The 57,671-nt window shown below is 72.8% G+C and carries 49 protein-coding genes (1 of these 49 only partly in view); 34 read left to right on the top strand and 15 right to left on the bottom strand.

Annotation, left to right across the window (positions count from 1 at the left end):
• A protein-coding gene (locus tag LGI35_RS11245; RefSeq protein ID WP_227293735.1) for a TDT family transporter crosses the window boundary here: on the bottom strand, nt 1–220 show its 5' end (the start). 938 nt of this gene lie to the left of the window's left edge; 220 of the gene's 1,158 nt are visible here — the first part of the coding sequence; the start codon lies at nt 218–220; its stop codon lies beyond the left edge, outside the window.
• 70 nt (nt 221–290) lie between these two features.
• On the opposite strand from LGI35_RS11245, the gene LGI35_RS11240 reads away from it, so the two are divergent.
• Nucleotides 291–1,232 (top strand): LysR family transcriptional regulator, encoded by a 942-nt coding sequence (locus LGI35_RS11240; RefSeq protein WP_116503178.1) that lies wholly within the window; start codon nt 291–293, stop codon nt 1,230–1,232.
• Nucleotides 1,233–1,247: 15 nt separating this feature from the next.
• Here LGI35_RS11240 and LGI35_RS11235 read toward each other — a convergent pair whose 3' ends face one another.
• The 3 genes from LGI35_RS11235 to LGI35_RS11225 form a co-directional block, all read right to left on the bottom strand.
• Nucleotides 1,248–1,940, bottom strand: a complete 693-nt coding sequence (locus tag LGI35_RS11235) for a gamma-glutamyl-gamma-aminobutyrate hydrolase family protein (protein WP_227300267.1) — start codon at nt 1,938–1,940, stop codon at nt 1,248–1,250.
• A gap of 26 nt (nt 1,941–1,966) precedes the next feature.
• Complete coding sequence (gene eat, locus LGI35_RS11230; RefSeq protein ID WP_227293734.1) at nt 1,967–3,415, bottom strand: ethanolamine permease; 1,449 nt, start codon at nt 3,413–3,415, stop codon at nt 1,967–1,969.
• A gap of 121 nt (nt 3,416–3,536) precedes the next feature.
• Nucleotides 3,537–4,262, bottom strand: a complete 726-nt coding sequence (locus LGI35_RS11225) for a FadR/GntR family transcriptional regulator (protein WP_227293733.1) — start codon at nt 4,260–4,262, stop codon at nt 3,537–3,539.
• Between the two features lie 86 nt (nt 4,263–4,348).
• Between LGI35_RS11225 and LGI35_RS11220 the strand changes: the two genes are divergently transcribed.
• Genes LGI35_RS11220 through LGI35_RS11200 form a run of 5 tightly spaced genes read left to right on the top strand, consistent with a single transcriptional unit; the run spans nt 4,349 to nt 10,188 of the window.
• Nucleotides 4,349–5,725: a glutamine synthetase family protein gene (locus tag LGI35_RS11220; RefSeq protein ID WP_227293732.1), complete on the top strand. Its 1,377-nt coding sequence runs from the start codon at nt 4,349–4,351 to the stop codon at nt 5,723–5,725.
• 1 nt (nt 5,726) lies between these two features.
• A complete protein-coding gene (locus LGI35_RS11215; RefSeq protein ID WP_227293731.1) occupies nt 5,727–7,091 on the top strand; it encodes an aldehyde dehydrogenase family protein in 1,365 nt (454 codons plus the stop codon).
• 6 nt (nt 7,092–7,097) lie between these two features.
• Entirely contained in the window at nt 7,098–7,877 is a 780-nt protein-coding gene (locus tag LGI35_RS11210; RefSeq protein WP_227293730.1) for a 3-oxoacyl-ACP reductase, read from the top strand.
• A 33-nt stretch (nt 7,878–7,910) separates the two neighbouring features.
• On the top strand, nt 7,911–9,200 hold the full coding sequence (locus tag LGI35_RS11205) for an HAD family hydrolase (protein WP_227293729.1): 1,290 nt from the start codon (nt 7,911–7,913) through the stop codon (nt 9,198–9,200).
• Nucleotides 9,201–9,228: 28 nt separating this feature from the next.
• On the top strand, nt 9,229–10,188 hold the full coding sequence (locus LGI35_RS11200; protein WP_423835701.1) for a DUF2510 domain-containing protein: 960 nt from the start codon (nt 9,229–9,231) through the stop codon (nt 10,186–10,188).
• A gap of 14 nt (nt 10,189–10,202) precedes the next feature.
• Here LGI35_RS11200 and LGI35_RS11195 read toward each other — a convergent pair whose 3' ends face one another.
• The gene (locus LGI35_RS11195) at nt 10,203–11,405 is read right to left on the bottom strand and encodes an amino acid deaminase/aldolase (RefSeq protein WP_227293728.1); all 1,203 of its coding nucleotides are present in this window, start codon (nt 11,403–11,405) and stop codon (nt 10,203–10,205) included.
• Between the two features lie 148 nt (nt 11,406–11,553).
• Between LGI35_RS11195 and LGI35_RS11190 the strand changes: the two genes are divergently transcribed.
• Both LGI35_RS11190 and mycP read left to right on the top strand, forming a co-directional pair.
• Nucleotides 11,554–12,909, top strand: coding sequence for a hypothetical protein (locus tag LGI35_RS11190; RefSeq protein WP_227293727.1), 1,356 nt, complete (start codon nt 11,554–11,556; stop codon nt 12,907–12,909).
• Nucleotides 12,906–14,075: a type VII secretion-associated serine protease mycosin gene (gene mycP / locus LGI35_RS11185; protein ID WP_227293726.1), complete on the top strand. Its 1,170-nt coding sequence runs from the start codon at nt 12,906–12,908 to the stop codon at nt 14,073–14,075. The genes LGI35_RS11190 and mycP overlap by 4 nt, the downstream gene beginning before the upstream one ends.
• An 11-nt stretch (nt 14,076–14,086) precedes the next feature.
• Here mycP and LGI35_RS11180 read toward each other — a convergent pair whose 3' ends face one another.
• Nucleotides 14,087–15,037: a serine hydrolase gene (locus tag LGI35_RS11180; protein WP_227293725.1), complete on the bottom strand. Its 951-nt coding sequence runs from the start codon at nt 15,035–15,037 to the stop codon at nt 14,087–14,089.
• 95 nt (nt 15,038–15,132) lie between these two features.
• Here LGI35_RS11180 and LGI35_RS11175 point away from each other — a divergent pair, with 95 nt between their 5' ends.
• Complete coding sequence (locus LGI35_RS11175) at nt 15,133–15,864, top strand: SseB family protein (protein WP_227293724.1); 732 nt, start codon at nt 15,133–15,135, stop codon at nt 15,862–15,864.
• A 13-nt stretch (nt 15,865–15,877) separates the two neighbouring features.
• On the opposite strand, the gene LGI35_RS11170 is transcribed toward LGI35_RS11175, so the two are convergent.
• Nucleotides 15,878–16,249 (bottom strand): DUF1844 domain-containing protein, encoded by a 372-nt coding sequence (locus tag LGI35_RS11170; RefSeq protein WP_227293723.1) that lies wholly within the window; start codon nt 16,247–16,249, stop codon nt 15,878–15,880.
• Nucleotides 16,250–16,598: 349 nt separating this feature from the next.
• On the opposite strand from LGI35_RS11170, the gene infC reads away from it, so the two are divergent.
• The 10 genes from infC (at nt 16,599) to LGI35_RS11120 (ending at nt 27,668) form a co-directional block, all read left to right on the top strand.
• A complete protein-coding gene (infC, locus tag LGI35_RS11165) occupies nt 16,599–17,321 on the top strand; it encodes a translation initiation factor IF-3 (protein WP_227293722.1) in 723 nt (240 codons plus the stop codon).
• Between the two features lie 116 nt (nt 17,322–17,437).
• Complete coding sequence (gene rpmI / locus LGI35_RS11160) at nt 17,438–17,632, top strand: 50S ribosomal protein L35 (protein WP_100597076.1); 195 nt, start codon at nt 17,438–17,440, stop codon at nt 17,630–17,632.
• 97 nt (nt 17,633–17,729) lie between these two features.
• Nucleotides 17,730–18,113 (top strand): 50S ribosomal protein L20, encoded by a 384-nt coding sequence (gene rplT, locus LGI35_RS11155; protein WP_037628363.1) that lies wholly within the window; start codon nt 17,730–17,732, stop codon nt 18,111–18,113.
• 172 nt (nt 18,114–18,285) lie between these two features.
• Nucleotides 18,286–19,128, top strand: a complete 843-nt coding sequence (locus LGI35_RS11150) for a TrmH family RNA methyltransferase (RefSeq protein ID WP_227293721.1) — start codon at nt 18,286–18,288, stop codon at nt 19,126–19,128.
• A 55-nt stretch (nt 19,129–19,183) separates the two neighbouring features.
• The gene (locus LGI35_RS11145) at nt 19,184–20,338 is read left to right on the top strand and encodes a sensor histidine kinase (RefSeq protein WP_227293720.1); all 1,155 of its coding nucleotides are present in this window, start codon (nt 19,184–19,186) and stop codon (nt 20,336–20,338) included.
• Between the two features lie 140 nt (nt 20,339–20,478).
• A complete protein-coding gene (pheS, locus tag LGI35_RS11140) occupies nt 20,479–21,603 on the top strand; it encodes a phenylalanine--tRNA ligase subunit alpha (RefSeq protein WP_116503210.1) in 1,125 nt (374 codons plus the stop codon).
• Nucleotides 21,603–24,113 (top strand): phenylalanine--tRNA ligase subunit beta, encoded by a 2,511-nt coding sequence (gene pheT, locus LGI35_RS11135; protein WP_227293719.1) that lies wholly within the window; start codon nt 21,603–21,605, stop codon nt 24,111–24,113. Before pheS ends, pheT begins: the two co-directional genes overlap by 1 nt.
• A gap of 170 nt (nt 24,114–24,283) precedes the next feature.
• Complete coding sequence (locus LGI35_RS11130) at nt 24,284–25,423, top strand: PP2C family protein-serine/threonine phosphatase (protein WP_227293718.1); 1,140 nt, start codon at nt 24,284–24,286, stop codon at nt 25,421–25,423.
• 284 nt (nt 25,424–25,707) lie between these two features.
• Nucleotides 25,708–27,048 (top strand): NsdA family TPR-like regulatory protein, encoded by a 1,341-nt coding sequence (locus LGI35_RS11125; protein WP_227293717.1) that lies wholly within the window; start codon nt 25,708–25,710, stop codon nt 27,046–27,048.
• A gap of 74 nt (nt 27,049–27,122) precedes the next feature.
• Nucleotides 27,123–27,668 (top strand): NUDIX domain-containing protein, encoded by a 546-nt coding sequence (locus tag LGI35_RS11120; RefSeq protein ID WP_116503218.1) that lies wholly within the window; start codon nt 27,123–27,125, stop codon nt 27,666–27,668.
• Between the two features lie 15 nt (nt 27,669–27,683).
• On the opposite strand, the gene LGI35_RS11115 is transcribed toward LGI35_RS11120, so the two are convergent.
• Together LGI35_RS11115 and LGI35_RS11110 are read right to left on the bottom strand one after the other, a co-directional pair.
• Complete coding sequence (locus tag LGI35_RS11115) at nt 27,684–27,941, bottom strand: hypothetical protein (RefSeq protein ID WP_227293716.1); 258 nt, start codon at nt 27,939–27,941, stop codon at nt 27,684–27,686.
• 208 nt (nt 27,942–28,149) lie between these two features.
• Nucleotides 28,150–29,010: a 3-hydroxybutyryl-CoA dehydrogenase gene (locus LGI35_RS11110; RefSeq protein WP_227293715.1), complete on the bottom strand. Its 861-nt coding sequence runs from the start codon at nt 29,008–29,010 to the stop codon at nt 28,150–28,152.
• 175 nt (nt 29,011–29,185) lie between these two features.
• Here LGI35_RS11110 and LGI35_RS11105 point away from each other — a divergent pair, with 175 nt between their 5' ends.
• A complete protein-coding gene (locus tag LGI35_RS11105) occupies nt 29,186–30,394 on the top strand; it encodes a glycoside hydrolase family 10-like protein (protein ID WP_227293714.1) in 1,209 nt (402 codons plus the stop codon).
• A 15-nt stretch (nt 30,395–30,409) separates the two neighbouring features.
• On the opposite strand, the gene LGI35_RS11100 is transcribed toward LGI35_RS11105, so the two are convergent.
• Both LGI35_RS11100 and LGI35_RS11095 read right to left on the bottom strand, forming a co-directional pair.
• On the bottom strand, nt 30,410–30,604 hold the full coding sequence (locus LGI35_RS11100) for a DUF1918 domain-containing protein (RefSeq protein ID WP_100597064.1): 195 nt from the start codon (nt 30,602–30,604) through the stop codon (nt 30,410–30,412).
• Between the two features lie 71 nt (nt 30,605–30,675).
• Nucleotides 30,676–31,644, bottom strand: coding sequence for a DMT family transporter (locus LGI35_RS11095; RefSeq protein WP_227293713.1), 969 nt, complete (start codon nt 31,642–31,644; stop codon nt 30,676–30,678).
• On the opposite strand from LGI35_RS11095, the gene LGI35_RS11090 reads away from it, so the two are divergent.
• From LGI35_RS11090 to LGI35_RS11080, 3 genes are all read left to right on the top strand, one after another.
• Nucleotides 31,643–33,079, top strand: a complete 1,437-nt coding sequence (locus LGI35_RS11090; RefSeq protein ID WP_227293712.1) for an aminotransferase-like domain-containing protein — start codon at nt 31,643–31,645, stop codon at nt 33,077–33,079. The genes LGI35_RS11095 and LGI35_RS11090 overlap by 2 nt on opposite strands.
• Before the next feature lie 68 nt (nt 33,080–33,147).
• The gene (locus LGI35_RS11085) at nt 33,148–33,597 is read left to right on the top strand and encodes a GNAT family N-acetyltransferase (RefSeq protein ID WP_227293711.1); all 450 of its coding nucleotides are present in this window, start codon (nt 33,148–33,150) and stop codon (nt 33,595–33,597) included.
• A 79-nt stretch (nt 33,598–33,676) separates the two neighbouring features.
• Entirely contained in the window at nt 33,677–34,252 is a 576-nt protein-coding gene (locus LGI35_RS11080; RefSeq protein WP_227293710.1) for a histidine phosphatase family protein, read from the top strand.
• 1 nt (nt 34,253) lies between these two features.
• On the opposite strand, the gene LGI35_RS11075 is transcribed toward LGI35_RS11080, so the two are convergent.
• Nucleotides 34,254–34,700 carry a DUF6314 family protein gene (locus LGI35_RS11075; protein ID WP_227293709.1) on the bottom strand — a complete coding sequence of 149 codons (447 nt, stop codon included), beginning with the start codon at nt 34,698–34,700 and terminating at the stop codon, nt 34,254–34,256.
• Between the two features lie 162 nt (nt 34,701–34,862).
• On the opposite strand from LGI35_RS11075, the gene argC reads away from it, so the two are divergent.
• From argC to LGI35_RS11050, 5 genes are all read left to right on the top strand, one after another.
• A complete protein-coding gene (gene argC, locus LGI35_RS11070; RefSeq protein WP_227293708.1) occupies nt 34,863–35,891 on the top strand; it encodes an N-acetyl-gamma-glutamyl-phosphate reductase in 1,029 nt (342 codons plus the stop codon).
• An 88-nt stretch (nt 35,892–35,979) separates the two neighbouring features.
• On the top strand, nt 35,980–37,131 hold the full coding sequence (gene argJ / locus LGI35_RS11065) for a bifunctional glutamate N-acetyltransferase/amino-acid acetyltransferase ArgJ (RefSeq protein ID WP_227293707.1): 1,152 nt from the start codon (nt 35,980–35,982) through the stop codon (nt 37,129–37,131).
• Nucleotides 37,128–38,063, top strand: a complete 936-nt coding sequence (argB, locus tag LGI35_RS11060) for an acetylglutamate kinase (RefSeq protein ID WP_227293706.1) — start codon at nt 37,128–37,130, stop codon at nt 38,061–38,063. The genes argJ and argB overlap by 4 nt, the downstream gene beginning before the upstream one ends.
• Entirely contained in the window at nt 38,060–39,262 is a 1,203-nt protein-coding gene (locus LGI35_RS11055) for an acetylornithine transaminase (RefSeq protein ID WP_227293705.1), read from the top strand. The genes argB and LGI35_RS11055 overlap by 4 nt, the downstream gene beginning before the upstream one ends.
• 14 nt (nt 39,263–39,276) lie before the next feature.
• Entirely contained in the window at nt 39,277–39,816 is a 540-nt protein-coding gene (locus LGI35_RS11050) for an arginine repressor (protein WP_100597053.1), read from the top strand.
• Nucleotides 39,817–39,890: 74 nt separating this feature from the next.
• Here the strand turns inward: LGI35_RS11050 and LGI35_RS11045 are convergent, their stop codons facing one another.
• The 3 genes from LGI35_RS11045 to LGI35_RS11035 form a co-directional block, all read right to left on the bottom strand.
• Nucleotides 39,891–40,871, bottom strand: a complete 981-nt coding sequence (locus tag LGI35_RS11045; RefSeq protein ID WP_227293704.1) for a bile acid:sodium symporter family protein — start codon at nt 40,869–40,871, stop codon at nt 39,891–39,893.
• Nucleotides 40,872–40,949: 78 nt separating this feature from the next.
• On the bottom strand, nt 40,950–41,660 hold the full coding sequence (locus tag LGI35_RS11040; RefSeq protein WP_227293703.1) for a L,D-transpeptidase family protein: 711 nt from the start codon (nt 41,658–41,660) through the stop codon (nt 40,950–40,952).
• A gap of 3 nt (nt 41,661–41,663) precedes the next feature.
• Nucleotides 41,664–42,251 carry a pyridoxamine 5'-phosphate oxidase family protein gene (locus tag LGI35_RS11035; protein ID WP_227293702.1) on the bottom strand — a complete coding sequence of 196 codons (588 nt, stop codon included), beginning with the start codon at nt 42,249–42,251 and terminating at the stop codon, nt 41,664–41,666.
• A 243-nt stretch (nt 42,252–42,494) separates the two neighbouring features.
• On the opposite strand from LGI35_RS11035, the gene argH reads away from it, so the two are divergent.
• The 6 genes from argH to LGI35_RS11005 all read left to right on the top strand — a co-directional run bounded on the left by argH (nt 42,495) and on the right by LGI35_RS11005 (nt 57,634).
• Nucleotides 42,495–43,922, top strand: coding sequence for an argininosuccinate lyase (argH, locus tag LGI35_RS11030; protein ID WP_116503257.1), 1,428 nt, complete (start codon nt 42,495–42,497; stop codon nt 43,920–43,922).
• A gap of 189 nt (nt 43,923–44,111) precedes the next feature.
• Entirely contained in the window at nt 44,112–44,969 is an 858-nt protein-coding gene (locus tag LGI35_RS11025; RefSeq protein ID WP_227293701.1) for a DUF4132 domain-containing protein, read from the top strand.
• Nucleotides 44,966–50,110 (top strand): hypothetical protein, encoded by a 5,145-nt coding sequence (locus LGI35_RS11020; protein WP_227293700.1) that lies wholly within the window; start codon nt 44,966–44,968, stop codon nt 50,108–50,110. Before LGI35_RS11025 ends, LGI35_RS11020 begins: the two co-directional genes overlap by 4 nt.
• Nucleotides 50,111–50,504: 394 nt before the next feature.
• The gene (locus LGI35_RS11015; protein ID WP_227293699.1) at nt 50,505–51,689 is read left to right on the top strand and encodes an ATP-binding protein; all 1,185 of its coding nucleotides are present in this window, start codon (nt 50,505–50,507) and stop codon (nt 51,687–51,689) included.
• A gap of 6 nt (nt 51,690–51,695) precedes the next feature.
• A complete protein-coding gene (locus tag LGI35_RS11010; RefSeq protein ID WP_227293698.1) occupies nt 51,696–55,601 on the top strand; it encodes a vWA domain-containing protein in 3,906 nt (1,301 codons plus the stop codon).
• Nucleotides 55,602–55,678: 77 nt separating this feature from the next.
• On the top strand, nt 55,679–57,634 hold the full coding sequence (locus LGI35_RS11005; RefSeq protein ID WP_227293697.1) for a hypothetical protein: 1,956 nt from the start codon (nt 55,679–55,681) through the stop codon (nt 57,632–57,634).
• The last annotated feature ends 37 nt before the right edge of the window (nt 57,635–57,671 follow it).

Raw genomic sequence — 57,671 nt, 5'->3', positions numbered from 1 at the left:
GGGCCGTGAGGAGGACGAGGAGCGCCACGAGGGACAGTGCCCACATCGCGGTGCACAGGGCCCGCAGGCCCGGAACGTGTACGGGGAGTGCGGCGCCCGCGTTCGCGATGATCGCGGTACCCATCACGGACGCGTACCAGTTGGGACCGAGCTGGCGCACGGCGGGACATCGAAGGGACGGGATACGGGCCGTTGTGAGCGGCTGGGCGGCGGTGACCATGGACCCACGGTCGCGCCGGGCCGGTCCCCCCACCAGGGACCATGCCTCTATGAGGGCATAAGCTGGATTTATGAGTGGCGATACGGCGGGTGCGGCGGACGGTTCCACGACGGGTGCTGGGCTCGCCCACCGGGTCCCGGACCTCGGCGCCCTGGAGCTCCTGCTCGCCGTGGCGCGGCTCGGCAGCCTGGGCCGCGCGGCCCGCGAGACGGGCATCACGCAGCCCGCCGCCAGCAGCCGCATCCGCTCCATGGAACGCCAGCTCGGGGTGGCCCTGGTCGACCGGTCACCGCGCGGCTCACGGCTCACCGACGCGGGCGCGCTCGTCACGGACTGGGCGCGGCGGATCGTCGAGGCGGCGGCGGCCTTCGACGCCGGGGCGCAGGCGCTGCGCGACCGCCGTGACTCGCGGCTGCGGGTCGCCGCGAGCATGACGATCGCCGAGTACCTGCTGCCGAACTGGCTGCTCGCGCTGCGCGCGGAGCGCCCCGACACGGCGGTGTCGCTCCACGCGGGCAACTCGGCGGCGGTCGCGGAGCGCCTCCTGTCCGGCGACGCGGACCTCGGCTTCGTCGAGGGCCTCGCGGTGCCCGCGGGTCTGGACGCCACGGTCATCGCCCACGACCGGCTCATCGTGGTCACCGCCCCCGGACACCCGTGGGCCCGACGCAGAAAGCCGCTGTCGGCCGATGAGCTGGCGGCGACCCCGCTCATCCTGCGCGAGCGTGGCTCGGGCACCCGGCAGGTCCTCGACGCCGCGCTCGGCGGCCTGGCGCGCCCCCTCATCGAGCTGTCGTCGACGACCGCGGTGAAGGCGGCGGCGGTGAGCGGCGCGGGCCCCTCCGTCCTGAGCGAGCTCGCGGTCGGCGAGGAACTCGCCGCCCGCAGGCTCGTCGAGATCCCGCTCGAAGGCGTACGGCTGCGCAGGGACCTGCGCGCGGTCTGGCCGACCGGGCACCGGCCGGTGGGGCCGGCCAGGGAACTGCTCGCGCTCACGCGAGGGCCGGCCTGAGCGTCGCCCCTGACGTCAGGAGCCGCCCCGCGCCGCCGCGCGGATCAGGCCGCCCATGACCCGTGCGTCCTCGCCCATCTCGGGGTGCCACTGCACGCCCAGTACCCAGGTGAGGCCCTGCAGTTCGACCGCCTCGACCGTGCCGTCCGCCGCGTGGGCCGACGCGACCAGACCCCGGCCGAGCCGGTCGACCGCCTGATGGTGGTACGTCGGCACGTCCGACTCCTCGGGCACCAGCTCGCCGTACCGCGTCCCGGGCACGGGCGTCACCGCGTGCGTCCCGAAGACGCCGATGTCCTTGACGTGCCCCTCGATGTGCTGGGTGAGCGTGCCGCCGAGGGCCACGTTCAGGAGCTGCATGCCCCGGCAGATGCCGAGCAGCGGCTTGCCGGACGCCAACGCGGCGCGGATCAGGGCGAGTTCCCACGCGTCCCGCTCGACCGCGGGCGGCCCCGTGCGGTCCTCGCGCACGGCGCCGTACCGGCCCGGTTCCACGTCGGGTCCGCCCGCGACGACGAGCCCGTCGAGCCGGGCGACCACCGAGGGCGCGTACGCGGGGTCGTCCGGCGGCACCATCGCGGCGAGGCCGCCGGCGGCCTGCACGAGCCGCGGGTACCCGGCGGGCAGCAGCGCTGCGGGCAACTCCCACACGCCCCAGCTCGCCTTCGCCTCCAAGTAGGTGCTGACCCCGATCAGCGGCCTGCCCATCATGTGCCCGTGCTCCCTCGCCATGGTCAGTCCCGTTCCAGTTCGGCCTCTGCCGCCGCGAGCGCCGCGAACTCCTCCTCGGGGGCCCGCGCCACCAGATGCCTGCGGCTGTAGGCCCCGAAGTACCCGATCGCCACCGCGTACACCCCGAGCGCGATCAGCGCCGCCGTCACGTCCACCAGGAAGGTGGCGACCAGCGCCGCGCACGCGAGGACCAGCGCCACGGAGGACGTGAGCACACCGCCCGGAGTGCGGTACGGCCGCTCGAGGCCCGGTTCGCGGCGCCGCAGCACGATGTGCGACAGGGACATCAGAGCGTACGAGATCGTCGCGCCGAACACCGCGACGTTCAGCATGCGGGCACCGTCCCCCGTCGCGGCCGCCAGCGCGAAGCCGATCGCGCCCGGCACGAGCAGGCCGAGGTAGGGCGCCTTGCGCCGGCTGGTGAGCGACAGGAAGCGGGGGAGGTAGCCCGCGCGGGAGAGCGCGAAGAGCTGGCGCGAGCCCGCGTAGATGAGCGAGAAGAACGACGCGACCAGGCCCGCGAGCCCCGCGTAGTTCACGATGCGGCTCAGCGCGGTCGCCCTGCCGCCGGGCTGGAGCGCCTCGACGAGCGGGTTGCCGGCGTCCTGGATCGCGGCCGAGCCGCGCGCCCCCGACGAGGCGAGGAACGTCAGGACGGCGAGCACCACGAGGATCGCCATGGACCAGCGGATGGCGCGGGGCAGGGTGCGTGCCGGGTCCTTGGTCTCCTCGGCGGCGAGCGGCACGCCCTCCACGCCCAGGAAGAACCACATGCCGAACGGGAACGCCGCCCAGATCCCCAACAGACCCATGGGGAGACAGGAGTTGGCCCCGAACGCGCCCGTGTCCACGGGGATGTCGTTGAGCTTCGACGCGTCGAAGTCGGTGAACGCGGCGACCGCGAAGACGAGCAGCGCCGCGACGGCGATGCCGGTGACGACGAAGCTGAAGCGCAGCGCCTCGCCCACGCCCCACAGGTGGATGCCGATGAAGACGAGGAAGCAGGCCAGGTGGACCGGCCAGCCGGAGGTCAGGCCGAACAGGCCGAGCGACTCGACGTAGTCGCCGATGAAGATGGAGATGGCGGCCGGCGCGAGGACGTACTCGATGAGGATCGCCGTGCCGGTGAGGAAGCCGCCCCAGGGGCCGAGGGCGCGGCGAGCGAAGCCGTAGCCGCCGCCCGCGGTGGGCAGCACCGAGGACAGCTCGGCCAGGGAGAACACCATGCACGCGTACATGACGCCCATCAGGGCCATCGCGATCCCGAGGCCGCCGAAGCCGCCCTGCGCCAGGCCGAAGTTCCAGCCCGAGTAGTCGCCGGAGACGACGTACGCGACGCCCAACCCGGTCAGGAGCAGCCAGCCCGCGCTGCCGCGGCGCAGCGTTCTGCGTTCCAGATAGTCGTCCCCCGTATCACCGGTGGGGCGGGTGTTCTGGGTGTCCAAGGTCATGGCGCGGGCTCCCCGTCGTACGGTGGATGCTCAATGGAATGGATCCATACCTTTGCGGGGAGCGCGCGAAGAAATCAAGACCCCTGCGTTACGCGCCGGTTAATCACGCCTCGGATCGGCATCAGGTCAGGAAGCCCCGCAGGAGAGCGGCCGTGCCGGCGCAGTGCTCGCGCATCATCTCCCGCGCGCCGTCCGCGTCCCCGTCGAGCACCGCCTCCACCAGGGCCGTGTGCTGGCGCTGTGAATGCTCCAGGTTCCGTACCAAGAGCGGGATGCAGTCGAGGAGGTCGTTCACCGTCGCGCGCACCGCCGCGTACTGCGCCCTGAGCGAGGGTGACCCGCACAGCTCGGCGAGCGTGAGATGCAGCAGCGTGTCGAGCCGGCGGTAGTCGGCGAGGGGCGCGTCATGGGTGCGCGCGAGGGCGTCGCGCAGCCGCTCTGCCTGTCCGTCCGTGAGGCCGTGAGCGGCGCACAGGCCGGCCGCGCCGACCTCCAGGACCTCCCGGAAGCGCAGCGCGTCCTCGACGTCCACGTCCTTGAGGCGGCGGCGCAGCTCGTCCTCGCCCGGCGCGCCCGTGCGCGCCACCACGAACGTCCCGCCGTAGCGCCCGCGCCGCGACTCCACCAGGCCCTGGTCCTGGAGCACCTTCAGGACCTCGCGCAGCGTCACCCTGCTGATGCCGAGCCGGTCCGCCAACTCCCGCTCGGAGGGCAGGCGTTCACCCCCCGGCACCAGGCCGAGCCGGACGACCTGGAGGATCTGCTCCAGGGCCTCCTCGAATCCGTTGCCCGCCCGCACGGGCCGCAGCACCGGCGTGAGCCGGTCGTCGCCATCCGTGTGCGACATATGGCCGTACCCCCTTCCCAAGCAATGGTTCTCCGCAATACCTTATGGCTTCCGGCTGACCGAAGAAGCCCGAAGGAGGCCTTCCCGTGGCAGACCGCACAGCCCCGCTCGGCGTCGAGGAGCTCACGTCCCTCGTCGAGAGCGGAGAGATCGACACTGTCGTCCTGGCCTTCCCCGATATGCAAGGGCGGCTCCAGGGCAAGCGGTTCGCCGCCCGCTTCTTCCTCGACGAGGTCCTCGCCCACGGCACGGAGGGCTGCAACTACCTCCTCGCCGTCGACACCGAGATGAACACGGTCGACGGATACGAGATGTCCTCCTGGGACCGCGGCTACGGCGACTTCGCCATGCACGCCGACCTCTCCACCCTGCGCCGCGTCCCCTGGAACGACGGCACCGCGATGCTCATCGCGGACCTGGCGTGGAACGACGCCTCACCCGTCGTGGCCGCGCCCCGCCAGATCCTGCGCCGCCAGCTCGACCGGCTCGCCGAACTCGGCTACACCGCCCACGTCGGCACGGAGCTCGAGTTCATCGTCTTCAAGGACACCTACGAGCAGGCCTGGGACGCGGGCTACAAGAACCTGACCCCCGCCAACCAGTACAACATCGACTACTCGGTCCTCGGCACCGGACGCATCGAGCCGCTCCTGCGCCGCATCCGCAACGACATGGCCGCGGCCGGCCTCGTCGTCGAGTCCGCCAAGGGCGAGTGCAACCCGGGCCAGCACGAGATCGTGTTCCGCTACGACGAGGCCCTCGTCACCTGCGACCAGCACGCCATCTACAAGACCGGCGCCAAGGAGATCGCGGCTCAGGAAGGTGTCTCGCTCACCTTCATGGCCAAGTTCAACGAGCGCGAGGGCAACTCCTGTCACATCCACCTCTCGCTCCAGTCCATCGACGAGCCCGGCACCAACGTCATGGCGGGCACCGCGGACGACCCCGGCGGAATGTCGCCGGTGATGCGGCACTTCCTCGCGGGCCAGCTCGCCGCGCTGCGCGACTTCTCGCTGCTCTACGCGCCCAACGTCAACTCGTACAAGCGGTTCCAGCCGGGCTCCTTCGCGCCGACCGCCGCCGCGTGGGGTTACGACAACCGCACCTGCGCGCTCCGCGTCGTCGGCCACGGCCGCTCGATGCGCTTCGAGAACCGCCTGCCCGGCGGCGACGTGAACCCGCACCTCGCGGTGGCCGGACTCGTGGCCGCCGGCCTGTACGGCATCGAGCAGAAGCTCGAACTGCCCGAGGAGTGCACCGGAAACGCCTACACCGGCGAGTACGAGCACGTTCCCACGACGCTGCGCGAGGCCGCCGAGCTGTGGGAGAACAGCCCCATCGCCAAGGCCGCGTTCGGCGACGAGGTCGTCGCGCACTACCGCAACATGGCGCGGGTCGAACTGGACGCGTTCGACGCCGCCGTCACCGACTGGGAACTCCGCAGGTCGTTCGAAAGGCTCTAGCGTGCACGACATCCTCAACCCGGCGACCGAAGAAGTCATCGCCACGATCCACGCGACCTCCCGCGACCAGGTCGACGCCGCGGTCCTGCGGGCCCACCGGGCGCAGCGCGGCTGGGCGGCCGCGGCCCCCGCCGACCGGGCCCGCCTCCTGCGCCGCTTCGCCGCCGTCGTCGACGAGCACGTCGAGGAACTCGCCCGCCTGGAGGTGCGCGAGGCCGGACACACCATCGGCAACGCCCGCTGGGAGGCCGGCAACGTCCGCGACCTGCTCGACTACGCGGCCGGGGGAGTGGAGCGCCTCACCGGCCGCCAGATCCCCGTCGCCGGCGGCCTCGACATCACGATCCTCGAACCCCTCGGCGTCGTCGGTGTCATCGCGCCCTGGAACTTCCCCATGCCGATCGCCGCGTGGGGCACGGCCCCGGCGCTCGCCGCCGGGAACGCGGTGATCCTCAAGCCCGCCGAGACGACCCCGCTCACCGCGCTCCGCCTCGCCGAACTCGCCCTGGAGGCAGGGCTTCCCGAGTACCTCTTCCAGGTCCTTCCCGGCGCGGGAGACATGGCGGGAGCCGCCCTCGTCGAGCACCCGGGCGTGGCCAAGATCGTGTTCACCGGCTCCACCCGCGTCGGCAAGCAGATCATGGCCAAGTGCGCCGACCAGGTGAAGCGCGTGACCCTCGAACTCGGCGGCAAGAGCCCGAACATCGTCTTCGCCGACGCCGACATCGAGGCGGCCGCCGCCGCGACCCCCATGTCGTTCCTCGACAACGCCGGCCAGGACTGCTGCGCGCGCACCCGCATCCTCGTACAGCGGTCCGTCCACGACCGGTTCCTCGCTCTGCTCGCGCCCGCGATCGAGTCCGTCGTCGTCGGCGACCCCGCCGACGAGAAGACCCAGATGGGCCCGCTCATCTCCAAGTCCCAGCTGGACCGCGTCCGTTCGTACGTCGACGGGGGAGCGGCCGCCGTGCGGGGCAGCGCCCCCGAGGGCCCCGGATTCTGGTTCCCGCCGACCGTCCTCACCGAGACGGCAGCCGACGCGCCCGCCGCCGCAGAGGAGGTCTTCGGGCCCGTCGCCGTCGTCCTCCCCTTCGACGACGAGGCCGACGCGATCCGGCTCGCCAACGCCACCGAGTACGGGCTCTCCGGGTCCCTGTGGACCCGCGACGTGGGGCGCGCCCTGCGGGTCGCCGGGGCGGTCCGCGCCGGGAACCTGTCGGTCAACTCCCACTCCAGCGTCCGCTACTCGACCCCGTTCGGCGGCTACAAGCAGTCCGGCGTCGGCCGCGAACTGGGCCCCGACGCCCTCACCGCCTTCACCGAGACCAAGAACGTCTTCATCAGCACGGAAAGCACGGAGGCCTGAAGCACCATGACCGAGAACATTTGCCGCCGCCTCGTGGGCCGCACCGCCGTCGTCACCGGAGCCGGCAGCGGCATCGGCCTCGCCACCGCCCGCCGCCTCGCCTCCGAGGGCGCGAACGTGGTCTGCGCCGACATCGACGAGAGCGCCGGCAAGAAGGCCGCCGAAGAGGTCGGCGGCACCTTCGTCCAGGTCGACGTCACCGACGCCGAACAGGTCGAGGCCCTCTTCAAGACCGCGTACGACACCTACGGCTCGGTCGACATCGCCTTCAACAACGCCGGGATCTCGCCCCCCGACGACGACTCCATCCTGGACACGGGCCTGGAGGCCTGGAAGCGCGTCCAAGAGGTCAACCTCACGTCCGTCTTCCTGTGCTGCAAGGCCGCCATCCCCTACATGCGGCAGCAGGGCAAGGGCTCCATCATCAACACCGCCTCGTTCGTGGCACGGATGGGCGCGGCGACCTCCCAGATCTCGTACACGGCCTCCAAGGGCGGCGTCCTCGCCATGTCGCGTGAGCTCGGCGTGCAGTTCGCCCGCGAGGGCATCAGGGTCAACGCCCTGTGCCCAGGCCCGGTCAACACCCCGCTCCTCCAGGAGCTGTTCGCCAAGGACCCCGAGCGCGCCGCGCGCCGCCTCGTGCACATCCCGGTCGGCCGCTTCGCGGACGCCGAGGAGATCGCCGCCGCGGTGGCCTTCCTCGCCAGCGACGACTCCTCGTTCGTGAACGCCACCGACTTCCTCGTCGACGGCGGGATCTCGGGGGCGTACGTCACGCCTCTGTAGGGGACGCGTCATATAGGTGTACGGTCCCCAGGCATGCGTAACAGAGATGTTGCCGCGTGGACTTCAGCCGTGGTCACCGTCCTGGTGGCCACGGCTCTCGTCTCTCCTGCGGCCGCCGCCACGTCCGCTCCCACCACCGACCGGGCCTGCCCGCAGCTCTCGAAGAAGCTGTCGTGGTACGGCCAGAACCGGGCCCGGCTCCAGCGCGTGATCGACGAGCGCGGGACCTGCAACGGCCACCACGGGGCCCGCCCCGTCGCCGCGTTCGACTGGGACAACACCGTCTCGAAGAACGACGTCACCGACGCGACGATCGCCTGGTCGCTCAAGCACGACAAGATCCTGCGGCCCGCGAGCTGGAAGAAGACCAGCAAGTGGCTGACCGACGACGCCGACAAGGCCCTCACCGCCGCCTGCGGCACCGCCGTACCCGTCGGTGCGCCCCTGCCGACCTCCACCGACACCGACTGCACCGACGAGATCTTCAACATCCGCGAGTCCGGCAAGACCATGAGCGGCGCCGCCGCCTTCGCCGGTGAGTGGAACCACCGGCGCACCGTGCCCCAATACGCCTGGGTGCCGCAGCTGTTCGCCGGACACACCGTCCCCGAACTGGAGTCGTACGCCGCCCAGGCCCGCCGCGAGGCGCTCGCCGCACCCGTCGGCTCGACCCAGACGCTCGGCACGCACACCATCCCCGGCTACGTCCGCTACTACGAGCAGCAGCGCGACCTCATCCGCACGCTGCAGAAGGCCGGGTTCGACGTCTACATCGTGTCGGCCGGGTCCGAGCCCGTGACCGAGGTGTGGTCGGGCGGCCGGGACGGCGTCGGCATCGACCGCGCCCACACCATCGCCATCCGCTCCGTCCTCGACGACAAGGGCCGCATCACCACGTACAACGAAGGCTGCGGCGGGGTCGGACGCACCCAGGGCGAGGCCATCCCGTACATCGACGGCAAGCGGTGCTGGATCGACCAGGACATCTTCCTCGTCAAGGGCAAGTCTGCCTGGGAGAAGCAGCGTTGGAGCAAGCGCATCGCCCTCGGCGGCGGTGACGCCGACACCGACGTCACCTTCGTCGGCGACGCCACCGGCGCGCACCTCGTGCTCAACCGCAACAAGAACGAGGTGATGTGCCGCGCCTACGACAACGCCGACGGGCGCTGGGTCGTGAACCCCATGTTCATCGAACCGCTCCCGCGCAAGTCCGCCGGCTACCCCTGCTCCACGGCCGCGTACAACAAGCCCGAGGGCGGCTTCGGCCCGGTCCTGCGCCAGGACGGCTCCGTCGTGCCCGACCAGGCGGACTCGGTGTACTGACCTTCCCCGCGCAATTTAGAGTGCCGGGATGAGCATGACGCCCCCGCCCGGCTGGTACCCGGACCCCACGGCCCCGCCCACCGAGCGCTGGTGGGACGGGGCCGCGTGGACCGAGCACCGGCGGCAGCCGCAGAACACCCCGGCCGCGCCGCAGGCCTTCGGGCCGCCCGTCGAGCCCCCGCTCCCGGCCATGGACCCGCAGCGCCCGCCCGCCGCACCGGGCCGACGGGCCAGGACCGTCGCCCTGGCCGCCGCCGGCATCGTGCTCGTCGCCTCCATCGCCACCGGCGCCGTACTGCTCGGCCGCGGCGGCGACGACCCCCACACCCGCACGGCACCCACCACGAGCGCCCCGACGCCCACGGACCCGACCGCCACCGCGAGCAGCGCCGAGCCCACCCCCACCGAGGACGCGTCCACCGCCGTCGACCAGCTCAACGGCATCACGCTCCCCGTCCTCGACGGCTGGCAGAAGGCCGAGAACGTCGTCGACGACGACATGCTGATCACCACCCCGCGCACCTACGACTGCCCCGGCGACTCGGGCCTGTGCCGGCACGGCACCGTCGTCTCCCGCACCGTCACCGGGACCGACGAGACCTCACCCGAAGTCATCGCCAAACGGGACATCAAGGACGCCGCGGACGCCTCGTACGACAAGAACGGCATCAACCAGCAGCCCTTCGGCGGCATCGAGTCGCACCAGCAGATCGCCGCCCGCCAGACCGCCGTCGCCGGGCGCGCCGGCTACCTCGTCCGCTGGAAGGTGAAGACCGCGAAGGGGCCCGGCGGTTACGTCCAGTCCGTCGTCTTCCCCTCCAGCGTCGGCTCCGAGTCCCTGGTGACCGTCCGCATCACCGTCGACGCAGGCGCGGACGCGCCGCCGCTCTCCGACATGGACCGCATCGTCAAGGGCATCGAGCCGGCCGGTGACAGCGGGTCGGACGGCGGCGTGGGCAGCAGCATCGGCCCCACCGTCACGCCGTAGCGTCTTCAGGGCCCTCAGAGGAACGTGTAGCCCTCACCGCGGTACGTCGGCACGCTCGCCGTCACCGCGTCGCCCTCCACCAGGCGCAGCACGTCGAACCGCTCACACAGCTCGCCGGCCTTCGCGTGCCGGAACCACACCTTGTCGCCGATCAGCAGATCGTCGGCGGGCGCCCCGAGCAGCGGTGTCTGCACCTCGCCCGGGCCCTCCTGCGGGTCGTAGCGCAGGCCCTCCGGGAGATACGGCACCGGCAGCCGGTCGGCTCCCGGCGCGCCCGACGCCGGATATCCGCCGCCGAGGACGGTCACGACCCCGACGCCCGGCCTGCGCACCACGGGCTGCGCGAACAGGGCGGAGGGCCGGCCCGTGAACGACGTGTAGTTGTCGAACAGGCGCGGCACGTAGAGACCCGACCCCGCCGCGATCTCGGTCACCGCGCGCTCGGCCGCGGTGTGCTGCACACTGCCCGTGCCGCCGCCGTTCACGAACTCCAGGTCCGGCGCCACCGTCCGTACCGCGCGCACCACTTCGGCCCGCCTGACCGCCAGCTCCTTGCGCGCCGCCGTCTGCATCAGCCGGATCGCCCGCGACCGCACCGGCCGCCCCGCGACCGCGTCCCCGACACCCGCGACATGACCCTCGTACGCCATGAGACCCACGAGCCGGAACCCCGGCCGCCGGGCCACGGAGCGTGCCATGTCGGCGACTTGGGCGGGGGAGCGGAGCGGGGAGCGGCGGGCACCGACCCGCACGCGGCCGCCGAGCACCTGCCACGAGGTGTCCAGTTCCAGACAGACCCTGACCTCCTCGCGCCCGCCGTCCCGCGCGTCGTCGATCAGCCGCAGCTGGGCCGGGTCGTCGACCATCACCGTGACCGCCGCCGCCAGCTTCGGGTCGTGCGCGAGCTCCGCGAAAGCGGTCCGGTCCGCCGACGGATACGCGAGCAGCACGTCCTCGAAACCGGACCGCGCCAGCCACAGGGACTCCGCGAGCGTGAACGACATGATCCCGGCGAAACCGTCCCTCGCCAGGACCCGTTCGAGAAGAGCCCGGCAGCGCACCGACTTGCTCGCGACGCGGATCGGCTTTCCGCCCGCCCGCCTCACCAGGTCGTCCGCGTTGGCGTCGAACGCGTCCAGATCGACGATCGCGACCGGGGCGTCGAGATGAGCGGTGGCCCGGTCGTAGCGGGCCCTGTCGGCTGCGCGGGGTGTCATGACCGAAGCCTGCCAGACACGATTACCGCGGGGTAGGGGGAGGATCCGGGCAGATCGTCCTGACCTGCGGTACGGGTTCCCTGCGAAGCCGTGTCAGCCCGTAGAGTGACGCGCACGCAGGACGAGAACGGGACGGAAACGGGGAGGCATGAGCACGCAAGCGCGCCGCGCGCCGATCCCGCCGCGCCCCTCCCAGCCGCCCACGCAGCGCGACGAGTTGGCCGACGCCTCCGCCGGCCCGGACGCGTCGATACCCCCGCGCCCCGCACACACCCCGGCGCCGGACCACACGCCTCCGCCGCCCCCGGCCTCGGCCCGCTTCCCGGACACCCCGCCCGCGCCCGGCGCCCCCGCGGTCCCCGCGTCCGACCGGCCGGCGCCCGCCACGCGCCCCGGAGCCGGCCCCCTGCCGCCCGAGCGCCCGACGGAGACCACGACCCGGCTGCGCCCGATCAGGGACACCGCCGCGCAGAGCGCCGACGGCCCGCCCTCGCCCCGCCCCGCCACACCCCCCGCAGCCGCCGCCCCGCGCCGCCCCGCCACGCCGCCGCGCGCCCCCGCCGAACCGCACGCCACCGTCCCCCGCCCCGCCGAGCCCCCGCGCGTCCCGGGCGAGCCCCCCGTCGGACGGCGCCCGGTCGGAGCCGTCGACCTCACCCCGGGCCCCGGCGCCGGCCGCCCCTTCGTGTTCTTCGCCCGCCCCGCCTCGTATGACGACAGCACCACCCGCCTGCGCCCCATCGGCTCCCGGATACGGCCCCGCGTCGCGGCCGCCGCGGCGTGCGCCGTGCTCGGGCTCGGCCTCATCGGCGGCGCGGCGACCGGGAGTTGGCTGGCCGGGGACAGCGACGGCAGCATCGGCTCACCGAGCTCGTACGCCGCCGCCGGAACCCTCTGGCACAGCGTCCCCGTCGACCGGCTGTTCCCGCCCGTCATCAAGGGCGACGGAGCGGGCCCCGGCGGCGCCGACCGCACCTGGACACGCATCGCCGTCGCCCCGGACAGCACCTGCGAGAACGCCTTCGACCCGCTGCTGGAAAGGGCGCTCAGGCCCGCCGGGTGCCTGCGCCTCCTGCGCGCCACCTACACCGACGCCACCCGCAGCCATGTCACCACCGTCGGCCTGCTGTTCACCAAGGCGGACACCGAGGCCATGAAGGCGCTGCGCACCCGGTTCACCGAGGACGGCCTCGACCGCAGGAACGACCTCATGCCCCACCCGTACGCGGCCGAGGGCACCCTCGCCGCCGGGTTCGGCGACGCCCAGCGCGCCTCGTGGACCATCTCCGTCCTCACCGACGCCCCTGTCGTCGCCTACGCCGTCTCCGGCTTCGCCGACGCCCGTACCGTCACCGACCCGCAGCCCGCCGCCGAGGCCATGAAGTCCGGCAGCGTCACCACCCCCGCGCAGGCCGGTCTCGGCTACGAGGCACAGGGCATCGCCGACCGCGTCGAACGAAGCCTGCGCGCCGCCGTCGCCAAGGCCACCGAGGAGCCGTCATGACCCGCACGGCCGCCGCCTGGCGGAACGCCGCCACCGCGCTCACGGCCGCCGCGGCCCTCGCGCTGCTCCCGTCGACCACCGCCCACGCCGACTCCGTCCGCGCCCAGCAGTGGGGCCTGGACGCCATGCACACCGACGAGGCCTGGCGCACGACCAAGGGCAAGGGCATCACGGTCGCCGTCCTCGACACCGGCGTGGACGACACCCACCCCGACCTCAAGGGCAACGTCCTGCCCGCCAAGGACTTCGTCGGCTTCGGAGCCGAGCGGGGCGACCGCTCCTGGGCCCGGCACGGCACCGCCATGGCCGGGATCATCGCCGGTCACGGCCACGGCCCCGGCGGCGACGACGGCGTGCTCGGCATCGCCCCCGAGGCGAAGATCCTGCCCGTCCGCGTGATCCTCGAGGACGGCGACCCGGCCCGCAAGGAAGCCCGCTCCAGCCGGGGCAGCGCGCTCGCCGACGGCATCCGCTGGGCCGCCGACCACGGCGCCGACGTCATCAACCTCTCCCTCGGCGACGACTCCGCCACCGCCCACCCGGAAGCCACCGAGGACACCGCCGTCCAGTACGCCCTGAAGAAGGGCTCCGTCGTCGTCGCCTCCGCGGGCAACGGCGGCAAGAAGGGCGACCACATCTCCTACCCGGCCGCGTACCCCGGAGTGATCACGGCCACCGCCGTCGACCGCTACCTCCACCGCGCCCCCTTCTCCACCCGCCGCTGGTACGCCACCGTCAGCGCCCCCGGCAACGCCATCGCGATCGCCGACCCCGACCGCACGTACTACTCGGGCTGGGGGACCAGCGCCGCCTCCGCGTTCGTCTCCGGCGCCGTCGCGCTGGTCCGCGCCGCCCACCCGGGGCTCACGCCCGCGCAGATCAAGCAGCTCCTCGAGGACACGGCCCGCGACGCCCCCTCGGGCGGCCGCGACGACTCCCTCGGCTTCGGCTTCGTCGACCCGGCGGCCGCCATCCGCGAGGGCGAGTCCCTCAAGCCCGAGGGCCTGCGCTCGGCCACGTACTCGGAGAAGTTCTTCGGCACGGGACCCGACACCTCCGACGGCGACGCCTCGACCGGCTGGGTGGGGCCCGTCGCGGGAGGCCTCGGCTTCGCGCTCCTCGCGGCCGCCGTCTATCTGTGGCGCGGGCGTCGCACGCTCCGCTGACCTGCTGAGCCTCAGCCGGTGAGCACGGAGACGGCCGCCTTCGCGACCCCCTCCACGAGGGCCACCCCCGCCTCCTTGGTCGCGTTGCCGTCGGAGAGCACCGAGACCAGATAACGCTTCCCGCTCACGGACACCCGCCCGACGCTGTTGATGTCCCACAGTCCGGTCGCGCTGCGCGGCAGCCATCCGTTCTTCAGCGCACACACGGACGCGGAGTCGGCCGCCGCGGACACACCCCACCGCTGGTCCGACGCGATCCGCCCCATCAGCCCGGCGACGTAAGCGCGCGACGCCTCGCTCAGCTCCGAGTCCGCGCCCTGCGCACTCTTCGCCCCCTCTGCACTCCCCGTGCCTTCTGTGTCCTCCGTGCCGAACACGGCCCGCAGCAACGTCAGTTGATCCGCCGCAGTCGTCTGCGTCAGGCCCCACTCGCCGCCCGCGCCCGCCCTCGTCCCGGTCAGCCCCAGCGTCAGGTTCGCCGCGTCGAGCCCGTCCGCGCCGCCGATCGCCTCCCACAGGGCCGTCGCGGACGCGTTGTCACTGTTCTCGATCATCGCCGTCGCGTACACGCGCTCCTGCGAGGTCAGCGCCCGCCCCGCGTCCTGCGCCCGCAGCAGCAGCGCCGCGAGGATGTCGACCTTGACGATGCTCGCGGTGTCGAACGCGGACGTGCCCTCGTACACGGCGCCGTCCGTCGCCCCGTCCAGCGCGGTCACCGCCACGGAGACCCGCGCGTCACCGTCCGGAAGCAGAGGCTTCAGCGCCTCGGCGAGCGCGTCGTCACGGTCCACGGAGACCTCCTCGTCGGGTGCGGATGCGGACGCCTCCCCGGAAGAGGGCGGCGACGCCGTGGCGGCGACCGGAACCGCCTGCCCCGTCCCGTCCGGCGAGCAGCCTATGAGGGTCCCCACGAGCGTTCCCGTGAGCAGGGCGGCCCACGCCGCGAGTCCGTTCCGGTGCATGCCCGGATGCTCGGCGCCCGTCCTGTGCGCACCGTGAGACCAGGCTCTGGGTCCGCTGAGAAGATCGCGCCGCCGGGTCGGTAGGGTCGGTGAACGTGGCGAACAAGAACATTCCCGACCCCGGCTTCTCCGACGACGACGGCTCCGCGGACCCGCGGCTGAGCGCGGCCCTCGCCGCGTGGGCCGCGGACCGCACGGCGCACGGCCCGGTCCTCGCGGCACTCAAGGAAGCCCGGCTCCTCGTCCCCGTCGTCGCCGTACTCGGCGAGGTGGAGGAGGACGAGAACGGGCTGCGCCGCGAGAAGACCAGCGACATGGCCGTGCCCACCCTCAAGGCCGGCGACCGCAAGGCCCTGCCCGCGTTCACCTCCACCGCGGCGCTCGCGTTGTGGGACCCCGAGGCGCGCCCCGTCGCCGTACCGCTGCACCAGGCGCTCCAGGCCGCCGCGCACGAGCAGGCCGACACCGTCGTCATCGACCTCGCGGGCCCGGTCGCGTACGAGCTCAGCGGGGCCGCCCTGCGCGCCGCGAACGAGGGCCGCACCACCGCCGACCCCCTCGCCGACCCGGCCGTCACGGAGGCGATCCGCGCCGCCGTCGCCGCCGAGCCCGGCGTCCTGCGCGCCCACCTGGGCCCGGGCAGCGCCGACGGCATCCTCGCGCTGGTCCTCGACCCGTCGGCCGCCCCCGCCGAGACCGCCCGCGCCGTCGCCGGGCGCATCGCCGCCGACGAAACACTGAGGGCCCGCCTGGTGCGGGGTCTCGACCTGGCACTCCTGCCGGCCGGGACCACGCCTCCCGGCGAGCCCTTCTACGTACGCGCGTGAACTACCGGGACGATCAGCCGTAGACCGGGCCCGTGTACTTCTCGCCGGGGCCCTGGCCCGGCTCGTCCGGCACGAAGGACGCCTCGCGGAACGCCAGCTGCAGGGACTTCAGACCGTCGCGCAGCGGCGCCGCGTGGAACGAGCTGATCTCGGTCGTGCTCGCGTCGAGCAGACCGGCGAGGGCGTGCACGAGCTTGCGGGCCTCGTCGAGGTCCTTGTGGGCGTCGCCGTCCTCGGTGAGGCCGAGCTTCACCGCGGCGGCGCTCATCAGGTTGACCGCGACCGTCACGATCACCTCGACGGCGGGGACCTCGGCGATGTCCCGGGTCAGGGCGTCGTAATCAGTGTTCTCGGCGTTGTCGGCAGCGGGGGTGGCGTCATTCATGTGCCCCACGATATGCCGCCCGCGCACTCGGTTGGGCCCACCCCCCAAGAGCTGCTAACCTTGTGTAACGACCGGCCGGACACGCATGCCACTGGCTTGAGTGACCGGCCCACAAGTGGAGGCTCCGATCTCCCACCTTGCTGCCCCTGAGGGGCGGCGGGTCACCGGTCAGATGGCCCCCATCGTTCCGTACGGACGATGGAGCCGTCCGATGTGCGCCCCGCGGTCATACGCGACGGTGCTCCGGTAGTCCTTGGAGCCCCGCCTGTGTACCGTCCGGGGCATTTTTTGTGTTTCGGCGCGGTTGGTACTACGAAACAGACGTTACGCGGCGGTCCGCCAGACCGTCGTGTGGTGCTACCGAGGAGGATCCATCAGCGCCGAGCCCCGCATCAACGACCGGATTCGCGTTCCCGAAGTGCGACTTGTCGGTCCCAGCGGCGAGCAGGTCGGGATTGTTCCGCTTGCCAAGGCCCTTGAGCTCGCTCAGGAGTACGACCTCGACCTCGTCGAGGTGGCGGCGACAGCCCGTCCGCCTGTCTGCAAGCTCATGGACTACGGGAAGTTCAAGTACGAGTCGGCCATGAAGGCCCGTGAGGCGCGCAAGAACCAGGCGCACACGGTCATCAAGGAGATGAAGCTCCGGCCGAAGATCGACCCGCACGACTATGACACCAAGAAGGGTCATGTCGTCCGGTTCCTCAAGCAGGGCGACAAGGTCAAGATCACGATCATGTTCCGTGGTCGCGAGCAGTCCAGGCCGGAACTCGGCTACCGACTGCTGCAGCGTCTCGCTTCGGACGTCGAGGACCTCGGGTTCATCGAGTCGAACCCGAAGCAGGACGGCCGCAACATGATCATGGTTCTGGGTCCTCACAAGAAGAAGACCGAGGCCATGGCCGAGGCTCGTGAGGCCCAGGAGGCCCGCAAGGCCGAGCAGAAGGCGCAGCCGACGCACGGCCGCACGCAGCGGGCGAGCGACGACGCCGCGGAGTCCGCCGAGGCCCCGGCCGAGGCGACCGACGAAGCCCCTGCCGACGAGGCCACGGCCGAGGCTTCCGCCGAGGCCTGATCCGGCCACGTACAGCCCGTACGGACCGGATGCCAATCGATACATCTGGACGTTCCGTATGCCGGTCCGCACCCCGGACCGGCAGGGAACGCCACTGACGAGGAGAGAACGGCGCTATGCCGAAGAACAAGACGCACAGCGGTGCCAGCAAGCGCTTCAAGATCACCGGCTCCGGCAAGGTGCTCCGTGAGCGCGCCGGCAAGCGCCACCTGCTCGAGCACAAGTCGTCCCGCGTGACGCGCCGCCTCACCGGCACGGTCGAGCTGGCCCCGGGCGACGCCAAGAAGATCAAGAAGCTTCTCGGCAAGTGAGTCCCGGCGCGCAACAGCGCGCCGGAGCTCGGACCGGGACCCAATCGAATTCGGGCCGTGTGAGTCCAACCACGGCCCCGCTACAAGGAGTTAACAAGTGGCACGCGTCAAGCGGGCAGTAAACGCCCACAAGAAGCGTCGGGCGATCCTCGAGGCGGCCAGCGGTTACCGCGGCCAGCGGTCGCGCCTGTACCGCAAGGCCAAGGAGCAGGTCACCCACTCCCTGGTCTACAACTACAACGACCGCAAGAAGCGCAAGGGCGACTTCCGTCAGCTGTGGATCCAGCGCATCAACGCCGCTGCCCGCCAGAACGGCATGACGTACAACCGCCTCATCCAGGGTCTGAAGGCCGCCAACATCGAGGTGGACCGCAAGATCCTCGCCGAGCTGGCCGTCAACGACGCGAACGCGTTCGCCGCGCTCGTCGAGGTCGCGCAGAAGGCCCTTCCGGCCGACGTGAACGCGCCCAAGGCTGCGTGACGCTCCGCTTTTAGCCGGATGCTTCTCGGACCCGCAAGTCATTTGGCTTGCGGGTCCGACTGCGTCCGTTGTCGGCTGCGGGGTGGTGGGGGTTGTTCGCGCAGTTCCCCGCGCCCCTTCCGGGGCGCGCCGCCCCGCCCCTGTTCAACTTCTGCCCCCCGAAGGTGAGTTCATGGTCGGCCCCGAGTTGATCTCCCCCAAGTCGTCCCGCGTCAGTGCCGCGCGGCGGCTTGCCAAGCGGAACTTCCGGGGCAAGGAGCGGCTGTTCCTGGCCGAGGGGCCGCAGGCCGTGCGGGAGGCCGCCGGGCACGCGGACACCCTCGTCGAGCTGTTCGCCACCCTCGACGCCGCCGAGCGCTACGCCGACATCGTCGCGGAGGCGAGCGACGCCGGCGCCCGGGTGCACCTCGCCGACGAGGACGTCATCGCCGACATCTCGACGACCGTCACCCCGCAGGGCCTCGTCGGGGTCTGCCGCTTCCTGGACACCCCGTTCGAGGACGTCCTCGCCGCCCGCCCCAAGCTCGTCGCGGTCCTCGCCAACGTCCGCGACCCCGGCAACGCCGGCACCGTCCTGCGCTGCGCCGACGCCGCGGGCGCCGACGCCGTCGTCCTGACCGACGCGTCCGTCGACCTGTACAACCCCAAGTCCGTGCGGGCGTCAGTCGGTTCGCTGTTCCACCTGCCGGTCGCCGTCGGCGTACCCGTGGAGCGGGCCGTACAGGGACTCAAGGACGCGGGCGTCCGCATCCTCGCCGCCGACGGCGCGGGGGAGGACGATCTCGACACCGAGCTCGACCGCGGCACCATGGGCACTCCCACCGCCTGGATCTTCGGCAACGAGGCCTGGGGGCTCCCCGAGGAGACCCGCGAGCTCGCCGACGCCGTCGTACGGGTCCCGATCCACGGCAAGGCCGAGAGCCTGAACCTCGCCACGGCCGCCGCGGTCTGCCTGTACGCCTCCGCGCGAGCACAGCGAGCCCCCGGAGGGTGCCGCTCCGTCACCCCCAGCTAGTAGTGTGGCGAGCTCGGAGGCCACCGCGCCGTTCCGAGAGGCGGGATACGGGGATATGAGCGTCGGCACGAGCAGAGCACCGGGGGCACGGGACAGCCTGCGCGGCCCTGCGCCTCGATGCGGCCCCGACGACCTCACCACCCTCGCCGACAGCGGCCTCCACCCGGACGACCTGCCCGACGGACTCGTCGTCGCCGACGAGACCGGGCACGTGATCTGCTTCAACGCGGCGGCCGTCCGCATCACCGCCGTCCCCGCCGCCGACGCCCTCGGCCACCCCCTGGAGCGCGCGCTCCCTTTAGAGGACCTCGAAGGCCGTCGCTGGTGGCAGCTGACCGACCCGTACGGCGGCCTCGCCACCCGCTTCGCCCAGCCCGAGCGCAATCTGCTGCTGCCCGGAGGGCGAGAGGTCCTCGTCTCCGCGCGCTACGTCCGTACCGCGCCCACCGGTCCCGTCCGCCGCGTCGTCGTCTCCATCCGTGACACCGAGGCCCGTCGCCGCACCGAGCGCAGCCACGCCGAGCTGATCGCGACCGTCGCGCACGAGCTGCGCTCGCCCCTCACGTCGGTGAAGGGCTTCACCGCGACCTTGCTCGCGAAGTGGGAGCGGTTCACCGACGACCAGAAGAAGCTGATGCTGGAGACCGTCGACGCCGACGCGAACCGCGTCACGCGGCTCATCGCCGAGCTGCTCGACATCTCCCGCATCGACTCCGGCCGCCTCGAGGTGCGCCGCCAGCCCGTCGACATCGGCGCCGCCGTGGCCCGCCACATCCAGGCCCACGTCGCCTCGGGACAGCCGGCCGACCGCTTCCTCGTCCGGGTGGAACAGCCGCTGCCCGACCTCTGGGCCGACCCGGACAAGATCGACCAGGTGCTCAGCAACCTCCTGGAAAATGCCGTGCGCCACGGCGAGGGAACGGTCACCATCGACGTCATGCCCTCGGCGTCACCCCGCGAGCGGGAGTGCGCCGGTACGTCGGTCACCGTGAGCGACGAGGGGCCCGGCATCCCGGAGGAGTCCATGAACCGCGTCTTCACCCGCTTCTGGCGGGGCAGCAAGCGCGGCGGCACGGGACTCGGCCTGTACATCGTCAAGGGCATCGTCGAGGCCCACGGCGGGACCATCACGGTCGGCCGCGCGCCCGGCGGCGGCGCCCAGTTCCGATTTACGTTGCCCGTGGGGGCCCCGGCGTACCTGAACGCCTGAGCGGGCCCCCACGGGCGCATCGGCACACCCCACCCCCGTTAGACTCGGTCTTTGGCACTTTGCGTCCCAATCCTGAGACGAATCGTCTCCGAGTCGTGGACGGGGACCATCCGCCAAACCAACCGGAAGCACGGGAAGAGATGTCGGCACCGAATAAGTCGTACGACCCTGTTGAGGTCGAGGCCTTGAAACCGGAAGAGATCGAGCGCATGCGGGACGAGGCGCTCGCCGCCTTCGCGGCCGCGGACTCCCTCGGCGCGCTCCAGGAGGCCAAGGTCGCCCACACCGGCGGCACCTCGCCCCTGTCGCTGGCCAACCGCGAGATCGGCGCCCTGCCCCCGCAGGCCAAGGCCGAGGCCGGCAAGCGCGTCGGCATGGCCCGCGGCGCCGTCAGCAAGGCGCTCGCCGCCCGCCAGTCGGAGCTCGAGGCCGAGCGCGACGCGCGTGTCCTGGTCGAGGAGGCCGTGGACGTCACGCTGCCCTACGACCGCACACCGGCCGGCGCCCGCCACCCCCTGACCACGCTCTCGGAGCGCATCGAGGACGTCTTCGTGGCCATGGGCTACGAGGTCGCCGAGGGCCCCGAGGTCGAGGCGGAGTGGTTCAACTTCGACGCCCTGAACATCGGCCCCGACCACCCGGCGCGGGGCATGCAGGACACGTTCTTCGTCGAGGGCCCCAAGGGCCGCGAGACGGAGTCGAACGTCGTCCTGCGCACCCACACGTCCCCCGTGCAGATCCGGTCCATGCTCGACCGCGAGCCGCCGGTCTATGTGATCTGCCCGGGCCGCGTGTACCGCTCCGACGAGCTGGACGCCACGCACACCCCGGTGTTCATGCAGGTCGAGCTGCTCGCCGTCGACGAGGGCCTGACGATGTCGGACCTCAAGGGCACCCTCGACCACATGGTCCAGGCGCTCTTCGGTGAGGGCATGAAGACCCGCCTGCGGCCGAACTTCTTCCCGTTCACCGAGCCGTCCGCCGAGATGGACATGGTCTGCTACGTGTGCCGCGGCGAGTCCGTCGGCAACCCGGACCGGCCGTGCCGTACCTGCTCCTCCGAGGGCTGGATCGAGCTCGGCGGCTGCGGCATGGTCAACCCCAAGGTGCTGACCGCGGCGGGCATCGACCCCGAGAAGTACAGCGGATTCGCCTTCGGGTTCGGCATCGAGCGGATGCTGATGTTCCGCCACAACGTCGAAGACATGCGAGACATGGTCGAGGGTGACATCCGGTTCACCCGGCCGTTCGGGATGGAGATCTGATGCGTATCCCGCTTTCCTGGCTGCGGGAGTACGTCGATCTCCCCGCCACCGAGACCGGCCGTGACCTGCAGGAGAAGCTCGTCGCCACCGGCCTCGAGGTCGAGACCGTCGAGCAGCTCGGCGCCGGCCTCAAGGGCCCCCTCGTCGTCGGTCAGGTGCTGACCATCGAGGAGCTGGAGGGCTTCAAGAAGCCCATCCGCTTCTGCACCGTCGACGTCGGTCAGGCGAACGGCACGGGCGAGCCGCAGGAGATCGTCTGCGGCGCCCGTAACTTCGCCGTCGGCGACAAGGTCGTCGTGGTCCTGCCCGGCGCCGTGCTGCCCGGCGACTTCGCGATCGCCGCGCGCAAGACGTACGGCAAGACCTCGCACGGCATGATCTGCTCCGGCGACGAGCTCGGCATGGGCGACGACGGCTCCGGCGGCATCATCGTGCTGCCGCCCGAGCACGAGGTCGGTACCGACGCGATCGAGCTCCTCGAGCTCGTCGACGAGGTCCTCGACATCGCCGTCACCGCCAACCGCGGCGACTGCCTGTCCCTGCGCGGCGTCGCCCGCGAGGCCGCCATCGCGTACGGCCTGCCGCTGCGCGACCCGGCGCTCATCGACGTGCCCGCGCCGAACGCGCAGGGCTACCCGGTGAAGGTCTCCGAGCCGGCCGGCTGCGACCGCTTCACCGCGCGCACCGTCACCGGTCTCAACCCCGAGGCCCGCTCCCCGATCTGGCTCCGGCGCCGGCTGCAGAAGGCGGGCATGCGCCCGATCTCGCTCGCAGTCGACATCACGAACTACGTGATGCTGGAGCTCGGCCAGCCCCTGCACGCCTACGACCGCTCCCTCGTCCAGGGCGCGATCGGCGTGCGCCGGGCCGAGCAGGGCGAGAAGATCGTCACCCTCGACGGCGCCAAGCGCGTGCTCGACGCCGAGGACCTGGTGATCACCGACGACCGCGGCCCCATCGGCATCGCGGGCGTCATGGGCGGCGCCAACACCGAGATCGCCGACCACGAGGCCGACGCCGGGACCACCGACGTCGTCATCGAGGCCGCGCACTTCGACCCCGTCTCCATCGCCCGCACCGCGCGCCGCCACAAGCTGTCCTCCGAGGCGTCCAAGCGCTTCGAGCGGGGTGTCGACCCGCAGGCCGCGTCCGCCGCGGCCCAGCGCACCGTCGACCTGCTCGTGCTCCTCGCGGGCGGCACGTCGGAGCCCGGCGTCACCGAGGTCATCGCGCCCTCCGCGCCGCACACCATCACGCTCCCGGCGGACCACCCCGACAAGGTCGCGGGTGTCACCTACGGCCGGGAGACCGTGGTGCGCCGCCTCCAGCAGGTCGGCTGCGACGTCTACGGCCAGGACAACCTGACGGTCACCGTGCCGTCGTGGCGTCCCGACCTGGTCGAGCCGAACGACCTGGCCGAAGAGGTCATCCGGCTCGAGGGCTACGAGAACCTGCCCTCGACGCTGCCGAGGCCCCCGGCGGGCCGTGGCCTGACCGAGCGCCAGCGGCTCCACCGCCGTGCGGGCCGCGCCCTGGCCGGCGCCGGTTACGTCGAGGCGCTGAACTACCCGTTCATCAGCGACGAGACGCTCGGCAAGCTCGGCATCGAGCAGGACGACCCGCGCCGTACCACGGTCAAGCTGGTCAACCCGCTCTCCGACGAGGAGCCCGCGCTCCGTACGACGCTGCTGCCGGGCCTCCTGGAGGCGCTGCGCCGCAACGACGGCCGTGGCTCGCACGACCTGGCGCTGTTCGAGACCGGCCTGGTCTTCCGGCCGACCGGTGACGAGCCGCAGGCCGTCCGCCTGCCCGTCGACCGGCGTCCCACCGACGAGGAGATCGCCGGCCTCGACGCCGCGCTGCCGCGTCAGCCGCGCCACGCCGCGGTCGTCCTCACGGGCGCCCGCGAGCAGGCCGGCTGGTGGGGCAACGGCCGGCCGGCCGACTGGGCGGACGCCGTCGAGGCGGCCCGCACCATCGCCCGCGAGGCCGGTGTCGAGCTGATCGTGCGCGGCGACCAGCACGCACCCTGGCACCCGGGCCGGTGCGCCGCGCTGTTCGCCGTGGTGGACGGCGCGGAGACGCTCGTCGGCCACGCCGGTGAGCTGCACCCGCGCGTCATCAAGGCGCTGCACCTGCCCGAGCGCAGCTGCGCCATGGAGATCGACCTCGACCTCGTCGAGCGGGCCGGCACCGGCGCGCTCCAGGCGCCGCGGATCTCCACGTTCCCCGTGGCCACGCAGGACGTCGCGCTCGTCGTCGACGCCTCCGTGCCGGCCGCCGACGTGGAGAAGGCGCTGCGTGAGGGGGCGGGTGAACTCCTCGAGTCCCTCCGCCTGTTCGACGTGTTCACGGGCGAGCAGCTCGGCGAGGGCCGCAAGTCCCTCGCCTACGCGCTGCGCTTCCGTGCCACCGACCGCACGCTGACCGTCGACGAGGCCTCCGCGGCCCGTGACGCGGCGGTGGCGCTGGCCGCCGAGCGCACCGGGGCGGTGCTGCGCGGGGCCTGATCCCGGCAGAGCGAGACGCGGTGAGGGGCACTTCCGGAGCACCGGAGGTGCCCCTCACTCGTTCGGGTGAGAAGTGGCGGTGATCCGCTCCGCTGGGGGCAGTCGGTCGACAGAATCGTTGCGGCCGCAGGGCCGACCGCGCTGAACAGGGCCTTAGGGAGGCCGTCGGCATGATCCGTAACCATCCGAGGAAGCCCTCCCGACCACCGCGCACCTTCTTCAGATCCCGGCTCGCCCGCTCACGCTCCCGATCCCTTCGCGTCCGGCGCGCGCTCGACCTGGCGCTGCCCACGGCCTGGGGCGCCGTGGCGATCACCTTCAAGCTGTCCTGCCCGCTCGCGCAGCAGACCGGACTGGGCGCGCGCATCGCGTCGAGCGCCGTGTTCTTCGCCGTCGGGACCGGTCTGATACTGCATGTGCGGCGCGGCCTCCAGCGCGAGCTGCGGCAGCTGCGCAGGATCGCGGGGGCCGCACAGAACGTGCTGCTGCGCCCGCTGCCGCCCCGCATCGACGGGCTGGCCATCGCCGCGGGACAGCTCTCGGCCGACCGGGGCGCCACCGTGGGGGGCGACCTCTACGAGGTCATCGCCACCGACCACGGCGTGCGGGTCGTCATGGGAGATGTCCGCGGACACGGCCTCGGCGCCCTCGCGACGGTCGCCGCCGTCCTCGGCAGCTTCCGCGAGGCAGCGCACGACGAGGCCGAACTGGCCTGCGTACTGAGGCGACTCGAGCGGGCCATGGCCCGGCATCTGCGCGAGCGGTCGCGGGACGAACATCCGGCGGCGGGCGGCGGTGAACCGGGCAGCCCGGTCGCGGAGGAGTTCGTCACCGTTCTGCTCCTGGAGATCCGGCAGGACGGGGAGGTGCTCGCGCTCAACTGCGGGCACCCGTGGCCGTATCTGCTGCGCAGCCATGTGGGTCCCGCGGACGGGGCGCGTGGCTCCGCCGAGTTGGTCGTGGGCGGTGAACCCCTGCCGCCGCTCGGCCCGTTCCCGCTGCCGGCCGAACTGCCCGTCGTCGCGTGCGGGCGGCTTCTTCCCGGTGAGGGGCTGCTGCTCCACACCGACGGGATCGAGGACGCGCGGGACGCCCGCGGCCGGTTCTTCCCGCTGCCCGCCGCGCTCGCCGAGGCCGTACGCGTCCAGCCGGTCGTCCCCCAGGCCGTCATCCGTGCCGTGTACGCCCAACTCCTGCGCCACACGGGCGGGTTGCCGGACGACGACGCCGCGCTCCTCGTCCTGCGCAACGACCGCACGCGAGTCCCCTTGCAGCACGGAGAGCATCGCGTCCACAGCGCTGCCAAGTGAACGGAGCCACCGCGTGACCTGACCCCGGGGCTCCCACCCCGGGGCGCGCCGTCCGCCGGCCGCGGAGTGTCGGGCAGGCAGCCGGTCGGACGGCGCAAAACGGGCCGCCGCACTGTACGAGGGGGAGCCGGCGGCCCGGCCGGCCTCTTGCGAGGCAGTTCAGTCAATCGAGTTGCATCACGCCACAAAAGAGTGCGCAACACCCGGATTCGGGCACTCCGTTCACACCCCGTGTGAAGCCCTCTCCACTACGCTGACGGCACCGAGCCACCGGAGGGCCCTCCATGCAGCCCAACACCTTGCTCGACGCGATCCTCGACGAGGCAGGGATCTCCCATGCGGGCCTCGCCGCACATGTGAACCAGGCGGGCCGCGCCAGGGGACTCGCCCTGCGCTACGAACACACCGCCGTCGCACGGTGGTTGAAGGGGCAGCGGCCACGCGGCCAGGTGCCCGACCTCATCTGCGAGGTCCTCGCCGCCCGCCTGCACCGCCCCGTCACCCTCGACGACATCGGCCTGGGCATGCCCGGCGAACCGGCCACCCCGCACGGCCAGAGCCTGTCCGGATTCGTGGAGCGGGCCACCGCCCTGTGGCGCTCGGACGAACAGCAGCGGCCCCACATATTGGGCGCCCCCGCCGTCACCGGGACCCCGGCCGTGATGCCCGTATGGGAGTGGGAGAACCCGCCCGAGGACACCGATGTGTCGCGCGGTGGGCGCCACCGGGTCAGCGCCGCCGACCTGGAGATGATGCGCTCGGCCCGCACGCACTACGAGCAGATGTACCGCAAGGCCGGTGGCATCGCGACGCGCACCCGCATCGTCGGCTTCCTCAACACGGAGGCGGCGCCCCTGCTGCGCGGCAGCTACACCGACGAGACGGGCCGCCAACTGCACCGCGCCACCGGCGGGTTGGTCGCCATCGCGGGCATCTGTGCCTACGACTCCGACGCGCACGGCCTCGCCCAGCGCTACTTCCACCAGGCCCTGCGCCTCGCCAAGGCGAGCGGTGACCGCGGTCTCGGCGCCTATGTCATCGCCCTCCTGGTCAACCAGTCGCTCCACATGCGGCAGTACCGGCAGTCGGTGGCCTTCGCGGAGGCCGCGCTGCGGGCCGCCGGACGGCACATCACGCCCGCGCTGGCCTCGGATCTGTACGCGATGCAGGCCAAGGCGTACGCGCACCTCGGCGACGGCAGCAGCGCCCTGTCCTGCATCCGGCGTGCCGAGTCGGCCGCCGACCGCATCCGGCGCGGTCACGAACCGGACGAGACGGGCTATGTCCAGCCCGGACTCGTCAACGTGCAGGTGGCGGAGGCCCTGTTGAGCCTCGGCGACCTCGCCTCGGCGCGTGAACACGCGGCGGCGGCCGTGCACAACCCCGCCCACGACCGGGGGCGGGTGCACCGGCTCGCCATGCTCAGCCAGATCGAGCTGAGACAGGGCAACGCCGAGAAGGCCGTGGCGATCGCCGTGGAGATGGCCGAGCAGGCGCGGGGAATGGAGTCGCAGCGGCTGCGCGACAGACTTCGGGCGGTACGCGAACACCTGGTGCGCAACGGCTGTGCCGGCACAGCCGAGGCCGCCGAACTCATCGACGGGGCACTGCGCGTACCGCTCTGAGCCCGACCTGCACCGCTCTCTCACGCTCCGCTGCTGCGATATTGCCATCTAACTCGGCGGAAGGTGGCAGAACCGTGCAGTGGACGAAACAGAACGAACAAACGGTGTATGAAAACCGCTGGTTCCGGGTCAATCTCGCGGATGTCGAGCTCCCGGACGGCCGGCACCTCGACCACTTCGTCATAAGGCTGCGGCCGGTCGCCGTGGCCACCGTGGTCAATGAGGCCAACGAGGTGCTGCTCCTGTGGCGGCACCGCTTCATCACCGACAGCTGGGGCTGGGAGCTCCCGGCGGGGGTGGTCGAGGACGGCGAGGACATCGCCGCCGCGGCCGCCAGGGAACTGGAGGAGGAGACCGGCTGGCGGCCGGGACCCTTACGCCATCTGATGAGCGTGGAGCCGTCCAACGGTCTCGAGGACGCCAGGCACCACGTCTACTGGGCCGAGGAGGGTTCGTACATCGGCCATCCCGAGGACGACTTCGAGTCGGACCGCAGGGAGTGGGTCCCTCTCAAGCTCGTCCCCGACATGGTCGCCCGCGGCGAGGTCCCGGCCGCCAACATGGCGGCCGCGCTGCTGATGCTGCACCATCTCAGGCTGGGGCAGGACACCCCGGCCTGACCCGGACGAAAGGCGCTAGCGTCCCAGCGCCTGCCAGACGGCAAGGGCGAGCGCGCCGGCCGCGGTGATCGCGGCGACGGCCTGCAGCGGCCATCGGGTGTGCTCGAGCTGGGCGACCCGGGTGCTCAGATCGTCCTGATCCTTGACGCTCTGTTCATCGCGCTGGGTGAGCAACGCCAGCTTGCCGTCGACGCGGGCGAGACCCACATCGAGACTGCGGCGTAACTCCGCGAGTTCTTCCGGGACCACGGGACGCTCGGGGTCGGCGGTCACGGGTCGGCTCCTTTCCGTAGTCGGCAGATCCGTTGTCTTACGCACGGAAAGTCAACTCGCCTGGTGGGTACGGCGGGAGAGTGTGCGATGGGCATATGCGGGCCCGGTGCGCACACGGTGTGCGAATGGTTCGGGCCCGGCACTCCGAAGAGCGCCGGGCCCGAACTTCCGACTACGCAGAGTCAACGCGGTGTCGAACCGCGCGGGGTCACGAGTACTGGTAGAAACCCGAGCCCGTCTTGCGGCCGAGACGGCCGGCGTCGACCATCCGCTGGAGCAGCGGGGGAGCGGCGTACAAGGGCTCCTTGAACTCCGCGTACATCGAGTCGGCGACCGAGGCGACGGTGTCGAGGCCGATGAGGTCGGAGAGCTTGAGCGGGCCCATGGGGTGGGCGCAGCCGAGCTCCATGCCGTTGTCGATGTCCTCGCGGCTGGCGATGCCCGACTCGAACATCCGGATCGCGGAGAGCAGATACGGGATCAGCAGCGCGTTGACCACGAAGCCCGAGCGGTCCTGGGCACGGATCGCGTGCTTGCCGAGGATCTTCTCGACGAGGGCCTGGGCGCGGCTGATGGTGCCCTCGGAGGTGGTGAGGGCCGGGATCAGCTCGACGAGCTTCTGCACGGGCGCCGGGTTGAAGAAGTGGATACCGATGACGTGGTCGGGGCGCGAGGTCGCCACGGCCAGCTTGACCAGCGGGATCGAGGAGGTGTTGGACGCCAGGATGGCGTCCTGCCGGGTGACGACCTGGTCGAGCACCTGGAAGATCTCGGTCTTGACCTGCTCGTTCTCGACGACGGCCTCGATGACGAGGTCCCGGTCGGAGAACTCCCCGAGGTCGGTGGTGAAGCTCAGGCGGCCCAGGGTCTCGGCCAGCTCCTCCGCGCTGATCTTGCCGCGCTCGGCCGCCTTGGAGAGGGAGTTGTGCAGCCGGGTACGGCCGATCTCCAGGGCCTCTCCGGTGGTCTCCGCCACCATGACGTCCAGACCGGCGCGGGCGCAGACCTCTGCGATCCCGGCTCCCATCTGGCCGCAGCCCACCACTCCGACGCGTTGGATGTCCCCCATAGGGTCGGTCACCTCGTGCCTTTCGCTGTTCTCCGGCCGGCAGGACCCCCGGGTTCCGGCGCCTGCCTCGGCCCTGCACGTTACTCGGAACCTCCCGTACGCGGCGGCCCGGGTCGGGCATGCTGTCCCCAGTGCGGCCCGGGACAGCCGGGCCTGTTGGCCATTGGGTGAGTGGATGAGGCATTTGTCACGCAGGGGCTTCACCGTCGCGGCGGCGGCCGCGCTGACCGGGCTCGCCGCGGGGGACGCGGCCGCCGCCGGGTCCCGTCACGCTCCGGTGGCCCGCGACATGCGGGGCATGTGGCTGGCGACGGTGGCCAACCGGGACTGGCCGTCGAAGCCGGGACTGAGCGCGGCCCAGCAGCGTACGGAACTCATCGCCCACCTCGACACGGCGGTGGGCCGGCACCTGAACGCCGTGGTCTTCCAGGTACGGCCGACGGCCGACGCGCTGTGGCCCTCCTCGTACGAGCCCTGGTCGGGCGTCCTCACCGGGGTGCAGGGCAAGAGTCCGGGCTGGGACCCGCTCGGCACGGCCGTCGAGGAGGCCCACCGGCGCGGGCTCGAACTGCACGCCTGGTTCAACCCCTACCGCGTCGCGAACCACACGGATCTCTCCCGTCTCGTGTCCACGCACCCGGCCCGCCTGCACCCCGACTGGGTCGTCCCCTACGGCGGAAAGCTCTACTACAACCCGGGCCTGCCCGACGTGCGCAAGTTTGTCCAGGACGCGATGCTCGACGCCGTCCGCCGCTATGACATCGATGCCGTGCACTGGGACGACTACTTCTACCCGTATCCGGTCGCGGGCCAGGTCTTCGACGACGACGACGCCTACGCGGCGCACGGCGGGAACTTCCCGGACCGGGCCTCATGGCGGCGCGACAACACCGACCGGCTCGTGCGCGAGATGGCCGCGAGCGTGAAGCGGATCAGGCCGCGCACCCAGTTCGGGATCAGCCCCTTCGGCGTGTGGCGCAACGCCGCGACGGACCCGCTCGGCTCGGACACCCGGGCCGGGGTGCAGACCTACGACGACCTGCACGCCGACACCCGCAAGTGGGTGCGCGAGCGCTGGATCGACTACATCTGCCCGCAGATCTACTGGAACATCGGCTTCGCCGCCGCGGACTACGCGAAGCTCGTGCCCTGGTGGTCGGACGTCGCACGCGGAACGGGGGTGCGCCTCTACGCGGGCGAGGCGCTCTACAAGGCGGGCGATCCGGCGCAGCCCGTCCAGTGGCAGGATCCGGCCGAACTCTCCCGCCACCTCACCTTCGCCGAGCGCTATCCGCAGGTGAACGGACATGTGTTCTTCTCGGCGAAGGAGGTGGGCGCCGACCGGATCGGCGCCATGGCCCGGGTGGTCGAGGACCACTACTGAGCGGGCCAGGTGTGACTAGGGAGCCGGCTCCTCGTGCTGCACGACGGAGTCGGGACCCGGTGACATCACCGCCTCGTGGCCGTCCTGGAAGCGGACCCTGAACGGCGGCTCGCCGTCGTGGCCCATGATTTCGACGATTTCCGCGACCCGGTCGTGCTCGCCCACGGTCCTGCCGTGCACACGCAGATGGTCGCCCTTGGTGGCACGCATCGTGAGTGACCTCCTCGTCCCTCGTCGACCCGTATCTCAAGGGTAGGACCGAGTCCCGGGGTCGGGGACCCTCAGCCGCGGGACCGTTGCGTCACCGCGATGCACACGAGAACGGCCGCCGCGGTCAGGGGCGCGGCGGGGGAGAGGTGCTCGCCGAGCAGGAACACCGACCAGACCAGGGTGAGCAGCGGCTGGGCCAGCTGGAGCTGGCTCGCCTTGGGGATGCCGATGACGGCCATGCCCCGATACCAGACGACCAGGCCCACGAACTGCGAGCCCGCGGCCACCCAGAGCAGCCCAGCGACGGCGTGCCCCGTCAGGTTCACCGGCTCGTGGCTCAGCGCGACGAGCGCGCCCGGCACGGCGAGCGGCAGGCACATCACGAGTGCCCAGGCGATGACCTGCCAGCCCGGCATCACGCGGGCCAGGCGGCCGCCCTCCGTGTAGCCGGCGGCGCAGATGAGGAGCGCGCCGAAGAGGTACAGGTCGGCGGTCGTGAGGGTGCCGCCGCTCTGCTGCACGGTGAACGCGATCACGGCGGCGGCGCCCGCGCACGCCGCGATCCAGAAGCTGCGCGAGGGCCGCGCGCCGGTGCGCAGCGCCGAGAGCAGGGCGGTCGTCAGGGGCAGCAGGCCGACGACGACGGCGGAGTGCGCGGTGGTGGCCGTCTCCAGGGCGAGCGTCGTGAGCAGCGGGAACCCGAGCACGACGCCCGCGCCGACCACGGCGAGACCGGCCCAGTGGCGGCGCTCGGGGACGGCGACGCGCAGCGCGAGCAGACAGCAGCCGGCGATCACGGCGGCGAGGACGCTCCGCACGGTGACGAGGCTCCAGGGCCCGAACCCTTCGAGCCCCCAGGCGGTGGCGGGGAAGGTGAGCGAGAAGGCGGTGACGCCGAGCGCGGCGAGGACGGTCCCGCCGCGGGTCGCCTTCGCGGTCAGGGGGGTGGGGCCAGGACGTGGTGCGGTGCCCGCGGCGGGGGCCGCGCTCGCGTCGACTGCTATCCCAGTGGCGGTAGTAGCGCTATTCTCTGTCCTCATGCATGAGCGTAGCAGTGTGGGTGAACTGGCGGAACGGCTGCGCGGTGAGCTGGACCGCTACTCTCCAGGTGGAAAGCTGCCGTCCAGCCGGACTCTGGTCGAACGGTTCCGGGTCAGCCCGGTGACCGTGTCGCGCGCTCTCGCGCAGCTCGCCGCGGAGGGGCTCGTCGTGACACGTCCGGGGGCCGGGGCGTTCCGCGCGGAGCCCCGCGCCGCGGCACAGCCGGCCGGTGACACCTCCTGGCAGGCGCTCGCGCTGAGCGCCGACTCCGCGACCGAGCTGGTGCCGCGGGCCGTGGACGCCTCCGGAGTCCTGGTCACGCTCTCCGCCCCGCCACCGGGAGTGGTCGAGTTCAACGGCGGCTATCTGCACCCCTCGCTCCAGCCGGAACGCGCCATGGCCGCGGCTCTGGCCCGTGCGGGCCGCCGCCCCGGCGCGTGGGGGCGGCCCCCGGTCGACGGCATCCCCGAACTGCGCGAGTGGTTCGCCCGAGGCCTCGGCGGCGCCATCACCGCCGCCGAGGTACTGATCGCCTCCGGTGGCCAGTCCGCCCTGGCCACCGCGCTGCGCGCCCTCGCCCCGCCCGGCGCACCCGTCCTCGTCGAATCACCCACGTATCCGGGCATGCTGGCGATCGCGCGCGCGGCGGGGCTGCGGCCCGTGCCCGTGCCGGTCGACACGGACGGGGTGCGTCCGGAGCTCCTCGCCGAGGCGTTCCGGGCGACGGGGGCGCGTGTGTTCGTGTGCCAGCCGCTGTTCCAGAACCCCACGGGCGCGGTCCTCTCCGCGCAGCGGCGCCCCGAGGTGCTGCGGATCGTGCGCGAGGCCGGCGCGTTCATCGTCGAGGACGACTTCGTGCGCCGCCTCGTCCACGAGGACGCGGGACCGCTGCCCAGGCCGCTGGCCACCGACGACCACGACGGCGTCGTCGTCCATGTCTCCTCCCTGACCAAGGCGACCTCGCCGAGCTTTCGCATCGGCTGCCTCGCCGCGCGCGGCCCGGTCCTCGAACGGCTGCGCGCGATTCAGGTCGTCGACCACTTCTTCGTGCCGCGCCCGCTCCAGGAGGCCGCCCTCGAACTGGTCGGCTCACCGGCCTGGCCGCGCCATCTGCGCACCGTGTCCGCCCACTTGAAGGTGCGCCGCGACACGATGGCGGCGGCCCTGCGCGCCACCTTGCCCGAACTCACGGTGGGGCACGTGCCGGTGGGCGGCTGTCTGCTGTGGCCGCGGCTGCCCGACGGCACGGACGAGGCGGCGCTCGTCGCGGGGGCGCTGCGCGCGGGCGTCGCCGTCGCGCCCGGGCGCCCCTACTTCTCCGCCGAGCCCCCGGCCCCGCACATCCGGCTCAGCTTCGCGGCGGTCGCCGGGCCCGCGGAGATCACGGAGGGCATCCGCCGGCTGCGGACCGCGTGCGACGAGGTACTCGAGTAGGCGAACGGGAGGGGGCGGCGCCCGAAACCTGCTCGACGTGCCACCGGCCCGCCTGCGAATCTCGCGTCATGACCGACACACACACCACGGCCCCCGCGCTGCCCGACGGCTACGAGATCTCGACCGACGCCGCCCGCGTCGACGCGGCCCGCGTGCACCAATGGCTTTCCACGGACGCCTACTGGGCCCTGGGCCGCGCCCGCGAACACCAGGACCGGGCGATCGCGGGATCGCTGAACTTCGGTGTGTACGACGCCGCTTCGGGCGAGCAGGTCGCGTACGCCCGTGTCGTGACCGACCACGCCACCTTCGCCTGGCTCTGCGACGTCTACGTGGACCGGGCCGTCCGCGGCAAGAACGTGGGATCCGCGCTCGTCGCCGCCGTCCGCGACCACCTGGAGCCGCTCGGCCTGCGCCGCATCATGCTCGCCACGCGGGACGCGCACGGGGTGTACGACAAGGTGGGCTTCGCGGCACTCGCCGAACCGGACAACTGGATGGTGCTCACCCTGCGGTGAACGCGCGGCGGGGCGCATGCGGCCGGCATACGCCCCGTGGACTCTTGACCGCAGCCGTGGCACGCCCCACGATCACCGCATGCCCGTTCGCGTGACGCTTCTCGCCGCCGCGCGCAGCGCCTCGCTGCTCGCCGAGCGCTTCGACGACGACCGGCCCCTCGACCACACCGGCCGGCACGAGGTGGAGATGGCCTCGCCCGCGCTGGTGCCGCTCGCCGCGGCGGAGCTGCGCTACTGCGCGCCCACCGCCCGAAGCCGCGGCACCGCCGAGGCGCTCGGCCTCGCGCCTCTGGCCCAACTCGCCCTGAGGGACTGCGACATGGGCCGCTGGCGCGGGCGCACGCTCGCCGAGGTGACGGCCGTCGAGCCGGGCGCCGTCGACGCCTGGCTGCGCGACCCGCGCTCCGCGCCGCACGGCGGGGAGTCGCTGCTCGCGTTCATCTCGCGGGTCGGCGGCTGGCTCGACACGCGGCCGAACGACGACGGCGCGACCGTCGTGGCGGTCGCCGAGCCGGCCGTGGTACGGGCGGCGCTCGTCTACGCGCTCAAGGCGCCCCCGTCGACGTACTGGAACATCGACGTACGCCCCCTGTCGGCCGCCGTCCTCACGGGGAGCGCGGGCCGCTGGAGCGTGCGGCTCGACGCCGCGGTGTGACTCAGGGCGCGGCGCGCGTGTACGCGGTGGTGAGCACCAGGTCCTTCGCCGGGCCCTTGACCCGCCACTCCATCCGCCAGTGGTCCGGTCCTGTCACCTCGAACTCACCGCGGTAGAGGTCCGCCGCGCAGGGGTGGTCCGCCGTGTGGCGGCCGGTGCGCAGGTCCAGGTCGTGGAAGAAGCGGCCGTCGGAGAACCGCACGACGGCCGTGCCGGGAGCGTCTCCCGGCAGGAACCGCAGATTGCGCTCGGCGGGCCGGGCGGTGCCGTGCCACACGAAGGTCCCCGCCTCGTGGTGCAGCAGCCCGCCCGTGTCGTCGTAGGTGAAGTCCGTGGTCCCGGAGAAGGTGCCGGCCGCGTCGCCCGCGAGGTCCCGCACCGTCCGCTCGACGTGCCACCGGCCCGCCAGATGGGCCAGCACGTCGGGAACCGGCCAGGCCTCACTCATCTCGTCCCACCCATCTCGTTGCCCCGTGCTCCCCATTTTGCCGCCTGCCGGGACCCCGCCCGGCGACGGGGTCGCGCCGCCGGGAATGCCGTGCACCAACGGACTCACATTGCATAAACGTGCATGCGGGCGTATAGTCATGCCATCCAAGAGGAGGGTTCCATGGCGGTACGCGTAGCAGTGGCAGGGGCAAGCGGATACGCGGGCGGAGAGCTGCTGCGTCTGCTGCTCGCTCATCCCAATGTGGAGATCGGCGCCCTGACCGGCAACTCGAACGTGGGGCAGCCCCTCGGTGCGCTCCAGCCGCACCTGATGCCGCTGGCCGACCGGATCCTCGAGCCGACGACAGCCGAGGTGCTGTCCGGCCACCACGTGGTCTTTCTCGCGCTGCCGCACGGGCAGTCCGCCGCCGTCGCCGAGCAGCTCGGCGAGGACACGCTCGTCGTGGACATGGGCGCCGACTTCCGGCTGAAGGACGCGGGCGACTGGGAGAAGTTCTACGGCAGCCCCCACGCCGGGACCTGGCCCTACGGGCTCCCCGAGCTGCCCGGCGCGCGCGCCGCGCTGGAGGGCACCAAGCGCATCGCGGTGCCCGGCTGCTACCCGACGGCCGTCTCCCTCGCGCTCTTCCCCGCGTACCTGGCCGGGCTCGCCGAGCCGGAGGCCGTGATCGTCGCCGCGTCCGGGACGTCCGGTGCGGGCAAGGCGCCCAAGCCGAACCTGCTCGGTTCCGAGGTCATGGGCTCCATGTCCCCGTACGGCGTGGGCGGCGGGCATCGGCACACCCCCGAGATGATCCAGAACCTGGGCGCGGTCGCCGGTGTGCCCGTCTCCGTCTCCTTCACGCCGACGCTGGCCCCGATGCCGCGCGGCATCCTCGCCACGTGCAGCGCCAAGGCGAAGCCGGGCGTGAGCGCCGAGAGCGTACGGGCCGTCTACGAGAAGGCCTTCGCCGACGAGCCGTTCGTGCACCTGCTCCCGCAGGGGCAGTGGCCCGCGACCTCCTCGGTGTACGGCTCGAACGCCGTGCAGGTGCAGGTCGCGTACGACTCGGCGGCCGGCCGGATCATCGTGATCAGCGCCATCGACAACCTCACCAAGGGCACCGCGGGCGGTGCCCTCCAGAGCATGAACATCGCCCTCGGTCTCGACGAGACCACCGGGCTCACCACGATCGGAGTCGCGCCGTGAGCGACGCGCGCGCAGCCGCCCGGCGGCAGGCGACGACGAAACCCGCGCCGCCGCGCTGCGCGGGCGGAGAAGCGAACGAGGAGACACAGTGAGTGTGACGGCAGCCAAGGGATTCACGGCCGCGGGCATCGCCGCCGGGATCAAGCAGAACGGCAACCCGGACCTGGCCCTCGTGGTCAACAGCGGGCCCCGCCTGGCCGCCGCGGGCGTCTTCACCTCCAACCGCGTGAAGGCCGCGCCGGTGCTCTGGTCGGAGCAGGTCCTCAAGGGCGGGCTCGTGTCCGCCGTCGTCCTCAACTCCGGTGGCGCCAACGCCTGTACGGGTCCCAAGGGCTTCCAGGACACGCACGCCACGGCGGAGAAGGTCGCGGAGGCGCTCGGCCTGAACGCGGGCGAGGTCGCCGTCGCGTCGACCGGCCTCATCGGTGAACTCCTCCCCATGGACAAGCTCCTGCCCGGCGTCGACACGGCGGTCGCGCAGCTCGGCCCGCACGGCGGCGAGAAGGCCGCCGTCGCCATCAAGACCACCGACTCCGTGCACAAGACCGCGGTGTTCGAGGGCGACGGCTGGACGGTCGGCGGCATGGCCAAGGGCGCGGGCATGCTCGCCCCCGGCCTCGCCACCATGCTCGTCGTCCTGACCACGGACGCCGACCTGGAGGCCGACGTCCTGGACAAGGCCCTGCGCGACGCCACCAAGGTCACCTTCGACCGCGTCGACTCCGACGGCTGCATGTCGACGAACGACACCGTGCTGCTCCTGGCCTCCGGTGCCACCGAAGTCACCCCCGAATACGCCGAGTTCGCCGAGGCCGTCCGCACCGTCTGCGACGACCTCGGACGCCAGCTCATCGGCGACGCCGAGGGCGCCAGCAAGGACATCAGGGTCGACGTCGTCAACGCCGCGACCGAGGACGACGCCGTCGAGGTGGGCCGCTCCATCGCCCGTAACAACCTCCTCAAGTGCGCGATCCACGGCGAGGACCCCAACTGGGGCCGGGTGCTGTCCGCGATCGGCACGACGGCCGCCGCCTTCGAGCCCGACCGGCTGAACGTCGCCATCAACGGCGTCTGGGTCTGCAAGAACGGCGGCGTCGGCGAGGACCGCGAGCTCGTCGACATGCGCTTCCGGGAGGTCGTCATCACCGCCGACCTGGCGGCCGGCTCCGAGACCGCGACGATCTGGACGAACGACCTGACCGCGGACTACGTCCACGAGAACAGCGCGTACAGCTCATGAGCACGACACGGAAGCACACCGCGCTGCCCAAGGCACAGATCCTCATCGAGGCGCTGCCCTGGCTCACCCGGCACCAGGGCAAGACCGTCGTCATCAAGTTCGGCGGCAACGCCATGATCGACGAGGACCTCAAGGCCGCCTTCGCCCAGGACGTCGTCTTCCTGCACCACGCGGGCCTCAAGCCCGTCGTCGTGCACGGCGGCGGACCGCAGATCAGCAAGGCCCTCGACCGGCACGGCATCGTCAGCGAGTTCAAGGCGGGCCTGCGGGTCACCACCGAGGACGCGATGGACGTCGTGCGGATGGTCCTGGCCGGCCAGGTGCAGCGCGAACTCGTCGGGCTCCTCAACGAGCACGGCCCGCTCGCCATCGGCCTCACCGGCGAGGACGCGCACACCATCACCGCCACCAAGCACAAGCCCGAGATCGGCGGCGAACTGATCGACATCGGCCGGGTCGGCGAGATCACCGAGATCGACACCGGCGCCATCGAGGCCCTGCTCGCCGACGGCCGCATCCCGGTCGTCTCCTCGATCGCCCGCTCCCAGGACGACGGACACGTCTACAACGTCAATGCCGATACGGCGGCCGCGGCACTCGCTGCGGCGCTGGGCGCCGAGACCCTGATGGTCCTGACCGACGTCGAGGGCCTCTACGAGGACTGGCCGAACTCCGACGAGGTCATCAGCAGGCTCACCGCCAGTGAGCTGGAGAAGCTCCTTCCCGAGCTGGCCAGCGGCATGGTGCCCAAGATGGAGGGCTGCCTGCACGCCGTGCGGGGCGGCGTGACGACCGCCCGTGTCATCGACGGGCGGGTCCCGCACTCGATCCTCCTGGAGATCTTCACCGACGAGGGCATCGGCACGATGGTCGTGCCGGACGCCCCCGAGGCCACCGACGTGAGCACCATCGACGCACAGGGGGAGTCATGAGCAACCAGGAGCTGACCGCGCGCTGGCAGGGCGCGCTCATGGACAACTACGGCACGCCCCGGCTGCCCCTCGTCCGCGGCGCGGGCGCCAAGGTGTGGGACGCCGACGGCAAGGAGTACGTCGACTTCGTCGGCGGCATCGCGGTCAACGCCCTCGGCCACGCGCACCCCGCGGTCGTCCGGGCGGTCACCGAGCAGATCGCCTCCCTCGGCCATGTCTCGAACCTCTTCGTCGCCGAGCCGCCCGTCGCACTCGCCGAACGGCTCCTCCAGCTCTTCGGCCGGTCCGGCCGCGTGTACTTCTGCAACTCGGGCGCCGAGGCCAACGAGGGCGCCTTCAAGATCGGCCGCCTGACGGGCCGTTCGCACATGGTCGCCACCCGGGGCGGCTTCCACGGCCGGACGATGGGTTCCCTCGCGCTGACCGGCCAGCCCGGCAAGCAGGAGCCGTTCGTACCGCTGCCCGGCGACGTCACGCATGTCCCGTACGGCGATGCCGAGGCGCTGCGGGCGGCGGTCACGGAAGAGACCGCGCTCGTGATCATCGAGCCGATCCAGGGCGAGAACGGCGTCGTCGTGCCGCCCGCCGGCTACCTCCGGGCGGCCAGGGAGATCACTCGGGCCACCGGCACCCTCCTCGTCCTCGACGAGGTGCAGACCGGCATCGGCAGGACCGGCCACTGGTTCGCTCACCAGGCGGAGGAGGGCATCGACCCCGACGTCGTCACGCTCGCCAAGGGGCTCGGCGGCGGACTGCCCATCGGCGCGACCGTCGCGTTCGGCGAGGCGGCCGAGCTGCTCAAGCCCGGTCACCACGGCACGACGTTCGGCGGGAACCCCGTCGCCTGCGCGGCCGGCCTCGCGGTGCTCGACACCGTCGCGGGCGAGGGCCTCCTGGAGAACGTGAAGCGCGCCGAGGCGCGGTTGAGGGACGGAATCACCTCGCTCGGGCACCCGCTCGTCGCCCACGTAAGGGGCGCCGGTCTCCTCCTGGGTATCGTGCTCACCGAGCCGCTCGCGCCCCAGGTGCAGCAGGCGGCTCAGGACGCCGGCCTCCTGGTGAACGCGCCCGCCCCTGATGTCGTACGGCTCATGCCGCCGCTCAACCTCCACGACGACGAGGTGGACACCCTGCTCCAGGCGCTGCCGGGCGTTCTGGACAAGGCCCTCGAAGGGGCCGACGGGGAAGGACGATCCTGAGGAATGGGACGACGATGAGTCAGGCGCAGGACAACGAGCACGCCGCGGGACCCGCCGTGCCGCAGACCCGCACCGCGCGCCACCGCCGGATCGTGGACATCCTCAACCGGCAGCCGGTGCGCTCGCAGAGCCAGCTGGCGAAGCTCCTCGCCGACGACGGCCTCACGGTCACGCAGGCGACGCTCTCCCGGGACCTGGACGAGCTCGGCGCGGTCAAGATCCGCAACACCGGTGGCGAGCTGATCTACGCGGTGCCCAGCGAGGGCGGCTTCCGCACCCCGCAGGCCCCGCTCGGCGGCTCGGCCAAGGAGGAGCGGATGCGGCGGCTCGCGGGGGAACTGCTGATCTCCGCGGAGGCCTCGGCGAACCTCGTGGTCCTGCGCACTCCGCCCGGCGCCGCCCAGTTCCTCGCGTCGGCGATCGACCAGGCGGAACTCCAGGTCATCCTGGGCACGATCGCGGGTGACGACACCTTGATGCTGATCAGCCGCGACCCGGCCGGCGGGCAGGCGCTCGCCGACCATCTGCTGCGGCTCGCCCAGAACGACCACTGAGTGCGCTGAATCGTTCGGGCTCGCGCCCCGGACCGCCCGGTATCCACGGGCGGTCCGGGGCGCTTTCGCGTTCCTCAGGCCTGCTCGGCGCGGCGCGCCCGGTACGACATCCAGGCCGCGACCAGGGCGCCCGACACGTTGTGCCACACGGAGAACACCGCGGCGGGGAGCGCCGCGAGCGGGCTGAAGTGGGCCGTGGCGAGCGAGGCGGCGAGCCCCGAGTTCTGCATGCCGACCTCGAACGCCATCGCGCGGGACGCGGGCGGCCCGAGGCGGGCCAGCTTTCCGGCGCCGTAACCGAGTGCGAGGCCGAGGCCGTTGTGGAGGACGACGGCGAGCAGGACGAGCCCGGCCGCCGACTTGATCGCCGTCGCGCTGCCCGCGACGACCACGGCCACGATGACGGCGATCGTCAGCGCCGACAGCCAGGGCAGGAAGCCGAGCACCCGGTCGACGTACCGGCCGAGGATCAGGCGCACGACGAGTCCCGCGATGACCGGCAGCAGCACGGTCTTGAGGATGTCCGTGACCATCGACCCCGCGTCCACGGGCAGGAACTCGCCCGCGAGGAGCAGGGTCAGCGGCGGCGTGACGAGCGGGGCGAGCACAGTCGAGACGGTGGCGACGGAGACGGACAGGGCCACGTCGCCGCGCGCCAGGTAGGTCACCACGTTGGAGGCCGTGCCGCTGGGGGCGCAGCCCACGAGGATCACGCCCGCCGCCAACTGGGGCGGCAGGTCGAGGGCGTTGGCTATCAGCCAGCCGAGCCCCGGCATGATCACGTAGTGCGCGACGAGTCCGAGGCCGACGGCCCAGGGCCGCTTCGCGACGCCCTTGAAGTCGTGCGGGGTCATCGTGAGCCCCATGCAGAACATCACCACACCCAGCAGGTACGGGACGTTCGTCTTCCAGCTCGCGAAGGCGTCCGGCAGGGCGAGCCCGATACCGCCCGCCGCGAGCACGAGTACGGGGAACACCGTGACGGCCAGGCGCGCCGCGCGGTTGCCGGTGTCCGTCGGCTGGGTCTGCTGCGGGGTCAGTTGTTCGGTCTGCACCGGGCGATGCAACGCCCCCGCCCGGCGTGCCCGCAACCCCGTCTCGTTATGTGGTCCCTACATCTTCACTGTGCCGCCTCAATAGCGCGTGATCGCGGTCGCGCCCGCGTCGGTGCCGATCGCGATGTGTGGTCGCCGGCCCGGCTCGGCCCAGCGCAGGATGCGCCGCATCGCGTCCGCCGGGACCGACACACACCCGGCCGTCGCCCCGCGCCCGTTCACATGAAGGAAGATCCCCGCTCCGCGCCCGCGCACCGGCCGGTCGTAGTTGTAGGCGATGACGAAGGCGTGCGCGTACTGGGTCGCGTACGACACGAGGTGCTCGGACTCGGCGGCGCGGCAGTCGGCCGGACGCGGCTCGGTCCAGCGGTTGTAGGAACGCGAGTCGTTGTCCTGGCACCACCAGGAGTCCTGGTGCACGCGCCGGTAGGCGGTGGTCGTGCCGGCCGGCGCGGGCTCGGTCCCGAAGGCGTAGGGCAGGCCGTACAGGCCCGTGGGTGTCGTGTACGTGCCCTGTTTGCGCGAGGCGCCGTCGGTGAGGCCCTTCGACCCGAACCGTGCCGCCGCCGAACCTGCCGCGACCCACCGCCCGTCGCGCCGGTCCCACCAGGTGACGGTGCCGGTGGTGGAGCCCGTGCGCGCGGCCTGCGCGGTGACGAGCTGGGAGCCGCCGCCCGTGTCGGCCATGCGCGCGGGCAGCGGCACGGGCCCGCCGGGCGGTGCCGCGCCCAGGATCAGCAGGGCGGCCGTCGCGGCCAGGTACGCGATGGTGACAGGTCGTGAGCGCATGTGTCAGACGGTAGTCGGAGGCAGCGGAAGCGGCAGCCCCGGAAGTCCGTCGATGCTGTGCTCGATGTGGTCCTTCTTCTTGAAGTACTCGCTCAGGGAGGCGTCGTCCTCGCGCGCGAAGCGCCTCCCGTGCAGGTCGCGGTCCGTGTCGTACGACATGAACGGGACGGCGTATCCGCAGCTGTCGCGGACGAGCTCGGCGGTGACCACGATGATCGCGCGCAGGCCGTGCTGGGTCGGGTCGATGTCGGGGAAGTGTGTGAGCAGATCCTTGAACCTGGCGTCGTCACGGAAGACGGGTTCTCCGTGGCCGTGCACCCGGACGATGTTCGGAGGGCCCTGGAAGGCGCACCACATGAGGGTGATGCGGCCGTTCTCGCGCAGGTGGGCGATGGTCTCGGCGGTGCTTCCGGCGAAGTCGAGATAGGCGACGGTCCGCTCGTCGAGCACGGCGAAGGATCCCGTCAGCCCCTTGGGGGAGAGGTTCACCGTGCCGTCCCCGGAGAGGGGTGCGGTCGCGGTGAAGAACATGGGCTGTTCCTCTATGAAGGTGCGGAGTCTGCCGTCGATGCGTTCGTAGGTCTTTCCCATGGTTCTGGATTATCGACCCGAGGTCGTTCGCCTGTCTAAGGATTTCGCGTGCGCCGCGGTTCGGGAAAGGATCGATTGACGAATCATGCAGTGCAATGCATACTCATGCATGACGTCATCGGCGTCTTCGCCCCGTCCTCGAAGAGCGCGGCGAAGCGCGACCTCGCCTGATACCCGTTACGGGAAGGGGCGGGACGGGGAAGAGAAGACCCGCCCCGCGTCACCGCACATCTAGGAGCAACCGTGAGCAGCAACACCGGCGATGTCCGCCTCTGGGGCGGCCGGTTCGCCGACGGCCCCGCCGAGGCCCTGGCGAAACTCTCCGCCTCGGTCCACTTCGACTGGCGACTGGCGCCGTACGACATCGCCGGCTCCCGCGCCCACGCGCGCGTGCTGCACAAGGCGGGCCTGCTCACCGAGGACGAGCTGACCCGCATGCTCGCGGGCCTCGACCAGCTCGAAGCGGACGTGGCGGACGGCTCGTTCGTCGGGACGATCGCCGACGAGGACGTCCACACGGCGCTGGAGCGCGGCCTGCTGGAGCGCCTCGGCGTCGACCTCGGCGGCAAGCTGCGCGCGGGCCGGTCCCGCAACGACCAGGTCGCCACGCTCTTCCGGATGTACCTGCGCGACCACGCGCGCGTCATCGGTGGCCTCGTCGCCGACCTCCAGGACGCGCTCGTCGGCCTCGCCGAGGCGCACGCCGACGTCGCCATGCCCGGCCGTACGCACCTCCAGCACGCCCAGCCGGTCCTGTTCGCACACCATGTCCTCGCGCACGTCCAGTCCCTGTCCCGGGACGCCGAGCGGCTGCGGCAGTGGGACGAGCGCACGGCGGTCTCGCCGTACGGCTCCGGCGCCCTGGCCGGTTCGTCGCTCGGCCTCGACCCGGAGGCCGTCGCGAAGGACCTCGGCTTCGAGCGCGGCTCGGCCGGCAACTCCATCGACGGCACCGCGTCGCGGGACTTCGTCGCGGAGTTCGCCTTCATCACCGCGATGATCGGCGTGAACCTCTCGCGCATCGCCGAGGAGATCATCATCTGGAACACGAAGGAGTTCTCCTTCGTCACCCTCCACGACGCCTTCTCCACCGGCTCGTCGATCATGCCGCAGAAGAAGAACCCGGACATCGCCGAGCTCGCCCGGGGCAAGTCCGGCCGCCTGATCGGCAACCTGACCGGCCTGATGGCCACGCTCAAGGCACTCCCGCTCGCGTACAACCGCGACCTCCAGGAGGACAAGGAGCCGGTCTTCGACTCCTGCGACCAGCTCGAGGTCCTGCTGCCCGCGTTCACCGGCATGATGGCCACGCTCACGGTCAACCGGGAGCGGATGGAGGAGCTTGCCCCGGCCGGCTTCTCGCTCGCCACCGACATCGCCGAATGGCTCGTCAAGCAGGGCGTGCCGTTCCGTGTCGCGCACGAGGTCGCCGGTGAGTGCGTCAAGGAGTGCGAGCAGCACGGCATCGAGCTCGACCAGCTCACGGACGAGCAGTTCGCGAAGATCTCCGAGCACCTCACGCCCGAGGTGCGCACCGTCCTCGACGTGCCGGGCGCGCTCGCCTCGCGCAACGGGCGCGGCGGCACCGCTCCTTCGGCCGTCGCGGTGCAGCTCGCCGAGGTGAAGGACGACCTCGCCGTGCAGCGCGCGTGGGCCGACGCCAAGTCCTGACCTGCCCTTTGTGTGGCCCGGCCCTTCAGGGGGCCGGGCCACACCGCGTTGTCAGTGGCTGCCTCTAAAGTTTCCGGCAGTTGATCAACACCGGCTCACAACCGGTGCTCGTGACGCGTGCCTTCGGCGCGCGCCCACGACCGGTGGTCGACATCTGGGGAACGGGAATCGACTGTCGGGGAGGCAGTGGTGGGGTGGATGCGCGCGGGCGACTATGAAGTCGCCCTGGACGACGGCGGCAAGGTCGTCTGCCGCAACAGCAAGGGGCGGCTCCTGAAGTCGGTGCCGCCGAAGATCGCCGACGAGCAGGCCGTCATCGGGCTCCGGCAGCTCACCGAGTGGCTGGAGCGGCACGAGCGCGACTGCCGGGAGCGGGCCGAGCGCTGGATGACCCGCTCCCTTCCCGTACCGGCCGCGGTGCTCGCCGAGGTCTGGCCCGACCCGGCCTGGCGCGCCGCCCTGAAGGACCTGGTCGTCACCGGCGACGACGGGACGGTCGCCGGGTTCCTGCGCGACGCCGACCCCGAGCGCGGCATCGGCCTCGTCGACCTCGACGGGGACACCGTGCGCATCCGCCCGCGGCAGATCAGCGTTCCCCACCCGGTCCTCCTGGACGACCTCGGTGAACTGCGTGAATTCGCCGTCGAGTTGGGGGTCGACCAGGGCATCCAGCAGCTGTTCCGCGAGATCTGGACCCGCGGCGCCGACCGCGACCCGGCCGCCCATGCGGTCGACGACTACGAGGGCGGCGCCTTCAAGGAACTCCGCTTCCTCGCCGGCCGCGCCACGTCCCTCGGCTATCGGGTGCGCGGCGGCCACGCCGTCCAGCCCGTGCTCGAAGCCGGACGCACCGTCGAGGCCCGCGTCTGGATCGGCGACTACGACGGCTACGCCGAGACCGAGACCGGACCGCTCACCTGGACCACCGAGGGCGGACAGGCCCTGGCCCTCGCCGAAGTCGGGCCGGTGGCCTGGTCGGAGGGCATGCGCATGGCCGCCGCCCTCTACGCGGGCCGTGAGCTCGAGGACGGGGAGCAGGCGGCGTGAGCACGGCGGTGAGCGGCGCGGGCGCGGGTCCGGGCGCGGCAGACACGACCAGCACAGCGGGTACGGCGGGGGAGCGGGGCGCGATGAGCACGGGTGACGGCACGGTGGACACGGGAGCGCTCCTGGAGGCGGGCGCCGTCCTGCTCCCGGGCGCACACCGCGGCGAGGACGCCGACGACCTGACGGCCCGCGCGTACACCCACCCCGTTCTCGAAGGGCGCACCGTCGTGCGCCTCGTGCCGGGCACGCTCGGCGACGCCGAGGACCTCGCCCTGGACTTCCTCGGGCTGCGGCGCGCGAGCGTCCGCGACGGGCTCGGCCAGGTGCGCCGCGAAACCCTCGGCTTCCCCGCCTGGGCCCTGGTGAACGACCCGGAGAACGGGCACCATGCCCTCGCCCTCGTCAAGGACGTCGAGCGCCTCGCCCGCATGGCCAAGACCCGCGCGGGCGCCGCCAAGGACGGGTTCGAGGAGCTCGGCGAGCGCCTCGGGCGCTCCGTCCCGCACTTCCTGCCCACGTACTACGAGGAGGCGGGCCGGGCCTTCCTCCGGCACGAGAACACCGCCTACGCGGCCGCCCTCTTCGGCAAGGCACGCGAGGCCGAGCGCGTCCACAGCCTCGTCGTGGACGAGCAGCGGCAGCGCGCGGTGTTCCTCGAGTTCGCCTTCGCCGGAGCGCTCACCGTCAAGGCACTCAAGGACCATGTGCGGGACCTGACGCAGCGTCTCGCGCCACAGGCGGCCTGGGAGCAGTACCGCAGGCTCATCGTCGAGCGCTGCGGCGCCGGGATGCCGCCGTACGCCGCCCTGCCGCAGGACGCCCGCAAGCTCATCAAGGCCGCTGGCCTGGACCGGGTCGAGGAGGAGTGCCGGCTTCTCGCCGACCTCCTGGCCTCCCCGGCGGTGGTACGCGCCCCCGGCACGTTCTGGACGGCGTACCGGCCCACCCTCCTGGTCCTCGCGGCGCAGGAACCCGCCGTCCGTAGGCGGCTGCTGGAGATCATGCCGACGGGGTTCGGACACGACAACGGCTCCGAGGGCGACTGGCTGGAGCTGCTCGCCGAGACCGGCGCCGAACAGCTCCTCACCGACCCGGCCCCGGACGCGGCCGTCGACGCGGGGGACTGGCTGTCGCGCTGGTCCACCCATCTGAAGGGCGGCTGGCGCGGGGTGCGCCGCTCCCCGATGACGTACGGCCTTGTGGAGCGCATGGCGGCCCGCCTGCGCGCCGAGGGGCGGCCGGTCGACCTGTTCCGCGGGCGCGGCTGGCGCAGTTGGGCCGACCTGGACCTCATCGATGTGTGCCTCGCGTCAGGCGTCGCCGTGGTGGACCCCGCGCCCCGTATGGACGGTCACGGGATCGGCCTCGACGACTGGTTCGGCGGACCCGACACAGGCCGCAGCGACCTCGCCGCGGTAGCCGCCGACACGCGGTTCCGGCCGCTGCTCAAAGAGGCGATCGGCGGCAACTCCCACCGCAGCGTGGGCAGTCGCAAGACCCTCGCCGTCGCCGAGCACCCGGTGCTCCGCCCGCTCCTGGCCGAGTGGCTCACCGAGCAGGCCGAGGCGTTCACCGCGGCGGCGGGTCTGCCCGGCGCCCGCTCGGCGCTCCAGCACCTCAGGCGCTTCCGGTCGGTCGCGGCGGACGTCGCACCCGACGCCGTCGCCCGCGTCCGCGCCCACGACCTCAGCGGCAACCTCGGCCGCACCCTGCGCGCGGGCATCGTCGACGAACTGGGCTGGCCCGCGCTCGAAGAGGCCATGAAACTGCTCGGGCCCGTACCCGAGCAGCGCCACGGCGACGGGCTCACCGTCCAGGAGGCCTGGCCCGCGCTGATCGTCGCCCACCGGGACAAGGCCGTCGTCGCGGGACCCGACGGCATCCTCCTCGAACACGACCTGCGCATCTCCGGCAAGCCCGACCACTGGCGTCAGCCCGCCTTCCGCTTCGTCGGCGGTGAGCTTCTCGTCACCTGGTGGCACGAGGGCAAGCAGCGCGCCTACTGGTCCTCGCGCCCCGCCGACGTCTTCCAGCTCGGCGGGGAGTCGGCCACCCAGTGGCGCGCTCACACCCTGGACGCCTCCCTGCCCCTGCCCGACGGCGGCCGCAGCACCGGCGCCCGCCCCCTGCACGCGGGCGACACCACCCTGCCGAAGGAACACCGGGTCAGCGGCGACGGCGTGAACCACTGGCGGCTGCGCACCACGAGCACGGCCAGCACATGGATCGAGTACGACGCCGCCACCGGCGCCACCGGCCGCGCCTCCCTGCCGTCGCTCCTCGCGGGCGCCGTGCGTGACGAGGGACGGCTGCGGCACGCCGACTGCCAGGTACTGCCCCTCAAGGCGGGCCTGGAGAACAGCCCTCTCGGCACCGACGGCACGGTCCTCGGCCGCTGGGTCCGCAGCGACGGTCCCGGAGACGGCGCGGAGGAGCGGCTGACGGCGGGCACGCCCGACGGCCGCGAGGTCGCGCTGCCCGCCCGCTTCACCAGCGGTACCACCGCCGTGCCGCTCGGCGCGCTGCGTCTGCCCGGCGGAGCAGAGCCCGTACTCGCCCTCGACGGAAACCAGTTGGGCCTCTACGCGGACGGCGCCGGACCGGCCGACGGGTCCTTCGGCGACACCGTGACGTCCCGGGCGGGCGCGCAGTACGCGGCCGGCACGCCGCTCGTCCCGCCGGCATCGTTCTGGCACGCCATGCGGGCCCGCGACGAGGACGGTTCCAAGGCACTGCGCGCATTCGCCGACGAGCAGGCAGCCGCACTGGCGGACGACGCGGCGGCAGCGCTGGCACAGCACCGGAGGACGACCACGGGCGAGGCCAGGACCGCCCTCACGGACGAGCAGAAGAAGGCCGCGTCCGACCAGTTCGACCGCGACCTGCTCGCCGCGACCGAGCGTGCCCTGCCCGCGATCGGGCACCCTTCGCTGCACGCGGGCGTCGGCGCCATCACGCTCGCCATGGTCCAACTCCGTGAATCCGTGGCCGAGTTCACCGACCCCAAGACGGTGGCCGCACAGCCCGTCGCGGCGCGCAGGCAGGAGATGTTCCACGACTTCTCTCCCCGCGACGGCGACGACCGGACTTTGCTCAGCGCGATCCGCGGCGTCCTCGGCCACACCGTTCACGGCTACTGGAGCCCCGACACCTGGAGCACACTGCGCCAGATCAAGTCCGTCGGCCACGTCATCGCGGGCAAGGCGGCCGAAGGCACCCCGCTGCCCGGCGGACACGACCTCGCGACGCTCACCGGCGGCTGGACCACGGACGAACTCACCATCCCGAGCTGCACGTCCACCTGGCTGAGCGTCCTGCGTCACCTGCCCGCGCTTGCGTACCGCGCCACCGTCCCCGGCATGGACGAGACCGACAGGTCCGCGCTCCTGCACCTCTTGGACGCCGTCGCCGAAGGCACCCTCGCGGACCCGGACCGTCAGCTGCGCAGCGTCGAACTCTGCGAGAAGGGCGCCTACCGGCCGCGCCCCGGCCAGGTCCTCCGCCTCGGCGACCGCACCGTCGCGATCCTCGCGGCGGTCCGCACGCGCAGTCACGACGACGAGGTCGACTGGCTGGCTCTGGACCACGACCCTTCGGGCGCGTTCGGGCCGGTCGCCCACTTCATCACCCGTGAGGCGCAGCGGATCCCCGGCACATTCCCCGGCGACCGGATCGCGTCGGTCGCCGCCCTCGTCCGCGAGCGCGGCGCCACGCCCTGGGACGCGGAGAACGCGACCGCGCTGGCGGCCGCGCCCGGCTGCGGCCCGGTCCAGGCAGCGCTGCTCCTCGCGGGACGCCCCTGCGGCGTCCTCGCCGACGACGCCGCATCCGCCGAGTGCCAGGCCCGCTCCGGACTCACCCGCACTCAGGTGGAGGCGGGCAACGATCGCCTCACCGCGCTCACGTGGCAGAGCCGCGTCGATGTCGTCACCGCGCTGCTCCCCGAGACCGTCGCCGACCTCTGGGAGACCGGGCCGGCCGTCGAGGCCGCCCGGGCGGTATGGACGGAGCGGTTCGGCACCCTCGTACGCCTCCCCGAGGACATGGAGATCTCGCTGAACGGGGTCTCCACCATCGGCAACGCCGAGGCTGTGCTCAACCCCCGGCACACTCCGTGGCTCAGCCGCACCACCGTCCAACGACTCAGCGCGGACGGCCGGTTGACGGGCGACGACGCCACCGCCGTTCCGCACGTCAGGGACCTGCTGCCCGCCGTGTCGGCGCTCGGCGCGCTCGCGTACGGCCTGCCGTACGGGCATCCGCTGCGCGCCGCCCTGCCCGGCGCCCTCGACGCGCTGCGCACCCGGCTCGCCGACCCGCAGCTGCTGCTCCAGCTCGGCCTCGCCTGGACCGAGAAGGGCGGCGCCACCGCGCCCGAACTGCGCAAGGCGCACGGCATGCCCGAGACGGGCGGCGCCGGAGCGGACGGGCTGACGCGCGTGGGCGAGGCGTTCGTGCTCCACCCCTGGCACCAGCAGGAGGCCGTCCTCCTACGCCCGGCCGGCCTCACCGGCCCCGACGACCCGGCACTCGGCCTGATCGAGGGCCTCGCCGGCTACCGCGCGGACGCCCCGCTGCGGGCGATCAGGGCGGTACTGGGGGATGGTCTGGAGCGCGCGGTGACGGCGGGCGTGCCAGGTGTGGACGGGCAGGGTGCGGGTGGGCCAGTGGCAGGATGTGAGGGCTACGCGCAGGACCCCACGCGCAGCGTCCCCGGCCTGGTCACCGAGGTCGCCGGGACGCACGGCATCGGTGAGGACGCCGCCGCACTCTATCTGCAACTGCTCGCTCTGCCCGACCCGACCGACCGCAACAGCACGCGCTGGACCGGTTGGAAGCCCGCCCGCGTGAAGAAGGCCCGCGCCGAACTCGCCGCGACCGCACTGGTGGTGGAGGCGAAGCGCACCCGCGCGGGACGCGGCCTGTTCCTGCCCGGCGCCTGGCTGGCCCTCAAGGCGCCCGCGCTGCCCGTCGAGCCCTGGAAGCGGGACCTGTACGACATCCCTGGCCACACCGCGACGGTCCCGCTGCTGCCCGTCCCGGAACTGTTCACCCGCGCGTGGGACCGGGTACGCGCCGGCGACGTCCCGGCCTTCGAAGAACTCACGACCCGCGCGACCCGGAAGGGGAGGCGCCGATGACGACGAGGGTGCGCCGAGTCACCTCGGCGGTGCGAGGCCCGCGCTGTCGGGTGGCGCAGCGACCAATGACGACGAGGGCGGCACGGGTCACCCCGGCGGAGCCTGATAGGCGCCGTCCGGTCACGCAGTCGTCGCCGGCCACCACCACCGACCCCGTTCCGACCACCACCACCGACCCCGTTCCGACCACCACCACCGACCCCGTTCCGACCGCGCCGTGCCGGGGCACGCGACTGCGGGAGCCCCGCCCCGTGAGCACGACCACCACCGACCCCGTTCCGACCGCGCCGTGCCGGGGCACGCGACTGCGGGAGCCCCGCCCCGTGAGCACGACCACCACCGATTCCGTCCCGGCCGCGCAGTGCGGGGCCACGCAGCCGCGGGAGCTTCGCCGATGAGCACCACGACCGACACCGTCCAGGGCGCGACGCCCTCCGCGCCGCGGCAGATCGTGCCGCCCGAGGAGTTGTACGCCGACGAACTCGCCTTCCTCGCCGCGTACGACTCCGGTCCTCGGCCTCCCGGCTGGCGGCTCACCCCGCGCGCCGTCGTCACGTTCGTGATGGGCGCCGACGAACCGCTGCGCCTGCCCGACGGCGCCGACGCCGGCGAGGGCGTGCCGCGTCGGCTCGCCGTCCGGCGGAAGTTCGTCGGCGAGCGCGCCCTCGTGGAGCGCTGCGTCGTCACGCTCGCCGGCGAGCGCGGACTGCTCCTGGTCGGCGAGCCCGGCACGGCCAAGTCGATGCTGTCCGAACTCCTCGCCGCCGCCGTCAGCGGCACCAGCGCCCTCACCGTCCAGGGCACCGCGGGCACCACCGAGGACCAGCTCAAGTACGGCTGGAACTACGCCCTGCTGCTCGCCCAGGGCCCGAGCCCCAAGGCGCTCGTCCCCTCACCCGTGCTCGCGGCCATGACCCAGGGCGCCGTCGCACGCGTGGAGGAGGTCACCCGTTGCCTCCCCGAGGTACAGGACGCCCTGATCTCCCTCCTCTCCGAGCGGCGCATCGCCGTCCCGGAGCTGGCCGGCACGGACGCGGCCCAGGCCCACGCGGCCCCCGGGTTCAACGTCATCGCCACCGCCAACCTCCGCGACAAGGGCGTCTCCGAGATGTCCGCCGCGCTCAAGCGCCGCTTCAACTTCGAGACGGTCGGCCCCATCGGCGACTTCGACGCCGAACTCGACCTCGTACGCCGCCAGTCGAAGGCGGCCGTCGAACGGGCGGGCGCCGCGTACCAGCTCGACGACATGGTCCTCGACGTCCTGGTCACCGCTTTCCGCGAGCTGCGCTCGGGCCGTTCGGCCGAGGGCTGGGAGGTGGAGCGGCCGTCCACCGTGATGAGCACGGCCGAGGCCGTCTCCGTGGCGACGGCGCTCGGCGTCGCCGCCGCCTACTTCCCCGGCGACCGCGACGCCCTCGCCCTCCTGCCGGGCCATCTCACGGGCGTGGTCCGCAAGGACGACCCGGCGGACGCGGCGCGGCTGCTCGGCTACTGGGACGGCGCGGTGCGGCGCCGTGCCGAGGAGGGCTCCGCGACCTGGCGCACGCTGTGGGACCTGCGCTCCGTCCTGGAGGGCTGACCCACCATGACCACCGACGCGGGCGTGGCCATCGACGCGCTCACCGACCCCGACGGGCCCTACCTCATCGGCGTACGCCACCACGCGCCGTCGCTGGCCGCCGTCGTCCCGCGACTCCTCGACGAGGCTGCCCCGGACGTCCTGCTGGTCGAACTCCCCGCCGAAACCCAGGAGTTGCTCCCATGGCTGGCGCACGAGGAGACGGTGGCGCCGGTCGCGCTCGCGGCGGTGCTCGGCGGGGAGGCGGAGTCGGGTCCGGCGTTCTACCCGTTCGCGGACTTCTCACCGGAGCTCGCGGCGCTGCGCTGGGCCGCTCGGAACGGCGTCCCGGTGGTGGCCTGTGATCTGCCGCTGACGGAACGGGCCTGGCGGGAGCCGCGCGTAACCCGCCCCACGGAACAGGCATCCGCTCCGGCCGGACGCAGGTTGAGTCTGCATGACGCGGTGCGTGGGCGGCTGACCGGCCGCGACGGTGACGACCTCTGGGACCGTCTTGTGGAGGCCCCCGCTCCGGGCGCCACCCCGCAAGCCCTGCGTCGGGCAGCGCTCCTCGCCGGCTGGGCCCTGCGCCGCGACGCGCAGGACGGCCCGGGAGTCGACCCGCTCGACCTCACCAGGGAACGGTGGATGCGTTCACGCCTACGCGAGGCGGCGAGCGGCGGACGCACGGTGGCCGCGGTGATCGGGGCCTTCCACGCGCCCGCGTTGAGCGCGGGGGCGCTGCGGGACGAGGCGCCGGCGGAGCCGGTCACGGGGCGCTCGGCCGGGGTGCTCGGTGGGTCGGTCGCGGGGCCGTCGGCCGGGAAGCCCGCAGAGCCGCCTGCGGCCGGGCCCGGCGCGGAAGCCCCTGCCGCCGCCACGCCGTCGGTCGAATCGCAGGCCGGGGTGCCCGCCGAGCCGCACACGGAACCCCCGGCGGGGGCGGCCTCGTCGGCGGCGCCCACCTGCATCGTCTCCCTGATCCCGTACACGTACGCGCTGTTGGACGCCCGTTCCGGTTATCCGGCCGGGATCCGTGATCCCGAGTGGCAGCACCAGGTCCTGGAGTCGGCGGGCGACCCGGCCGCGGTCGGCGAGACGGCCCTGCGCTGCGCCGTCCGCGTCACCGGCGAACTGCGCGCCGAGGGCCACCCGTCGGGTCCGGCGGACGCTCGCGAGATCCGCCGCGTGGCGGGTGGCCTCGCAAGCCTGCGCGGGCTGCCCGCGCCGGGCCGGAGCGAGTTCGTCGAGGCCGTGCAGACCGTGCTGGCCCAGGGCGAGCCGCTGGGCCGCGGACGTGCCGTCGCTCGTGCGCTGGAGCGGGTCCTCGTCGGCGAGCGCACGGGCCGCGCCGCCCCCGGCGCACCCCGCGGCGGACTCGCACCGGCCGTCGAGGCGGAGCTTGCCGCGCTCGGACTGCCGGGCCCGGCAAGTGGCGGGCAGGAGAAGGAACTTCGGCTCGACCCCCTGCGTTCCGACCCGGACCGCAAACGTGAGGTGCTGCTGCGCCGTCTCGCTCTGTGCGGCATCCCGTACGCGCAGGAGTCGTCCGTCGGCGGGGCGGGCGGGACCGACGCGCTCACCACCCGCTGGACCGTGCGCTGGACGCCCGCCACTGCGGCGGTCCTCACCACGGCGACCACCCGGGGCGTGACCCCGGCGCAGGTGGCGGAGGGCGTGCTGCGCGCACGCGTCCGTGCCGCCCGCGCGGAGGGCGGCCCGACCGCGGCGCAGGCGCTGAGCACGCTCGGCGAGGCGGCCGAATGCGCACTTCCCGTACTCGCGGCCGAGGCCCTGGCAGAGATCACGACGGTGCTGCCCGCCATCGGCACCCTCCCGGAACTGCTCACGGGCCTCGACCTCACCGACCGCCTCACGTCGGGCCACATCGCGGGCCTGGCCGTGCCGGACGCCGTGCCGGACGCCGTGCCGGACGCCGCCACTGAACCTGCCGCGGACCTCACCGCCACTGCCACCCCCGTCCCCACCGCCACTGCCACCCCCGTCCCCACCGCCACTGCCACCCCCGTCCCCACCGCCGCTGCCACTGCCGTCCCCGTCCCCGTCCTCACCGCCACCCCTGCCCTCTGGCCCCAGGCGCTCGCGGACTGTGCCGACCTCTTGACCGTCGCCGCCGTCCGCAGCCTCGACGGGCTTGCCGGCTCCGAGGACCCGGACGACGCCCGCGCTCTGGTCGAACTCGCGCGGCGCGCCGACGTGTTCGGGGGGATGCGGCTCGCCGACTCGCTGGCGCGGCTGGCCGACGGCGGAACGCCGCTCATGCGCGGTGCCGCAGCCGCGGTGTGCGTTCTGCTCGGGCACACACCCGCCACCGCCCTCGGCGCACGCGCGGTGTCCTGGGTCGACACGGCCACCGACCCCGGCACCCGCGCGGAGCTCACCGCCCGGCTGACCGGCCTGCTCACCGCCGCCGGATCCCTCCTGGAGACGGCTCCCGAGGCGCTCGCCCCGCTGCTCGACCGTGTCGGCGAACTGCCCGACAGCCCCTTCCTCGAACGGCTCCCCGCCCTGCGCGGCGGGTTCGACACGCTCAGCCCGGCCGCCCGCGACCGGCTGCTCACCGTCATCGAGGAACGCATCGACGGCACCCTCGACGCCGACCTCCCACCGGACACGGACGCGCGGACGCTGGCCGCGTGGACCACCGCGGACCTCGCCGCCCGCGAGGCGCTGGCCGCGCTCGGTCTCCTGCCCGCGGCGCCGGACACGTCCGACCCGTCTCGCCCCGCAGCCCTGTCCGCCCAAGCCCTCGCCCCCGCCCCCGCCCCTGCCTCCGTTCCCGTCCCACCGAACGGCGACGCCCGGATCGCTCCCGCCGAGCGGTGGCGCCTCGTCCTCGGCCGACGAGGGGATCAACTACCGCAGGGCATAGCCCCGTTGGCGACCGCATTGGACGAGCTGTACGGGAAGGGCCGCGGCGAAGGCGCGCGCGGCGATCTGCCCGGCGGCGGGGGCGGCCGGGGTGGGCGAGCGGCGCCCTACCCCGGCGTACGTGAATGGGCCGAGGAGCTGACGGCGCTCTTCGGCCCCGGCATCCGGGAGGAGGTCCTCGCCGCCGCGGCCACCCGCGGCCGCACGGACGTCGTGTCCGCGCTCGACCCCGAAGCCGTACGCCCCTCCGTGGAACTGCTGCGCACCGTCCTCCAGCACGCGGGCGGCCTGCCCGAGGCCAAGCTCGCCGCCCTGCGTCCCCTCGTACGGCGCCTCGTCGACGAGCTCACCCGCACCCTCGCCACCCGCCTGCGTCCCGCGCTCACCGGCGCGGCGACCGCCCGCCCGACCCGGCGTCCCGGTGGCGGACTCGACCTCGCCCGCACCCTGCGCGCCAACCTCGCCACGGCCCGGCGCACCGACGACGGACGTATCCACGTCATCCCCGAGCGCCCCGTGTTCCACGGCAGGGCCCAGCGCTCCGCGGACTGGCGGCTGATCATCCTCACGGACGTGTCCGGCTCGATGGAGGCCTCCACCATCTGGTCGGCGCTCACCGCGTCGGTCCTGGCCGGTGTGCCCGCGCTGTCCACGCACTTCCTGGCGTTCTCGACGACGGTCCTCGACCTGACCGAACACGTCCACGACCCGCTGGCCCTCCTCCTGGAGGCCCGTGTCGGCGGCGGTACCCACATCGCCGCCGGACTGCGCCACGCGCGCACGCTGGTCACCGCACCCTCGCGCACCCTCGTCGTCGTGGTCAGCGACTTCGAGGAGGGCTACCCCGTCGGAGGGATGCTCGCCGAGGTACGCGAACTCGTCGGCGCGGGCTGCCACGTACTGGGCTGCGCGAGCCTCGACGACGCCGGGCGCCCCCGCTACTCCACCGGCATCGCGGGACAGCTCGTCGCCGCGGGCATGCCGGTCGCCGCACTCAGCCCGCTCGAACTCGCCCGCTGGGTAGGGGAGAAGATCCGTTGACGCCGACGCACTCTCAGCCGCGCTCTCGCCCGACGCCGCAGCTTCCTCCGGTATCGCCCGAGGTCACCGCCGTCGTCGTGGCCGCACTCTCCCCGCGCCTGCGCAAGCGCCTCGACGCGGCCGTCGAGAAGCTCGCCGCGCGACCGGTGACGTCCGAGGGCGGCATCTGCCGTATCGCGGTCGACGACGAGACCTTCGTCGAACTGCACGCTCCCGGCGGCACGGTCACGGCCGAGGAGGCCATCCGCTGCGGCTGCCTGCTCGCCCCGGCCTGCGTCCACCGGGCCGCGGCGGCGAACCTCGCGCCGATCGCGGACGACACCCCCACGGCCGCCCCCTACGACGTGCCCGATCAGCCATCCCCGCCGGCCCCGGCCGAGCTGGACGCAACCGCAACCGCAACCGCAACCGCAACCGCAATCGCAACCGCAATCGCAGCCGCACCCCGCGCCGAGCCGACCGAAGCCCGCACCTCGCCGTCCACCGGCTCTCCGCTCACTACCTCTCCGCTCACCACGTCTCCGCCGCCCACTTCTACGCCCACCACCGCGGCCCAAGCAGCCGCTGCCGAAGCCCTGTGGCAGGCCGCCGTTCTCGTCCTCGACGCCGGTGTCGACGGCGCCGGTGCCGTGCTTCAGGCCGGTCTGCTCCGAGCCGCCCACACGGCCCGCCTCGCGGCCCTGCCCCGACCCGCGGCCGCCGCGATCCGTACGGTGAACGGACTGCGCGCAGCCCGCGCCGCCGAGCCCGACCACCGCACCTCCGAACTGGCCGACGCCCTCCAGGAGTTGCTCGCCACCGCGTACGGGCTGCGCCGCCCCGGAACCCCGGACGCGCACGCCGCCCTGCGGGGAACGGCGCGCCGCGCGTACGCGCCGGGCGGTTCGCTGCGGCTCTACGGACTGTTCACCGAGCCCGTCCTCACCTCGACCGGCCACGCGGGCGTGGTCACCTGGACCGCCGACGCCGCCGGCCGCCTCTACACCGTTCCCGACGTGGCCCCCGGAGGACCGGCGAGGGCCAGGAACGCCGGGGACCGAGCCGTCAGGATGGGCGACACCGCGCTCACGCACCGCGACCTGGCCCGCGCCGGGCTCGTCGTCTCCGGGGCGACCGTCTCCGCCGACGGGCGGCTCGGCGCGGGCCGGGGAGTGCGGGCCGCGGCCGCCGGGGGAGCCGACTGGACAGAGGAACCGCTCGCGGCCCTGTGGTCCGTCCCCGTGGCTGACCAGGCGGCCCGAGCCCTCGCCGCCGGAACCACCGGAACCACCGGAACTACTGGAACTACTGGAGCCACCGGAGCCACCGGAGCCACCGGAGCCACCGGAACTACGGGAACCACCGGAGCCGCCGGACAGGACCTGCTGTTCCTCGACGTCACACTCACCGGCGTGGCCCGCGAGGCGGGCGGCGACTGCCTCCTGGCCGAGTGCGACGGGCTCACCGTGCGGCTGACCGCCGCCGACGACCACCCCGAACTGGCCCACCGGGAGAACCTCGCCCTCCTCGCCACGGCCCCCGGGACCAGAGTCCGTGCGATCGCGCGCCTCGTGCCCGCCGGGCATCCCCGGGCCGCCCTCCTCGCCGTCCGTCTCCCCACGGGTCGGCGCGACGTCGGCCTGGACCGCCTCCAACGCCAGGACGTGCCCCCCACATCACCCCTGCCTGACCCCCCACAGGCACCCGGCCCCGTCCGCCCCGCCCCCTCCGCGCCGCTTCACATCCTGCGCCGCCGCACGGAACAGGTAGTCGTAGCGGGCCGCCGAGCCCTGACGCACCACGCACCCGCCCGACCCCACGCCACGGCGCCGCACACCACCTCCCCCGACACCGCGCTCCTGCGCCGAGCCGGCCTGTCCACCGCCGCCGAGCTCCTCGACGCGATGCGCAGATCCGCGGCCGAGCGGGGCCGCGACGGGTTCGGCCGCCTCGTCTCGGCGGACACCGACGCCTTCGCCCGTGCCTGGCTCGCCACGGCCCGTTACCTCGACGAGGCGTCCACAGCCCTGTGCCGCGAGGCCTGGCAGACCTGACCCGCGCCCGCGCACCCAATCGGCACACCCACACCCA

Source organism: Streptomyces longhuiensis (genome assembly GCF_020616555.1).
In the GTDB taxonomy this organism is placed as follows: domain Bacteria; phylum Actinomycetota; class Actinomycetes; order Streptomycetales; family Streptomycetaceae; genus Streptomyces; species Streptomyces longhuiensis.
The sequence above is the reverse complement of the archived record's forward strand: the minus strand, read 5'-3'. Positions and strand labels throughout refer to the sequence as shown.

Coding starts and splice junctions, on each gene's coding strand:
- LGI35_RS11240 (WP_116503178.1), top strand. CDS start 291: ATGAGTGGCGATACGGCGGGTGCGGCGGACGGTTCCACGACGGGTGCT.
- LGI35_RS11235 (WP_227300267.1), bottom strand. CDS start 1,940: ATGGGCAGGCCGCTGATCGGGGTCAGCACCTACTTGGAGGCGAAGGCG.
- eat (WP_227293734.1), bottom strand. CDS start 3,415: ATGACCTTGGACACCCAGAACACCCGCCCCACCGGTGATACGGGGGAC.
- LGI35_RS11225 (WP_227293733.1), bottom strand. CDS start 4,262: ATGTCGCACACGGATGGCGACGACCGGCTCACGCCGGTGCTGCGGCCC.
- LGI35_RS11210 (WP_227293730.1), top strand. CDS start 7,098: ATGACCGAGAACATTTGCCGCCGCCTCGTGGGCCGCACCGCCGTCGTC.
- LGI35_RS11205 (WP_227293729.1), top strand. CDS start 7,911: ATGCGTAACAGAGATGTTGCCGCGTGGACTTCAGCCGTGGTCACCGTC.
- LGI35_RS11200 (WP_423835701.1), top strand. CDS start 9,229: ATGAGCATGACGCCCCCGCCCGGCTGGTACCCGGACCCCACGGCCCCG.
- LGI35_RS11195 (WP_227293728.1), bottom strand. CDS start 11,405: ATGACACCCCGCGCAGCCGACAGGGCCCGCTACGACCGGGCCACCGCT.
- LGI35_RS11190 (WP_227293727.1), top strand. CDS start 11,554: ATGAGCACGCAAGCGCGCCGCGCGCCGATCCCGCCGCGCCCCTCCCAG.
- mycP (WP_227293726.1), top strand. CDS start 12,906: ATGACCCGCACGGCCGCCGCCTGGCGGAACGCCGCCACCGCGCTCACG.
- LGI35_RS11180 (WP_227293725.1), bottom strand. CDS start 15,037: ATGCACCGGAACGGACTCGCGGCGTGGGCCGCCCTGCTCACGGGAACG.
- LGI35_RS11170 (WP_227293723.1), bottom strand. CDS start 16,249: ATGAATGACGCCACCCCCGCTGCCGACAACGCCGAGAACACTGATTAC.
- rpmI (WP_100597076.1), top strand. CDS start 17,438: ATGCCGAAGAACAAGACGCACAGCGGTGCCAGCAAGCGCTTCAAGATC.
- LGI35_RS11150 (WP_227293721.1), top strand. CDS start 18,286: ATGGTCGGCCCCGAGTTGATCTCCCCCAAGTCGTCCCGCGTCAGTGCC.
- LGI35_RS11145 (WP_227293720.1), top strand. CDS start 19,184: ATGAGCGTCGGCACGAGCAGAGCACCGGGGGCACGGGACAGCCTGCGC.
- pheS (WP_116503210.1), top strand. CDS start 20,479: ATGTCGGCACCGAATAAGTCGTACGACCCTGTTGAGGTCGAGGCCTTG.
- pheT (WP_227293719.1), top strand. CDS start 21,603: ATGCGTATCCCGCTTTCCTGGCTGCGGGAGTACGTCGATCTCCCCGCC.
- LGI35_RS11130 (WP_227293718.1), top strand. CDS start 24,284: ATGATCCGTAACCATCCGAGGAAGCCCTCCCGACCACCGCGCACCTTC.
- LGI35_RS11125 (WP_227293717.1), top strand. CDS start 25,708: ATGCAGCCCAACACCTTGCTCGACGCGATCCTCGACGAGGCAGGGATC.
- LGI35_RS11110 (WP_227293715.1), bottom strand. CDS start 29,010: ATGGGGGACATCCAACGCGTCGGAGTGGTGGGCTGCGGCCAGATGGGA.
- LGI35_RS11105 (WP_227293714.1), top strand. CDS start 29,186: ATGAGGCATTTGTCACGCAGGGGCTTCACCGTCGCGGCGGCGGCCGCG.
- LGI35_RS11100 (WP_100597064.1), bottom strand. CDS start 30,604: ATGCGTGCCACCAAGGGCGACCATCTGCGTGTGCACGGCAGGACCGTG.
- LGI35_RS11090 (WP_227293712.1), top strand. CDS start 31,643: ATGCATGAGCGTAGCAGTGTGGGTGAACTGGCGGAACGGCTGCGCGGT.
- LGI35_RS11095 (WP_227293713.1), bottom strand. CDS start 31,644: ATGAGGACAGAGAATAGCGCTACTACCGCCACTGGGATAGCAGTCGAC.
- LGI35_RS11085 (WP_227293711.1), top strand. CDS start 33,148: ATGACCGACACACACACCACGGCCCCCGCGCTGCCCGACGGCTACGAG.
- LGI35_RS11080 (WP_227293710.1), top strand. CDS start 33,677: ATGCCCGTTCGCGTGACGCTTCTCGCCGCCGCGCGCAGCGCCTCGCTG.
- LGI35_RS11075 (WP_227293709.1), bottom strand. CDS start 34,700: ATGAGTGAGGCCTGGCCGGTTCCCGACGTGCTGGCCCATCTGGCGGGC.
- argC (WP_227293708.1), top strand. CDS start 34,863: ATGGCGGTACGCGTAGCAGTGGCAGGGGCAAGCGGATACGCGGGCGGA.
- argB (WP_227293706.1), top strand. CDS start 37,128: ATGAGCACGACACGGAAGCACACCGCGCTGCCCAAGGCACAGATCCTC.
- LGI35_RS11055 (WP_227293705.1), top strand. CDS start 38,060: ATGAGCAACCAGGAGCTGACCGCGCGCTGGCAGGGCGCGCTCATGGAC.
- LGI35_RS11050 (WP_100597053.1), top strand. CDS start 39,277: ATGAGTCAGGCGCAGGACAACGAGCACGCCGCGGGACCCGCCGTGCCG.
- LGI35_RS11040 (WP_227293703.1), bottom strand. CDS start 41,660: ATGCGCTCACGACCTGTCACCATCGCGTACCTGGCCGCGACGGCCGCC.
- LGI35_RS11035 (WP_227293702.1), bottom strand. CDS start 42,251: ATGGGAAAGACCTACGAACGCATCGACGGCAGACTCCGCACCTTCATA.
- LGI35_RS11015 (WP_227293699.1), top strand. CDS start 50,505: ATGAGCACCACGACCGACACCGTCCAGGGCGCGACGCCCTCCGCGCCG.
- LGI35_RS11010 (WP_227293698.1), top strand. CDS start 51,696: ATGACCACCGACGCGGGCGTGGCCATCGACGCGCTCACCGACCCCGAC.